53 protein-coding genes and 1 tRNA gene (2 of these 54 only partly in view) are annotated in these 57,671 nt (G+C 67.1%); 28 read left to right on the top strand and 26 right to left on the bottom strand.

Annotation, left to right across the window (positions count from 1 at the left end):
• Positions 1 to 535, bottom strand: partial view of a type IV secretory system conjugative DNA transfer family protein gene (locus tag O2W17_RS02690; RefSeq protein ID WP_269190849.1) — the 5' portion only. It extends 1,163 nt beyond the left edge of the window; only the first 535 of its 1,698 coding nucleotides appear in the window; its start codon is at positions 533 to 535; its stop codon lies beyond the left edge, outside the window.
• An 87-nt stretch (positions 536 to 622) separates the two neighbouring features.
• Positions 623 to 3,304: an AAA family ATPase gene (locus O2W17_RS02685; RefSeq protein ID WP_269190848.1), complete on the bottom strand. Its 2,682-nt coding sequence runs from the start codon at positions 3,302 to 3,304 to the stop codon at positions 623 to 625.
• 1,057 nt (positions 3,305 to 4,361) lie between these two features.
• On the opposite strand from O2W17_RS02685, the gene O2W17_RS02680 reads away from it, so the two are divergent.
• The gene (locus tag O2W17_RS02680) at positions 4,362 to 4,829 is read left to right on the top strand and encodes a WhiB family transcriptional regulator (protein WP_269190847.1); all 468 of its coding nucleotides are present in this window, start codon (positions 4,362 to 4,364) and stop codon (positions 4,827 to 4,829) included.
• Here the strand turns inward: O2W17_RS02680 and O2W17_RS22250 are convergent.
• On the bottom strand, positions 4,823 to 5,137 hold the full coding sequence (locus O2W17_RS22250) for an HNH endonuclease (RefSeq protein WP_442864496.1): 315 nt from the start codon (positions 5,135 to 5,137) through the stop codon (positions 4,823 to 4,825). The genes O2W17_RS02680 and O2W17_RS22250 overlap by 7 nt on opposite strands.
• Positions 5,134 to 5,286 carry a hypothetical protein gene (locus O2W17_RS02675; protein WP_269190846.1) on the bottom strand — a complete coding sequence of 51 codons (153 nt, stop codon included), beginning with the start codon at positions 5,284 to 5,286 and terminating at the stop codon, positions 5,134 to 5,136. Before O2W17_RS02675 ends, O2W17_RS22250 begins: the two co-directional genes overlap by 4 nt.
• Positions 5,287 to 5,425: 139 nt before the next feature.
• Between O2W17_RS02675 and O2W17_RS02670 the strand changes: the two genes are divergently transcribed.
• A complete protein-coding gene (locus tag O2W17_RS02670) occupies positions 5,426 to 6,058 on the top strand; it encodes a hypothetical protein (protein ID WP_269190845.1) in 633 nt (210 codons plus the stop codon).
• A gap of 29 nt (positions 6,059 to 6,087) precedes the next feature.
• Here the strand turns inward: O2W17_RS02670 and O2W17_RS02665 are convergent, their stop codons facing one another.
• The 6 genes from O2W17_RS02665 to O2W17_RS02640 form a co-directional block, all read right to left on the bottom strand.
• A complete protein-coding gene (locus O2W17_RS02665; RefSeq protein ID WP_269190844.1) occupies positions 6,088 to 6,330 on the bottom strand; it encodes a hypothetical protein in 243 nt (80 codons plus the stop codon).
• A gap of 549 nt (positions 6,331 to 6,879) precedes the next feature.
• Positions 6,880 to 7,596 carry a hypothetical protein gene (locus O2W17_RS02660; protein WP_269190843.1) on the bottom strand — a complete coding sequence of 239 codons (717 nt, stop codon included), beginning with the start codon at positions 7,594 to 7,596 and terminating at the stop codon, positions 6,880 to 6,882.
• A 56-nt stretch (positions 7,597 to 7,652) separates the two neighbouring features.
• A complete protein-coding gene (locus O2W17_RS02655) occupies positions 7,653 to 8,753 on the bottom strand; it encodes a hypothetical protein (RefSeq protein WP_269190842.1) in 1,101 nt (366 codons plus the stop codon).
• On the bottom strand, positions 8,750 to 10,249 hold the full coding sequence (locus tag O2W17_RS02650) for a class I SAM-dependent DNA methyltransferase (protein ID WP_269190841.1): 1,500 nt from the start codon (positions 10,247 to 10,249) through the stop codon (positions 8,750 to 8,752). The genes O2W17_RS02655 and O2W17_RS02650 overlap by 4 nt, the downstream gene beginning before the upstream one ends.
• Positions 10,242 to 11,453, bottom strand: a complete 1,212-nt coding sequence (locus O2W17_RS02645) for a restriction endonuclease subunit S (protein WP_269190840.1) — start codon at positions 11,451 to 11,453, stop codon at positions 10,242 to 10,244. The genes O2W17_RS02650 and O2W17_RS02645 overlap by 8 nt, the downstream gene beginning before the upstream one ends.
• A complete protein-coding gene (locus tag O2W17_RS02640; protein WP_269190839.1) occupies positions 11,450 to 14,209 on the bottom strand; it encodes a type I restriction endonuclease subunit R in 2,760 nt (919 codons plus the stop codon). Before O2W17_RS02640 ends, O2W17_RS02645 begins: the two co-directional genes overlap by 4 nt.
• Before the next feature lie 152 nt (positions 14,210 to 14,361).
• Between O2W17_RS02640 and O2W17_RS02635 the strand changes: the two genes are divergently transcribed.
• Complete coding sequence (locus O2W17_RS02635; RefSeq protein ID WP_269190838.1) at positions 14,362 to 15,126, top strand: 8-oxoguanine DNA glycosylase OGG fold protein; 765 nt, start codon at positions 14,362 to 14,364, stop codon at positions 15,124 to 15,126.
• An 83-nt stretch (positions 15,127 to 15,209) separates the two neighbouring features.
• On the opposite strand, the gene O2W17_RS02630 is transcribed toward O2W17_RS02635, so the two are convergent.
• Positions 15,210 to 16,271 carry an AbiV family abortive infection protein gene (locus tag O2W17_RS02630; protein ID WP_269190837.1) on the bottom strand — a complete coding sequence of 354 codons (1,062 nt, stop codon included), beginning with the start codon at positions 16,269 to 16,271 and terminating at the stop codon, positions 15,210 to 15,212.
• Entirely contained in the window at positions 16,261 to 16,389 is a 129-nt protein-coding gene (locus O2W17_RS02625) for a hypothetical protein (protein ID WP_442864533.1), read from the bottom strand. The genes O2W17_RS02630 and O2W17_RS02625 overlap by 11 nt, the downstream gene beginning before the upstream one ends.
• A gap of 200 nt (positions 16,390 to 16,589) precedes the next feature.
• Between O2W17_RS02625 and O2W17_RS02620 the strand changes: the two genes are divergently transcribed.
• Both O2W17_RS02620 and O2W17_RS02615 read left to right on the top strand, forming a co-directional pair.
• A complete protein-coding gene (locus O2W17_RS02620) occupies positions 16,590 to 17,084 on the top strand; it encodes a hypothetical protein (protein ID WP_269190836.1) in 495 nt (164 codons plus the stop codon).
• A complete protein-coding gene (locus O2W17_RS02615; protein WP_269190835.1) occupies positions 17,050 to 17,523 on the top strand; it encodes a hypothetical protein in 474 nt (157 codons plus the stop codon). Before O2W17_RS02620 ends, O2W17_RS02615 begins: the two co-directional genes overlap by 35 nt.
• A gap of 636 nt (positions 17,524 to 18,159) precedes the next feature.
• Here O2W17_RS02615 and O2W17_RS02610 read toward each other — a convergent pair.
• From O2W17_RS02610 to O2W17_RS02600, 3 genes are all read right to left on the bottom strand, one after another.
• Entirely contained in the window at positions 18,160 to 20,070 is a 1,911-nt protein-coding gene (locus O2W17_RS02610) for a phage tail tape measure protein (RefSeq protein ID WP_269190834.1), read from the bottom strand.
• A gap of 136 nt (positions 20,071 to 20,206) precedes the next feature.
• Positions 20,207 to 20,563, bottom strand: coding sequence for a hypothetical protein (locus tag O2W17_RS02605; protein ID WP_269190833.1), 357 nt, complete (start codon positions 20,561 to 20,563; stop codon positions 20,207 to 20,209).
• A gap of 31 nt (positions 20,564 to 20,594) precedes the next feature.
• Entirely contained in the window at positions 20,595 to 21,059 is a 465-nt protein-coding gene (locus O2W17_RS02600) for a hypothetical protein (RefSeq protein ID WP_269190832.1), read from the bottom strand.
• 478 nt (positions 21,060 to 21,537) lie between these two features.
• Between O2W17_RS02600 and O2W17_RS02595 the strand changes: the two genes are divergently transcribed.
• The 3 genes from O2W17_RS02595 to O2W17_RS02585 all read left to right on the top strand — a co-directional run bounded on the left by O2W17_RS02595 (position 21,538) and on the right by O2W17_RS02585 (position 24,061).
• Complete coding sequence (locus O2W17_RS02595; protein ID WP_269190831.1) at positions 21,538 to 22,293, top strand: hypothetical protein; 756 nt, start codon at positions 21,538 to 21,540, stop codon at positions 22,291 to 22,293.
• Between the two features lie 320 nt (positions 22,294 to 22,613).
• The gene (locus tag O2W17_RS02590; protein ID WP_269190830.1) at positions 22,614 to 23,318 is read left to right on the top strand and encodes a hypothetical protein; all 705 of its coding nucleotides are present in this window, start codon (positions 22,614 to 22,616) and stop codon (positions 23,316 to 23,318) included.
• 467 nt (positions 23,319 to 23,785) lie between these two features.
• Complete coding sequence (locus O2W17_RS02585; protein ID WP_269190829.1) at positions 23,786 to 24,061, top strand: hypothetical protein; 276 nt, start codon at positions 23,786 to 23,788, stop codon at positions 24,059 to 24,061.
• Positions 24,062 to 24,416: 355 nt separating this feature from the next.
• Here the strand turns inward: O2W17_RS02585 and O2W17_RS02580 are convergent, their stop codons facing one another.
• The 5 genes from O2W17_RS02580 to O2W17_RS22245 form a co-directional block, all read right to left on the bottom strand.
• A complete protein-coding gene (locus O2W17_RS02580; protein ID WP_269190828.1) occupies positions 24,417 to 24,941 on the bottom strand; it encodes a hypothetical protein in 525 nt (174 codons plus the stop codon).
• A 12-nt stretch (positions 24,942 to 24,953) separates the two neighbouring features.
• The gene (locus O2W17_RS02575; RefSeq protein WP_269190827.1) at positions 24,954 to 26,282 is read right to left on the bottom strand and encodes a toprim domain-containing protein; all 1,329 of its coding nucleotides are present in this window, start codon (positions 26,280 to 26,282) and stop codon (positions 24,954 to 24,956) included.
• The gene (locus O2W17_RS02570; protein WP_269190826.1) at positions 26,279 to 26,773 is read right to left on the bottom strand and encodes a DnaB-like helicase N-terminal domain-containing protein; all 495 of its coding nucleotides are present in this window, start codon (positions 26,771 to 26,773) and stop codon (positions 26,279 to 26,281) included. The genes O2W17_RS02575 and O2W17_RS02570 overlap by 4 nt, the downstream gene beginning before the upstream one ends.
• Positions 26,770 to 27,252 carry a hypothetical protein gene (locus O2W17_RS02565; RefSeq protein WP_269190825.1) on the bottom strand — a complete coding sequence of 161 codons (483 nt, stop codon included), beginning with the start codon at positions 27,250 to 27,252 and terminating at the stop codon, positions 26,770 to 26,772. Before O2W17_RS02565 ends, O2W17_RS02570 begins: the two co-directional genes overlap by 4 nt.
• A gap of 174 nt (positions 27,253 to 27,426) precedes the next feature.
• Positions 27,427 to 27,660 (bottom strand): helix-turn-helix domain-containing protein, encoded by a 234-nt coding sequence (locus O2W17_RS22245; protein WP_442864494.1) that lies wholly within the window; start codon positions 27,658 to 27,660, stop codon positions 27,427 to 27,429.
• A gap of 606 nt (positions 27,661 to 28,266) precedes the next feature.
• Between O2W17_RS22245 and O2W17_RS02560 the strand changes: the two genes are divergently transcribed.
• Entirely contained in the window at positions 28,267 to 28,725 is a 459-nt protein-coding gene (locus O2W17_RS02560) for a restriction endonuclease (protein ID WP_269190824.1), read from the top strand.
• Positions 28,726 to 28,778: 53 nt separating this feature from the next.
• Here O2W17_RS02560 and O2W17_RS02555 read toward each other — a convergent pair whose 3' ends face one another.
• Positions 28,779 to 29,492, bottom strand: coding sequence for a hypothetical protein (locus O2W17_RS02555; RefSeq protein ID WP_269190823.1), 714 nt, complete (start codon positions 29,490 to 29,492; stop codon positions 28,779 to 28,781).
• Positions 29,493 to 29,601: 109 nt separating this feature from the next.
• Here O2W17_RS02555 and O2W17_RS02550 point away from each other — a divergent pair, with 109 nt between their 5' ends.
• From O2W17_RS02550 to O2W17_RS02535, 4 genes are all read left to right on the top strand, one after another.
• Positions 29,602 to 30,600 carry a hypothetical protein gene (locus tag O2W17_RS02550; RefSeq protein ID WP_269190822.1) on the top strand — a complete coding sequence of 333 codons (999 nt, stop codon included), beginning with the start codon at positions 29,602 to 29,604 and terminating at the stop codon, positions 30,598 to 30,600.
• 116 nt (positions 30,601 to 30,716) lie between these two features.
• Complete coding sequence (locus O2W17_RS02545; RefSeq protein WP_269190821.1) at positions 30,717 to 31,067, top strand: histone-like nucleoid-structuring protein Lsr2; 351 nt, start codon at positions 30,717 to 30,719, stop codon at positions 31,065 to 31,067.
• A gap of 199 nt (positions 31,068 to 31,266) precedes the next feature.
• Complete coding sequence (locus tag O2W17_RS02540) at positions 31,267 to 32,520, top strand: hypothetical protein (RefSeq protein WP_269190820.1); 1,254 nt, start codon at positions 31,267 to 31,269, stop codon at positions 32,518 to 32,520.
• A gap of 357 nt (positions 32,521 to 32,877) precedes the next feature.
• A complete protein-coding gene (locus O2W17_RS02535) occupies positions 32,878 to 33,522 on the top strand; it encodes a hypothetical protein (protein ID WP_269190819.1) in 645 nt (214 codons plus the stop codon).
• Between the two features lie 644 nt (positions 33,523 to 34,166).
• Here the strand turns inward: O2W17_RS02535 and O2W17_RS02530 are convergent.
• Positions 34,167 to 36,104, bottom strand: a complete 1,938-nt coding sequence (locus O2W17_RS02530; RefSeq protein WP_269190818.1) for an alpha/beta hydrolase — start codon at positions 36,102 to 36,104, stop codon at positions 34,167 to 34,169.
• A gap of 183 nt (positions 36,105 to 36,287) precedes the next feature.
• On the opposite strand from O2W17_RS02530, the gene O2W17_RS02525 reads away from it, so the two are divergent.
• The 6 genes from O2W17_RS02525 to clpX all read left to right on the top strand — a co-directional run bounded on the left by O2W17_RS02525 (position 36,288) and on the right by clpX (position 42,595).
• Positions 36,288 to 37,742: an amidase gene (locus O2W17_RS02525; protein WP_269190817.1), complete on the top strand. Its 1,455-nt coding sequence runs from the start codon at positions 36,288 to 36,290 to the stop codon at positions 37,740 to 37,742.
• A gap of 50 nt (positions 37,743 to 37,792) precedes the next feature.
• Positions 37,793 to 37,866: transfer RNA gene (locus tag O2W17_RS02520), tRNA-Pro, on the top strand.
• A 132-nt stretch (positions 37,867 to 37,998) separates the two neighbouring features.
• On the top strand, positions 37,999 to 39,492 hold the full coding sequence (gene tig, locus O2W17_RS02515) for a trigger factor (protein WP_269190816.1): 1,494 nt from the start codon (positions 37,999 to 38,001) through the stop codon (positions 39,490 to 39,492).
• A 247-nt stretch (positions 39,493 to 39,739) separates the two neighbouring features.
• Positions 39,740 to 40,378: an ATP-dependent Clp protease proteolytic subunit gene (locus O2W17_RS02510; RefSeq protein ID WP_442864491.1), complete on the top strand. Its 639-nt coding sequence runs from the start codon at positions 39,740 to 39,742 to the stop codon at positions 40,376 to 40,378.
• A gap of 20 nt (positions 40,379 to 40,398) precedes the next feature.
• Positions 40,399 to 41,025: an ATP-dependent Clp protease proteolytic subunit gene (locus O2W17_RS02505; RefSeq protein WP_269190815.1), complete on the top strand. Its 627-nt coding sequence runs from the start codon at positions 40,399 to 40,401 to the stop codon at positions 41,023 to 41,025.
• A gap of 295 nt (positions 41,026 to 41,320) precedes the next feature.
• Entirely contained in the window at positions 41,321 to 42,595 is a 1,275-nt protein-coding gene (clpX, locus tag O2W17_RS02500; protein ID WP_269190814.1) for an ATP-dependent Clp protease ATP-binding subunit ClpX, read from the top strand.
• A gap of 125 nt (positions 42,596 to 42,720) precedes the next feature.
• Here the strand turns inward: clpX and O2W17_RS02495 are convergent, their stop codons facing one another.
• The gene (locus tag O2W17_RS02495; protein ID WP_269190813.1) at positions 42,721 to 43,647 is read right to left on the bottom strand and encodes a DUF559 domain-containing protein; all 927 of its coding nucleotides are present in this window, start codon (positions 43,645 to 43,647) and stop codon (positions 42,721 to 42,723) included.
• 178 nt (positions 43,648 to 43,825) lie between these two features.
• Between O2W17_RS02495 and O2W17_RS02490 the strand changes: the two genes are divergently transcribed.
• Positions 43,826 to 44,353, top strand: a complete 528-nt coding sequence (locus O2W17_RS02490; RefSeq protein WP_269190812.1) for a DUF1697 domain-containing protein — start codon at positions 43,826 to 43,828, stop codon at positions 44,351 to 44,353.
• Between the two features lie 33 nt (positions 44,354 to 44,386).
• Positions 44,387 to 45,313: an oxygenase MpaB family protein gene (locus O2W17_RS02485; protein WP_269190811.1), complete on the top strand. Its 927-nt coding sequence runs from the start codon at positions 44,387 to 44,389 to the stop codon at positions 45,311 to 45,313.
• A gap of 43 nt (positions 45,314 to 45,356) precedes the next feature.
• Here O2W17_RS02485 and valS read toward each other — a convergent pair whose 3' ends face one another.
• The gene (valS, locus tag O2W17_RS02480; protein ID WP_269190810.1) at positions 45,357 to 47,942 is read right to left on the bottom strand and encodes a valine--tRNA ligase; all 2,586 of its coding nucleotides are present in this window, start codon (positions 47,940 to 47,942) and stop codon (positions 45,357 to 45,359) included.
• An 81-nt stretch (positions 47,943 to 48,023) separates the two neighbouring features.
• Here valS and O2W17_RS02475 point away from each other — a divergent pair, with 81 nt between their 5' ends.
• The 4 genes from O2W17_RS02475 to ndk are packed head-to-tail and all read left to right on the top strand — an operon-like array spanning position 48,024 to position 50,679.
• A complete protein-coding gene (locus O2W17_RS02475) occupies positions 48,024 to 48,479 on the top strand; it encodes a YccF domain-containing protein (RefSeq protein ID WP_269190809.1) in 456 nt (151 codons plus the stop codon).
• Between the two features lie 21 nt (positions 48,480 to 48,500).
• On the top strand, positions 48,501 to 49,856 hold the full coding sequence (locus O2W17_RS02470; RefSeq protein WP_269190808.1) for a bifunctional folylpolyglutamate synthase/dihydrofolate synthase: 1,356 nt from the start codon (positions 48,501 to 48,503) through the stop codon (positions 49,854 to 49,856).
• On the top strand, positions 49,853 to 50,257 hold the full coding sequence (locus tag O2W17_RS02465; protein WP_269190807.1) for a DUF4233 domain-containing protein: 405 nt from the start codon (positions 49,853 to 49,855) through the stop codon (positions 50,255 to 50,257). The genes O2W17_RS02470 and O2W17_RS02465 overlap by 4 nt, the downstream gene beginning before the upstream one ends.
• An 11-nt stretch (positions 50,258 to 50,268) precedes the next feature.
• Positions 50,269 to 50,679 carry a nucleoside-diphosphate kinase gene (gene ndk, locus O2W17_RS02460; protein WP_269190806.1) on the top strand — a complete coding sequence of 137 codons (411 nt, stop codon included), beginning with the start codon at positions 50,269 to 50,271 and terminating at the stop codon, positions 50,677 to 50,679.
• A 76-nt stretch (positions 50,680 to 50,755) separates the two neighbouring features.
• Here ndk and O2W17_RS02455 read toward each other — a convergent pair whose 3' ends face one another.
• On the bottom strand, positions 50,756 to 51,262 hold the full coding sequence (locus tag O2W17_RS02455) for a hypothetical protein (RefSeq protein WP_269190805.1): 507 nt from the start codon (positions 51,260 to 51,262) through the stop codon (positions 50,756 to 50,758).
• Positions 51,259 to 51,525 (bottom strand): helix-turn-helix transcriptional regulator, encoded by a 267-nt coding sequence (locus tag O2W17_RS02450; protein ID WP_269190804.1) that lies wholly within the window; start codon positions 51,523 to 51,525, stop codon positions 51,259 to 51,261. The genes O2W17_RS02455 and O2W17_RS02450 overlap by 4 nt, the downstream gene beginning before the upstream one ends.
• 162 nt (positions 51,526 to 51,687) lie before the next feature.
• Between O2W17_RS02450 and O2W17_RS02445 the strand changes: the two genes are divergently transcribed.
• The 3 genes from O2W17_RS02445 to O2W17_RS02435 form a co-directional block, all read left to right on the top strand.
• Positions 51,688 to 53,610, top strand: a complete 1,923-nt coding sequence (locus tag O2W17_RS02445; RefSeq protein WP_269190803.1) for a TIGR03960 family B12-binding radical SAM protein — start codon at positions 51,688 to 51,690, stop codon at positions 53,608 to 53,610.
• Positions 53,610 to 54,377 carry a TIGR03936 family radical SAM-associated protein gene (locus tag O2W17_RS02440; protein WP_269190802.1) on the top strand — a complete coding sequence of 256 codons (768 nt, stop codon included), beginning with the start codon at positions 53,610 to 53,612 and terminating at the stop codon, positions 54,375 to 54,377. The genes O2W17_RS02445 and O2W17_RS02440 overlap by 1 nt, the downstream gene beginning before the upstream one ends.
• A 318-nt stretch (positions 54,378 to 54,695) precedes the next feature.
• Positions 54,696 to 57,671: the 5' portion of an Rne/Rng family ribonuclease gene (locus tag O2W17_RS02435; protein WP_269190801.1), read on the top strand. It continues 252 nt past the right edge of the window; 2,976 of the gene's 3,228 nt are visible here — the first part of the coding sequence; it begins with the start codon at positions 54,696 to 54,698; its stop codon lies off the right edge, out of view.

The raw sequence follows: 57,671 nt of genomic DNA, 5'->3' as shown, positions 1-57,671 counted from the left end.
CGCCCAGCGTCCGAGCACGGTCACGGAAGAACTGGGCGTTGTCGCTGGTGGCCCCATGGGCTGTGGAGCCGACGATCTGATCGACCACCTTGAGAGTCGTTTCCCAGTCGCCAGCACACGCCTCCACGAAGGAGAAGCAGAGCCGCTTGGCTCCGCGCTGGACCCTGCCGCCGTCGATGTTGTAGTGCCAGACGGTCCCCAGAGCAGAGCGCACCATGGCAGAGGCCACATAGGCGTCGCCCTTGGTCGAGGTGGAGACCACCGGCCCCATCCACGTTATGACGTTGGGGATGACGGCGCTGGTGGTCTTGCCAGCCACCGAGCGCGAGGGGGCAACGACGAGCACGTTGGTGTCGTCTGCGCCGTACCGCGGCCCCACAGCGTCCATCCCGAGATAGATGGAGCGCCGGTAGACAGGGTTCAGGGCACGAGCACGCCAGTAGGCCGCGAAGGGGTCCGACTGGCGGGCCATGGAGACCGAGACGTGGACCACTGGGGGCGGGGGCTCGTAGCGGCGGCGTCTGAGGAAGCTCATGGCCTGGCCTCTCGTCGGGGTCCGTGCCCGAACTAGAACCGAGCCGCCGTCGTCCGTCAACCACGGCGGCCTGAACATGACCCAGCGTTAACGCTCCATACCAACCGGTTCCCGCGCCTGTTCGCGTGCCCGGTCGGCCATGATCCGTTCGTAGATGTTCTCGTGCCTGGTCTCGACCTTGATCGGCTCGGGCTCGTGCAGGTAGCTGCGGGCGCTGCGCTTCTCGGCCGGTGTCGACCACCGCTGGCCCAGGGCCTCCACGGGATCGGCCTCGGGTGCGTCTTCCTGGCTGAGGTAGACGTGCGCCTGGTGCTTGGCCCGCGTGACCTGGCTGTAGCCCGAGTTGGCGTTCGCGGTGATGAGGGACGGAAGCACCTGGACGTGCTCGACCTCGGAGCCCTGGAGCTTGGCCGCGTGCTGGGCATAGGCCAGACCCACAGGCTGAACACGCTCGGCCTCTTGTAGTCCGATGCTTACGGTTCTCGTGCCTAGATCGATTACGGCGTTGCCGTGACGGTCGATGTTGCGGATCAAGCCGGTAGAGCCGTTGCGGATGGGATCGACCCCGCGCTCGTAGTAGCTGCGAAGGAAAATGACCTGATCGCCCTGGTGGAGCTCCCAGCGCCGGCCCTGCTCTGTGTCTTCGACCCGGAAGCCGTCAGGGTGGACCTCATTGCGCTCAATGCGGTCCCGCTGGACAAAGCGGTTCATGGTGTCCACGTCGTGGTTCGAGGTCTCGATGACCTGGCGCACCTGGCCAGCCTTGTAGCCCTTGGCCCGCAGCTCCTTGTAGTCGCCCATGACACGGCCCAGGCGCTCTGATGAGTCCTTGGAGACATGCACACGGCCTCGCTCGGCCATAGACGCCACTGCCTCGGCCCCGTTGCCGTCTCGGAGCTTCTGGTAGGACGCCACGTCGTTCTCGTCACGCTGACGGAAGACGCGGGTGAGCTTGGCCGATCCGTGGCTCTCGACCGATTCTGCGTACCAGCCAGCAGCCCCGATGGGAGTCAGCTGGGCAGAGTCGCCCACAAGAACGACTCGACCGCGGCCAGCTGCCTTGATGAGTGCCGCCATGCGGTGGGTGTCCATCATTGCGGCTTCGTCCACCATCCAGAGCGTCTTGTCGGTGGGCTTGATCTGTCCGCGCTCGATTTGGCGCAGCACAGACTCAACCGAACCCCAGCGGTCGGCCTCGAGCTTGCGCCCGTAGTCGTTGGCCGTCTTGGCAGCGACCGAGACAGCCACCACCTGATCGGCAGTCTTTGAGATCCGGTGAGCATCGACAATCGCGCGGCTGCTGCTCGACTTCCCCGATCCAGCTGAGCCCTCGATGTGAACCCAGCCAGAACCCGAACACGCAGCGGCTACGGCATTCCGCTGCTCAGTATCAAGCTCGACGTCCTGGCGCGAGATTGCGAGCGCAACAGAAGCCTCATCAGGGGCAGCCATCTTGAAGCGCGCCTTGTCCTGGCGTGCCTTGACAATGAAGTCTTCGAGCGCGATGTGACGCTTGGTCGTGTAGAGCACGTGGTTGGGATCAACAGCAGGACGAAGGACCACCAGGTCTTCCTTCAGCACTGCCTCGTAGGCCCCCAGCTCCTCACGGGTGAAGCCCAGGCCCACAGCACAGCGGGCGATGGCCGGACGGATCGACTCTGCCCCGAACGCGGCATCCTCCCGGACGAGGCCCTTGGCACCCATAAGACGCACCCTCAGTTCCGCGTAGCGGTTCTCGAGTGCTTCCACAGGATCCCCAGGAAGGATCGGAGACACGTCGAAGCCAGCAGCTCGGGCGTCGATGATCCACCGTTCTCGGGTGGGGTTCGAATCCATCTCCTTGTCGGCCTTCTTGCCCTTCGTCACCTTCATCAGGGATCCCAGTTCGCGGTCCGTCGGAGGTCGACCGTGCCCCAGCTCGAAGGCGCGGGCCAACGCGAAGGTGCGTTCGTGGTTCGAGGACCAGTGCTTCCGGAGGGCCGCATCCGAGCCAGCTAGCTCCCAGGTGACTCTGCCAGCGCGGGCTTCGTCGAACACTGCGTAGTCCATCGAGTAGCCCAGCGCCTCCATCCGGCGAGCCAACTCGCCCATGAATATCTGGTCCCGGTACTCCGCGGTGCGCTTGATGCCAGCCTCATCAGCGGTGTACCAGCGGTCTCCGACCTTGCAGAGCGAGAAGGTTGGAACGTGGACGTGTAGGTGAGGGTCCGCAGGGGCGCCTCGGTCCAGGGTCTCCTGGGTTGGACGAGCGGTGTATTGCATGACTGGGGTGGCCGCCAGCTTCGCCGTCACAGGCTTGGTCCCGCCGCTACCGTCCGGAACGCGGGCCAGACGAACGTGACCCTCTACGCCTTCCTTCCAAGCCACTTCTGCAGCACTGAACACTGCCTCTGCGATGGCTTGGGCGTGTTCGGCGGTAGCGGCTTTGGCGTATGCCTCAGAGATGCTCTTGGGCGCAAAGAAGCCCACGTCGAAGCCGGGCGTGCGATGAGCCACCACCTCCACCGTGCCGTCCTTATGGACCACCTTTTGGTAGCCAGTACGCCGAGTAAGGCGCTCGCCGTTCCACGCGCCGTCGTACAGCTCGCCCCACTGGGCGTCAGTGATGCCGTGCTCTAGCCCGAGTTCGCGGCCCAATTCGCCCCAGACAGTGTCGAACCCGTCCTTTTCCGAACCACCTTTGTAATACCCAAGGGTGGCTTCTTCGTCTTTGTAATAGTCCCGAGCCGAAGCTGCCGAACCGCGCATCTTGACTGACGAGGTAGCCACTGAAGCCTCCTACCTGCCGATCACGCTACGTCACAGGAGAGCACGCTCTTCAGAGCCAGCGCAAGCGCTGAGGGGCAAAGAAGAAGACTGAACCAGTAGACGCAGTTCGGCTGCGCCGAGCTGCTTGACCAGCGGTATTCACCACTGCAGACCCCTACTGTCCGGTGCTCGCCTGCGCGAGCCTCTGCTGACCTTTGACCGGCTACGTCGGTAACGCAAAGTAATCCGAGCCCGGGCGCTCCTGAGTGCAGCCTCATCGCTCGCGCCTCGCTGCAACTGGCGATCCAGACGAGGTAGGCCTTGCTTCTAGCCAACGGTCCACGTCGTCTCGCCTCCAAACGCGTTGCCCCGTCGATAGTTGGCCCAACGGTTCAGGTAACGCCCCGCCTTGCCTTGCCAGCAGGTTCACGTATTGCTTTGTTCGCCCGAGAGCTCGGGCTATCTCTTTCGCACTCATCAAAGATTCGGACACATAAAGAAAGATACTTGCCGAGTGGCAAATAGCGCGACTACGTTTCCAGGTGGAAACGATGCGGTCGTTGTTGCTTTGGCGGTCGCAGTTAGCAGTCAGTGAAAGGCCAGCACGTATGAGCGACCACAACATGGATCAACCGTGTCTAAAGACAGGCGAACCGCCAGAGTGGGTGCACGAGCAACCATGCAGCGTCACTAAGGACGAACGTCACGGGAGGGAGTTGCGCCACCTCCGTAAGGTGCTCTGGCGCACGGGTGCTTACGACCTGACGCCTGAGCTCACCGCAGAGGCTGAGGCGGTCGCAGAGGAACTTTCGGCACTGCTGGCGTTCGTTGAGCGAGCAGCTGACCGGTGGATTGCGTTAGAGCATTCAATTCAACAGCACTTCGTCGACGTTCCCGAACATAGCGATCTGAGCGTTCCATGCTCTAGTAACCCGACTCGGCGCAGCGCTTGGAAGGCAATGGAGGCACTCTCCGACGCGGTCAATTACGAGTACCTGTCGCGTGCTTCCTACATCCCAGAGTGCCACCAGTGAGTCGGGCAGACGGTTTCCAGAGGACAGCAGTCGGCGTCGACTTGATGACCATACGAGCCATCAGCGAACGGCTAGCCGTCAGCTGGGAAGCGGCACGACAGTGGACGCATCGACCGAAGACCGGCTTCCCGGCCGCTATTGGCTACGAGAGGAATGAACGCCTGTGGCTTTGGGCCGATGTGCGGGAGTGGGCAATCAACCAAGGTCGTTGGGATCCGCTTGTCGACCTGCCGACTAGACGGGTATTAACTGCAGCAGCGAGGCGAATCAAGGTGGACGTCATCACCATGCCGGCTTCCGACTGGCAAGCCGACGGACTCTGCAAGGAGTACCCGGACGTTGACTTCTTCCCGGAGCGGGTCAAGGACGCACAGCCAGCGCGGGAAGTTTGTGACCGGTGCCTGGTGCAGAAGGAGTGCAAAGCCTTTGCTCTTGCGGACGCGGCCACCCGGGGGGTGTGGGGCGGGTTCTCCTTCCCCGAGGAGCGTGACGCGGCTCGGGAGACTCAGTAGCGTCCTGCTCCCCGCCGACTGTTACACCGCCGACACAGGACCCGTCGCGGACCCTCGTTGGTCCCACCTTGTGAAAGAGGTACCACGTGGTCCGCGGTGAGGTCCGTAGTCGCCCCACATGTGCGCTTGCCTCGGTGCCAAGGGCAGTCGGACGTACAGACACAGACTGGCGCAGCGGCTACAACAGCACGCGCGATAGGACGGTCCGCGTTGCGAATGGCCTTCCGGCGTGCGGTACACGGTGGGCAGCGGGAGCCGTTGCGAGTCAGTTTCCAGCAGTCAAGGCATCGACGTTGAGGCTTCCTCATGCATCCAGCTGGGGAGAGGTCGCCTCAGCGCCATACTCACGGTGCAAAGCGCGGCGGTACAGCTTGGCGACCTCGCTCAGGAGGTCGCTGGTTGACGCGAGACCGGCAAGTTGTTGATCATTGCGCTGGTCGATCCGGTCGGTAGCCACGCATTTGGTCTAGTTCGCTGGCCCCGCGCTCACAAACTGTCACGGTCTGGGCAGAGGCGGTGCGGGGATCTTGCGGGCCCGCCCAACTGCGCCGCGTTAGACGGCCTCTCGCGCCGGAACTGCTCGGTACCCTCCGCGCGTGGCCACTGCTAGCGGTGCCGGACCCACGGTTGAGGAACGCGAAGGGCACAGGAACCGGCTCGTGGACCGGTGGAGCACCAAGTACACAGCCCTAGCGACTCTCCTGGCCGCGCTGCTGGCTGCAGTCTTCGGCCTGGGAGGGGTCCTTATCGGCGCCTGGATGGCGGCAGGAAGAGACGATGAACGAGCGGACAGGGAGTTCTTACGTACTCAGCGAATTGCTGTCTACGGTGAGTACCTAGGGGCGATCTACGACGCCGAGGCTGCCTTCGAGAAGCACGTGCCAGCGGGTGGTGTTGCCGCGCGGCCGTTTGTGGAGGTGCCTGCTCCAAGCGAGGAACAGCTGGAAGACCTATTGGGCCTACTCGGGCGGGCGTCAGAGTTTAGGGCGCAAGTCGAAATATTGGCCGAAACGGACGTTCAGGGTTCGGCAGAGAAACTGCTCGGGAACGCCTTGACCAAGTTCTTCATTCTACAATCGATTGCCGCCTGTCACGAAGATCCGTCGGCCCTGAGGTGGTGCACCGAGTCGCCCGAGCTATTGCCCCCCGATGAAAGCTACTGGCCGCAGTTGGCTACGGATCAATTCGTCTCTGACGTTCGGGAAGAGATTGAGATCCCTCTTGACTGACGAGGGCTAAGGATCTGGGGCCGAATCGGTCACGTCAGCCCCATGTCGCCACGGCTTGGCTCAGGGCCCCGGGAGAGGTCCGCTGTGGCTTCCCACCAGGGACCGGACTCTTCGGGTGCGCGCTCTGCTAGCTCGTCGCCGGCCTTCACCGCGATGTCCAACTTGGCCTGCAACTCCTCGACCCGATCCATGAGCCAGGGCACGTCTACGACGATCATGGGGTCGTTGGTATGGCCGACGCGGAGCCGCAGGGCCCTCTTGATGGCGGCCATGCGATGTGCGGGTCCCGGGGTCATCAGAGCCTGGCCTGGAGCAGACGAGTGGTGACGGCGCCAGCAAGGGCGCATACCGCAGGGCCTGCGTAGTAGGCGGGAGAGACGTTCCAGATGAGCTTGCTCATAGGCCCATGCCGCCCATGGAGCGACGGGCGTCTTGCTGTTCGCCCAACTCCTCTGCGCGTTCGGCGGGATGCGACTCCTTGGCCTGCTCAACTTCTTCGACGCTGGGCTCATGGTCCCACTCGTCGAAGTCACCATCGCAAAGCTCGCCCCGGCAGTAGAGCGTCCACTTGCCATAGTCCTCGTCAGGCGGGAGGAGTTCATAGCTATGGGACAGTTGATCGCTTGGCTCTATCTCCAGCCAGGGTCGCGCATGGTTTGCGCCAGATGCATTGCTACCTTCCACTACGGACGCACTCGCCTTCGACCGCAGTGGTTGCGAATGTCGTGGGGGCTAGGGCTTGCTTGGCCGCAAGCCCAGTCTCGGATTCCGGTGGAGCCATACGACTTACTGTTTAGCGCGAATGCCTACTGCTGTGTCGCTCATTCGCGCTCCTCTTTTGTTCTCGACGTGCCCTCGTCTTGTGCGGGGGCTTCGTCAGGCAAGCGCCGCTCATCAGGTGGGTGTGCCAAGCCGGGGATGTACGGCGGTATGCGGTTCGGTATGCCGATCTGGTGACGCCGAAAGGGCTTCGGCTCCTTGGCTTCCTGTGGCAGTACAGGAGCCGGGGGCGGGGCGGGGACGATGTGGAGCCGTCCGCCGGCGTAGGTGCCCGTCTCCACTAGCAGTCCGGTGTGACGGAACCCGGCGTAGGCAGGAGCTTCGTCGGCCTCCACCTTGGCGATGTGCTCGGCCAGGGTCTTCGGGAAGGTGTCAGCGAAGTAAGTCACCTTGCCTACGTCCACGTAGACGAGGAACCAGCCCGCTTCGATGATGTCGTTGGCGCGCTCGAGGCGGTCGTAGCGCTGGGAGAGGACGCCGGCAGACTCCACCTCGATAGCTACCCGGCCGCACACGATGTCTACGAAGTAGGTCAGCTGGCCGCTGTAGATGGGGTACTGCTGGGTCGCTGAGAGCTCCTGCTGTTGCAGAGCTCGTGCCAGCCGGCCTTCTTCGCGGCCTGCACGCATCCTCGGCGGGTGGTCACTGACCTCGGCGGGCGGTATCCAGCCCTGGTGGATCAGCTCGGTGATGAGGGGCTCGTCGGTGTCTCGGGCATGGGCGGCCTCAAGGGCTCGACGGATCGCCTCCAGGTTCATGCCTCATAGTGCATCCCCCAGTGAAACCACGATGCGAGGCGCAGCACGCCCCTTGGTTAGATCAACGTGCCAGTCAGTCGAAGAACAGCCACGACCGTGTCCGCACAGTCGTCGAGCATCCGCACGTCGCGCGGCTGTGCGGATCGGTTTCCGCGGGGCGTCGTTTGAGGCAGCGTGACCTCGCCCGTCTCCTCGAGCACAGCATGGACTCTTTGCTCCAAGTACTTGATGTCGTCGCTGGTGAATGGAAGGCCGTTGGCACGAACCAGCAAGGCCCGGCGCCACTCGGGCTTGGACAGCCGGTGGCTGCTGATCCGTCCACGGAAGTCCTCGCTCAGACCGACGTAGGCCCAAGGCTTGACGATCAGCGTAGAGGTGAGTGTTCGTTCGTTTCCGGTGCGAGTGATCGACTGCTGTACGTCGGTGCCGGTTAGGACGTAGATGCCAGGCACATCCCGCCAGTCCTCTCTCGGATCAACGTGGCGGGGTGTCTGCTCCATCAGGAGCGCCGGGTGGCGGCTGGTGATGCGCGCTCTTCCCTTGGTGTCGAGATGGATGTCCAGCAGCGCTTCAGGCAAGGGGAGGGACGGGCGCGCTACTGCTACGGGGGTGGCAGCGGCGGTGGGCTGTTCCAGCGCCGCCGTAGGACGTGGGACGGCCTCTGCGACCCTTGGTGCCTGCGCCTCCAGCGGAGACAGTGCAGTCAACAAGCCGCGCAGTTCCGCCTCAACAGCGGTAGGCCTGAAGATCGTCAGGAAGGCGCCCAGAGTGTTGATCGCGGTCCTGGTTAGCGCATCTTTCTCGAAGCGACCCAGCCACTCGACGGCCCGACGGTGAGGGCCGGACGCCGGTGCATCCGCGACGTGCTCGTACGGACCAACGATGCGTGCGACGAGGTAGTCCTTATGGCGCCCCACCACTCGCGGGACGACCACGAGGTCGCCTACCTGCATCCGGTAGGCGAAGGAGATCACTTGGTTGGCGTAGGTCTGGTCCGCGGGCGAAGCAATGCGCGCTCTGACCGCTGCCTCGTCGGTGCGGCTCAGGTCCTCGGGCGCGAAGTCAACGAAGCTGATGGCGACGAAGGACTCGGCGATGAACTCGTCGACGAACCTTGCCTTCTCACCCGCTCGGACAACCCACAGCTCGTCACTCATCCCGTCGAGTCGGCGGCGAAGCTCGACTCAAGCTCCAGTGCCGCCGCCACGGCCTCGAATTCCGCCAGTGCCGCAGTGAGGTCCTCAACGATCTCGCGCGCGATGATCTCGGGTGCCGGCAGGTTGTCGGTGTCCTCCAGCGACTCATCACGCAGCCACGTGATGTCGAGGTTAGCCTTGTCCCGCGCCACCAGTTCGTCGTAGGTGAAGGACTTGAACCGCTCAGACTCGACGCGCTCCGAACGTGGCTCTCCAGGGCGATAGCAGCTCACAAACTCGTCGAGGTGCTGCCGACGAAGCTGGTTCTGCTTGAGCGTGAAGTGCTGGTTGGTGCGAAGGTCGTAGACCCAGAGGCGCTCGGTCCAGGGACGCTCAGCTGCGGGCTTCTTGTCGAAGAAGAGCACGTTCGCCTTGACGCCCTGGGCGTAGAAGATGCCGGTCGGGAGCCGCAGCATCGTGTGGAAGTCGAAGCTCTGAAGGAGCCGGCGCCTTAGCTTTTCGCCCGCACCGCCCTCGAAGAGCACGTTGTCCGGGAGCACGACGGCGCCGCGACCGTTGATGTCGAGGATCGTGAAGATGTGCTGCAGGAAGTTGAGCTGCTTGTTGGAGGTGGTCGCAATGAAGTCCTTGCGCTCGATCTCCCGGTCCTCGCGAACCTCGCGTCCATCGGCGCCGACCATGGCGAGGGCGGACTTGCGCCCGAACGGCGGGTTGGACAGTACGACGGACCAGCGCTTACTCGGCGGCTCACCGGCGAGGGAGTCACGAACCTCGATCAGGCTGTCGCCGTTCGGGCTGCCGATGCCATGCAGGATCAGGTTCATCGCCGCGAGGCGTGCGGTGCCGTCAACCAGCTCAACGCCATGGACGAAGCCGTCACGCAGGTGCTCGCGCTCAGTTGGCGTCAGCGACTCTGCATGGCGCGCGGCGTACTCGTGGGCGGCGAGGAGGAATCCGCCAGTGCCGGCCGCGGGGTCGGTGACGGTGTCGGTGATGGTCGGCTGAAGGCAGTCGACCATCGCCGAAATGAGTGGCCGCGGGGTGAAGTACTGACCGGCGCCTGACTTGATGTCCTCTGCGCCCTTGGACAGCAGCTCCTCATAGGCGTCGCCCTTGATGTCGGTCCCGGTAGCCGACCAGTTCTCCTTGTCGATTAGATCGACGACAAGGCGCTTCAGCTTGGCGGGGTCCTGGATGCGGTTCTGGGCCTTGCGGAAGATGGTGCCCAGTACGCCGGTCTGGCGGCTCAGCTTCTCAAGGATGTGCCGGTACGTGACCTCGAGGTCATCCCCATCGGCGTCGAGCAGGCGCTGCCAGGAGCAGTCCGCCGGAACGATGCACTCGGGCTTCAACGGACGAGTCTCGCGTTCGTGAGCCATCTTGAGGAACAGCAAGTAGGTCAGCTGCTCTGTGTACTCGATGGTTCCGACACCGTCGTCACGAAGCACATTGCAGTAGGACCAAAGCTTCTCGACCAGCCGACGAGAATCAGACACCCGCCATCTCCTTCGTTGACTCCGTCGACGATGATTGTAAAAGGCGACCACTGAAGGCGGCTGTCCGCAGTGACCGTCGCAGCGCATTGACTCTGCGCGAGAGTTGAGTAGCCATACCCCCCAGTCCAGCGGAGGCTTCGAAGGCGCGCGAAGCAAGTGTGACGAGCCTTCGTTGATCGCTGTAGGCGGGGACCGGGATCTCAACACTTTCTAGGTGCCCCTGGTTCACCTTATAGATGCCCGCAGTGGTGCGAGCCATCCCCTCAATCTGTCGCCTTACTACTCGCGAGTTCCAGATCAGGTTCAGGTACTCGGGATCAAGGGCGTCCCTATCGACACGCACACGGATCACCGTGTCAGGGAAGGCGACGCCATCTGGCTCGTCGCGAACAAGGGCGCCGCGCGCAACGAGACGCAGGCTCCCGTTCCCTCTGGAGACAAGAAAGTCCCCAAGAACGACGTTGAACGGGCTGGCTTCCTTGCTGGTCCAGGCGCCGCCTTTACGTTGAGAGAGGTCGACGCCTCCTGCGGTCAAGGCGGTCAGCCGTAGGACCGGGTATCCCCCCTCTCTTGTGGTGACAGATCGTCCATTTGCTAGCGGTTCAGCAAGCAAATGCACCAGTCGGGAAGTCGGAGCTCGTTCCAGCGCAATGTCCGCCCCGAGAGTGGCCGCTACGAGCGTGTCAGCTCTCGCCGCACCGGTGTTGATGTAGGCCTGCGCGGCTTCGAGTCGCGACAAGTGGTCCTCAAGCTCCAGGATGATCCGGCGTTGCTCTGCCAGGTCCGGGTACTGGATAGGCATCCGACGCATCGCTGCCTGAGTCAGCTTGAGCCGAGTTGTCCCGTTCGCATAGCCACTGTAATTGAAGTGGTTCAAGTAGTGGCAAAGATAGCGGTGATCAATCTGTTGGCGGTGGGCTCGGAGTACATGTGCGTGGTTGTTCACCCACGAGGGGCCATTGATTAGGTAGGCCTTGGGCTTGTCCGAATCAAAAAACTGCACACCGTCCTCTCCCAAGAGCACCAACTCTTCGTTGTATAGAGGCCTGTCGATGAAACCGACCCTGCCAGTAGCGCCGTAGTACGGAACATCGCCCAGGCGACTCTCTCGCTCCTTTGCGCTGACTGGGATCCGGGCATAGTCAAGAATGTCAACAAGTTCACCAAGTGGAGCCGTTGACCACTCATCGAGGGGAGTACTCACGCCGTCAGCTCCTCGTTCAAGGTCTCGATGAGAGTGCCAGCATGATCGCCCAGGTCGCGTAGAGCGCCATCGACGCCGCCCCGCTCGGTGAAGGGGGCCGACTCCAAGTCGTCCGGGCTTACGCCCGCGGAGGTAGCCACGACCTCAGCCATCCGGTCGAGCCACCATCTCTCACTCGTTGTGAACTGTGTACCTGCCTGCTCCTGCTGAGCTAGCCAGTTGGTGTAGCGCTCGCGTATGCGATCGCTGTAGGGAACCAGCTCAGAGTCGTCGCCCAGGGTGTAGCGCAGCAGCGAGACGAGATCCGTCAACGTGTGTCGCTCGCTGCGCCGAACTCGACTCTTCTCGACTGCCTCGTACGCAGCCCAGATGAGCTCGGGCGTCCAGCTATGTGGTGGCCGACTGATCCGATCGGCCAGTTCCTTGATGTCACTGAACGAGATGCGGCGCTCCTTGGCCTCGCCCATCAGCTGGATGGCGGTGATTTCGTCGCGGTGGTCTTCGAGGTACTGCTTCCACGACTCGACGATGGACTGCGCACGCGAGGTGTCCACGACGCCGTGCGCGTCAAGCAGCACGTCGATGCTGATCTCGTCGACTACCCGGTCGTGAGCCCTTCGCAGTTCCAGAATCCGGTTCCGCAGCTCCGGGTTGGCCGCCAGCGGCTCGATGGCCTTGTCGACCAGCTCTTGGATCGCAGCTTGAGGATCGGCGGCACCCTCAGCGACCTTGGCTTGGGTGTCTGGGTCAACCGCGTCCACCAGCCCGCGGATCACTCCTCGAAGGGGCTGGCCGGCCACGGCGTCGAGTTCCTGGCGCTCCGCCGGTGTGACCTGCAGTTCAAGGGCGGCCAGCCGTGATGCCAGGGTCGCGGTCTCGGACTCGGTGATGGTCAGCGACGCCACCTTGCCCAGAAGCTGCTGAAGGCTGACGCCCTTCTCCCGGTTGAGCGGCGGGTCCACGAACTCATGCTCGGTCACACCGATGGCATCCACGAGGACGAAGCGTGTCTTGGCCTCAGCGTCCGGTGTGACGGCCTGGAAGTCAGCTGGTGGGATGGTGCGAGCGCCACGGCCCTTCATCTGTTCGAAGTACTGGCCGGATCGCACGTCGCGCATGAAGAAGACACACTCGAGCGGCTTCACGTCCGTGCCTGTGGCGATCATGTCGACCGTCACGGCAACGCGCAGCGAGGCCGAGGTCCGGAAGCGCTGCAGGTGGCCCTTGGGGTCTGTTGCGGCATAGGTAATCTTCGCTGCGAAGTCGTTGCCCTTGCCGAAGACCTCCCGCACCGTGGTGACAACTTCCTCGGCGTGAGCGTCGTCCTTGCAGAAGATCAAGGTCTTGGGCACCGTCGAACGCCCCGGAAAGATCTCCGTGAAGAGCTTGTCGCGGAAGGTGTCGAGGACCAAGCGGATCTGGTTCTTCGAGGTGACCGCTCGATCGAGCTGCTTGCCCGTGTACTCGAGGTCGTCGTCGAGTGCGACGAGCTTCTCCTCGCGGGTCCGACGGTCGACCGTGGGGACCACGGTGCCGGCGTCGATGCGCGAGCCGTCCTGGGTGATCTTCGTTCGGATCTTGTAGATGTCGAAGTCGACGTTGACCCCGTCGGCGACCGACTGCGGGTACGTGTACTCACTAACGAGGTTCTGGCGGAAGAAGCCGAACGTCGCCTTCCCGGGCGTTGCGGTCAGGCCGACGACGTGGGCGTCGAAGTAGCGGAGGACGTTCTGCCAGACCCCGTAGATCGACCGGTGCGCCTCATCGACGATCACGAGGTCGAACGCCTCGGGCGGCATGGCGGGGTTGTAGACCGCAGGCACAGGCTGGTCGGGCACGAAGTTGTCGAGATCCGGGTCGTCGTCCTGGCCGACTGGCTTGTTGTTGAGGAAGCTGTAAACCCGCTGGATCGTCGAGATGACGACGTGGCTGCTGGCGAGCGTGCCCGCGCTGGTGAGCTTGTCGACGTTGTAAATCTCCGTGAAGCGTCGACCGTCGTCGGGCGTCCTGTAGTTCTGGAACTCAGCGAGTGTCTGGTCGGCGAGGTTGTTGCGGTCCACCAGGAAGAGCACCCGCTGAAAGCCAGCGTGCTTCAGCAGGCGGTAGCAGCTGGTTACCGCGGTGTAGGTCTTGCCGGCCCCAGTCGCCATCTGCACGAGCGACCGGTCATATCGCTGCTCGGCCAGGCTGCGCTCGATGCCACTGATGGCCTGGATCTGCGCCGGCCGTAGCGGCGCGACATCCAGCTCGGGCATCCGCTGGACCTTCGCTCGCCACGTCGGCAGATCCGGGTCCGTCTCGGCGCTCCGTCGGATCCGCGCCAGCGTGCTGGGCTTCGGGAAGGCGAAGATGCGCCTCGCCCGCGGTGACGGGTCGTACCCGTTGGTGAAGTGGGTCTCCGTCCCGCTGGCTTCGAAGATGAAGGGCAGGCGCCCGTCGACCGTGAGTGCCTTGAGGCGTACGTCCGCAGGTAGCCCGGTGGCGTACATGGCGGACTGCCACTCGACGCCAGACAGGGTGGTCCCCTCGGGCTTCGCTTCGATGACTCCGACCGCCGCCTTGTCGACGTACAGCAGGTAGTCGACGCGGCCGTGTCCCTTAGCCATGGTGGTCTCGCGCACCGCTACGCCCTGGCCGGCAAAAAGGTTCATGGCCTTGCGGTTCTGCACCATCCACCCTGCGGCGGTGAGCTGCGCGTCGATCAGCACACGAGCCCGCTGCTCGGCAGGGAGCTGTTGCTGTGGTTTCTCGCTCATAGTCGAGCGCAGGGTAAGTGAGTCATACGACGCGGCGGCTCGTGACGCGCCCGCCGTCACCCCGGGGGAGTAGCGGCACTCCTGAGGCAGTTGAGCCCAGGCCGTCGCCCTTGGTACGGCTAGCGGCGCGGACCGGTGCCGATAACTAGGCCGTGACCACGACCGACGGCACCCAGGCTGATTGGCAGCGGCTGGCAGCGCAAGCCGAAGAGGAAGCCGCCCGTCATCCCCTGAAGTCAGAGCATGAGGCCGCAGTACGGGAGGCGATCGAAGCCGCTCGCCGGCGGCTCGGCGGGGACAGTGTCGAGAGCCACACGGTGCTGTTTGAGCCCGAGAAGTGGCAGCAGGTCGGAGATGCCCTGCCAGCCCAGTGCATGGCGACCGGCCGGATTTCTCGTGGCGACCTGTTCGCCGTGGCCGCTGACAAGAACGCCGACCGAGCCATGTGGCGACTGTTCGTGGCGTCGAAGGTGTGGGGTTACGGCCCCTGGGGCTACGGACCGTCCCGTCTGGCCAAGGTCGAGCGCGCGACCCCGGAGGCCCAGATGGAGGTGCTCCTCGAGGGGGCGTTGGAGGAGGGGCTCGAACACGGACCCATGGCCGCCTACTACCGCCTTCGGGGCGACAACCCGGGACCTGTGGCGGCCAAGCACTGGGGTTCCGCCTTCTTCACGAAGGCTCTATACGCCGGGCTGAGGGACCAAGACCACAGACGACCAGCACTCATCCTCGACGCGGTGCTTGCGACCAAGGTGACAGAGCTAGGTGGGCTTCCTTACCTGCTCATCCGTGGCAAGGCCCACCACTGGAGTCACTACCGGTACGGCGTCTACCTCGCGTGGATGGGCCAGACTGCGGACAGGTTTGAGGTCGCACCTGAGCTACTGGAGTACTCGCTGTTCAAGGCAGACCTTTAGCCGGCGGACCGGAGCGTCGCTGGGACTCTGCTAGCTGGCAGAGCCGTCGCCTATCGCGGCACAGATACGTAGCCGCTTGGAGTTCACGACTCCTCTTGCTCGCCCAACTCCTCCATCAAGCGCTGAAGTTCTCGGGTCTCGGCTTCGTAGCCGGGCTTGCCCAGGTTTCGAAACGGCTGCCTGTCATCCGATGGCGGGTTGAACCTGTAGGAGGCATTGTTCAGCGGCCTCCCTGGAGTGCCCTCTCGCAGAAGGTGTGAGAATTCGTCGCCGAACGGCGAGTCGCGCTCTTCCTCCGGCAGGCCTGCCGATTCGAGCAGCTCCATCGTGGCGGCATCGGCTGGCGGGAGGCCCCTCTCCTGCTCGTCCTGACGTTTCCCCTCAATGTGCTCGCCAAGTCGTAGCTGCCAGCCAATCTGGTGTACGTGGTTGATGACGTCAGCAAGTGACTCTTGATCGGCCACGTGCTCGGGAGACAGGAGGGTTCCCGTCTTGTCGAGGCCAACGTAGAAGCCGCGCTGCTTGAGCTTGTCGTGTCGGCCCGCCCACTTCTTGATCTTTCCCAGGTAGGCCTCGTTCTCCTCTGGGTTGGACGGCTCGGTGCCGAACCAGTACCGCTCTTCCACCAAGAAGTCGTGGACCGTCTCCAGCTTCTTCTGATGGTTGGCCCACAACCGGTCCAGGCTGTCGCATCTGAAGCGTGTTCCTTCTGGCTCGTGTGCCATCTGAATCCGGCGATCATGTATGGCAATCGCCTTTCCCGACTCTTCAAGACCCAGGATCGCTAGAGACCGAGCCAGGGCAACATTGCCCAGCTCGAGTACTGCCAGCGCGGAAGTCAGCAGCGCGTCCGCGTTGGCAAGTAGCGCGTCCTGCAACCGAACTACCTGCTCCGGTGTGAGATCCGGGAGCCTGCCTGCCTGCTTGGTTGGCTGGGCCCGCAGGTCGAAGCCAATAGCAGACAGCAGCGTTCCTAGCGTCGACACCAAGGGCTCTCGAGTACCGGCCTCGATCTGCTCCACGGTGGACTGGGAGACCCCAGCGAGTTCGGCGAGGTCAGCCTCCGTGGTCTGAGTCCTGGCGCGGGCAAAGCGCAGCAGATCACCGGCCAGCTTGCGAAGGTCGTGTTGGCTCTTAGCTCCCACGGTGTCCATGCTGGACCCACTCAGCCACGACGACAGCTCCCGCGCCCCGGCGGATCACGCCGTGCTTGGTGAGGATGTTGCGGACAGCGGAGTGCGAGCGGTCGGTCAGCTCCGCCAGCTCGCGCAGTGATCGGCCGGCGGCGTACTGGTCGACGATGTAGCGCTCGACTCGGCTTGTCGCGCCGGGTCCGGCCGCGGCGAGGCCGTGCCAGCGAACTCAGACAGCGCTTTGAGCTGCGGTCGCGGCGGATACGGCACTCAGTGAGCGTAAGGACGCCGGACTGAGGCTCGCGTCACCCGGACGGATACGGTTTGCGGGTGACCAGCACGGGGGCGCGGTCAGTATGGGCCGCAGAGGGCGCCGAGGGCCTGGTACTCCCGTGGTGGCTGGCGATCCTGCTGGCCGTCATCGCGGCCGTTGCTCCGGTCGTCACCGGTTGGCTCACCTACCAAGCGGCCGCGAAGAAGACGGCATCTGACTCCGAAGCCGCGAAGGACACCCACACCCTTGAGTCGTCCAAGTCCGACCGTCAGTTGATCCTTCAGGCCCTGGAGTTTGCCCGGAGTGACGATGCGACGACCAGGCGTCAGGGGTGGGCTCTGCTGTCAGGGCTGTCGAAGATGTCGGGTCTGTCACCCGATGATGGGGTCTTGATCCAAACGCTGACAAGGCCGCTGGTAGAGCGCAGACTGTCAGAAGGACGCACGGTAGAGGAGATCGACAACGACGAGGTTGGCTACGTCTACTTGATCGACGAGGACGAGGAGGTGCAGCCCGATGAGGATCGTGAAGGTGACGCGGCAGGAAGTTGAGGCTGCCCAGCTCGAAGTCGCTGCCCTCGAGTCGGCGGGACTGCGGCCCGAGTCGATGCTACGCAAGCTCGCGAACGCGGAGGGCGTCTTCCGTGACGAGCTGGACGAAGACGGCAAGCCCATCCACGCGCCAGCCCTGCGGCGCGTCCGGCGCCACTTCAACACCCGCGACGAGGCGGTCGCGGTGACCATCGAAAGTTACGAGCAGGCCGCGGCTGGCTGGGTGGCCGGGGCCACACACTCGACGGTTGAGCCGCTGCGGGTTCCTTGGGCCACAGCAGAACGGCCGGCGCCCTCGCGAGTACCGCCACCGCCACCGCCACCGCCCGCAGGTGCCAATGAGTCTAAGCGCCGGTATCTCGAAGAGTTGAGGGCCAAGGCTAGCGATGTGTCTCCGCGTGAGCGGGCCGAGAGCGATAAGGCCCAGCGCGGCGACTGATCTAACGTGTCCGTGTCTGTGGCCGGCGCAGCCACAACAGCCGCAGCACCTTGTACGCGCTCTTGCGCCGGAAGGCCTTCTTGCTCAGCACCGCTATGCAGGCAAGAAGGGCGATGAGGGTTAGGTACAGCAGCACGCCGGCATCGATGATTGGTCCAGCGCTGCCCAGCTCCGTGAGCAGACATCCCACCGAGTTATCCCGTCAGTTCACGTCTTCCGCGCTGACGGGGCGGTTCACCGCAGAGTCGAGCAGCCGACTAAGAAATCAACTTTGACCCGCTACCCACACCGGGGGCCGAAGCCTGGGCTTTCTCTCTGTGTGCCCCATCGTGGTCGCGAACCACTGCCAAGCCGGACTTGCTGAAGGTCTGGGGCCAGCCTGGAGCGGCAGCCCGGCGGCCGCCACTCAGCCGCGGCCACGAGCTGTCGATCCCCGGCAACGCCGTCTAAGCCCCGCTGCGGGGTTCGTTCTCTCAGAACCTGCGGTCGAATCCAACAGCGATGGCAGAGCCTCCTAGACATCATTCTGCGCCAGATATGGCTCTTCGAACGGATGTCGCCACGCGACCTACTAGATAGCTACCGACGATCTGCTTGACCGAGGCGACGTTGATCCGAGTCGTCGCCATCAGTCTCCTACCGAGCGCCCATGGTTAGTAGGCGCAGGCTCTCTTCGAAACTCTCCTCAAGCGCATCCTCGATCTGCCGAGCGATTGCCTGCGGATCTGGGCCCGTGATGTTGAACGCGTTGTGGATCTCTACGGGACGGTTCGACCCACCTGCAAGACTCGCGGTGTCGTGTGCGTTGTACACACGCGACGTCTCACCGAGGGTTACGAGTTCCGGCCCTCTCTCGCCGACGATGATCGGCACGCCACCCGGAGCAACACCACCAGAAGCGAAGCGAGGAATGTTGGGAGTCTCGAACGCGAAGCCCTTTCCGGCAATACCCAATGCTGACGTGATCGTATTGTCAGGAACCTTGGCGGTCAGGCTGAACCCATTCCACTTGTCGATGACCCAGTTGAGCGCCGACCTGAAGGAATCTTTGATGCCGTCCCACAGGGTAAGAGCGATGAAGGCAATCTTGACCGGCAAGGTCTTGAAGTGCTCGATAAACCCGGAAATCTTGTCACTGACCCAGCCCCAAGCTTGACCGGTCTTCTCGACAATCGTGTCCCAATTTTTGTAGACGACGATGGCGATTCCGGCTATCGCAGCAATCGCCCAGCCGATCGGCCCCATGGCCACGATCCAGGCGCCGGCCATCTTCACGGCATTGACCATGCTGGCAATCCCCATGGCAGCCCAACCGATGACAACCTGGGCGGCAGTGACAGTCATCGCCAGACCGAGAACACCCAATGCTCCAACGGCGACGATCTTGACTGCGTCCCACACGGGCTCGTTCTCCCGCAGCGACTGGGTCATGCTTTCGATTTTGGGAATGACATGGCCGCCAATAAAGTTCACGACGCTGGTCTCCAATTTGCGTTTCCACTCCTCGATCTTGGTCTTCGCGTTCTCGTTAAATGCGTCACCAGCTTCCTTTGCAGCACCGCTCACATCATCAAGCGCGGTCTCGGCGTTGTCGAGACTCTCAAGGAACGCAGGAATCTTGTTTGTGCCGATGTCTTCAAGTGGCGTGCCGAAGAGTGCAATGGCCGTGTTGGCTTGTTCTGTTGGGTCCTTGATATTCACAAGGCCCTCAACGATCTGATCAAAGCCGCCTCGTGCAGTCTCACCACCGGCGAGGATCTTGTTGCTCATCTCTTGGGCATTGAGGCCAAGAGCTTCATAGGCAGCAACACTGCCGGTGCTCATGTCCGTTGAGCGGATGGTGAACTCTTTTAGTGCGTCACCGGTCTTGTCGAGTTGGATGGCTCCGCCTTTGGCGCCCTCGACCAAAAGACCGAAGGACTCCTGGCCAGTGAGGCCAAGTGAATCTAGGTAAGTGCCGTATTCATTAGTCGCCTCAAGCAGATCGCCACGCATTGCCGCGGGCACTTTCTGCAGGCCGACCGTCATCAAATCGAAGGCTTCAGTTGCATTGTCTGCAAGGCCGGTGCGGATGATGTTGCCAGCTGCGCTCGCCGACTCGCTCACGTCCATGTCGAAGATCTTCGCGAGGTTGATGGCATTCACACTCGCTTCTTGCAAATCGCTCGACGTAGCAGTCGCCATGCCTTCGATGGAAGTGCGGACAGCACCAATTGCTGAGTTCACTTCGTCCATGGAGTCGCCGTATGCCTGGGTATATAGGTCACCAGCGATCTTCCCGTAGCGGCCTGACTCCTCAGCCGTTAGACCGAGCTGTGCTGTCATCTTGTCGGTCGCAGCACCGACGTCTAACGCCTTTGCAAAGCCCGCCATGGCGCTTGCCGCAATGCCAGCACCGGCACCGATGGCGCCGAGTGCTTTGGTGCTGACAGTTGAGGCCTTCTCCATGGTGCCGCTGAACCTGCCGGCATTCTCTTCAGCGGATTTGAACGACTTGGATGTCTGGTCGTCGGCGAGGATGGTGATCTTGATTGGCTTAGCAGCCATTGGGTTTATCGCTTCTCCGCGAGCTTCTTCTGCTCAGTGGTGTAGTCGTTGAAGTAAATGATCAGTTCGTTGTAGATCGTCATGGGTAGGTCCAACAGGTCCGCTGGACCTACGCCGTAAAAGTGAACGAGGGCCGCTAGCTCGGGGAACTGGCGGCCTTGGTAGGGACCTCAGCACCACGCACTTTGATCTCCTTCGTGATGGGCAGGTCCCACACTTCGTCGAGGGTGATGTCGGGGTGATGCTCCCGCAAACGGATGTAGGTGATGATCGTGTCCAGCTCTTGAGTTGGCGTTCCGTCGTCAAACGTCAGCTCCTTGACTGGCTTGCCGGCTAGTCGCTCGATCTCAGCCATCTCCCGGCGATTGAGTTCGCGAGTGTCAATGACAAGCTCTTTGGTCGGATCGACCTTCACCTTCTTCGGCGTTACACGTCCGCCAGTCGTCTTCTTCGGCGGCTTGGTGCCTGCGGTCTTAGTCTTGGTAGTGGTCATGAAACCCTCGTTGTCGTGTGAAGTCGGCTGATTAGCCGAGGTTGTTGCGGTGGATGAACTGGTTGATCTGCGCTTCGGTGAGTTCCCGGTTCGGGCCGTCTTGGCGATGACGGATGGTCGGCCAAATGGCGTAACCGGCGTCGTCGTTGTTCCCGGTCCAGGGACGAAACTGCGTGGTGTAGCCGCCGCGGGCAGTTGGATTGCCCTTGCCGTGGGCTCCACCGCCGAACTCAGCACCTGCCATGAACGGGGCTTTCGGGCCACCGAAGCGCACAAACGCGCCTCGGAAGTCCACACCGCCGACGATGGACGACGCACCTTTCGCGAGAGCGCCCCCCTCACTGGACGCACGCCGTCGTGCGTCCAGTGCTGTCTCGACACCTATCAGTCGAAGCGACTTATCGAAGTCCTTCTTCAGTTCCTTGTTAGAGTTCTTTAGCGTCGAGCGAAGCTCCCGCAATCCCTCAACCCTTATTGGTTCTGGCTTTCCTGCCATATGGTTCTCCTTGTGCGGGTGGTCGGCGTCAGCGAGCCTGGGGCGGCGATCACGGTGGCCGCCCCAGGCAGTCCTACCGATCGAGGCTTGGCCAGCATGGTGGTTACGAGTGGGCGGCGATTCCGCTGAGGCGCAGGTCATTGCGCCGACCCCAACGCGCGGCTGATCCGTCGGTTCAGAGCGACGTGCGCATCGTGGCGCTGCCGCATCTCGTCGGGAGTTTCCATCCGCCTCTTGCCCGTCTCCTTATCGACAAGGCTCCTGCGAGCGTTACGGCAGGTGGCGTTGCAGAAGACGCGAGGACGGCCCCTTCCTGTATTTACAGGGACGGGCCTAAAGCAAGCGGGGCAGGTGGGGGAGGTGTCTTGCATGCGTACCCATTATGGCATTTCCGTAGGCGAAATAATGCGATCCGCAGGAATGCTCGGTGGGCTACCGCTGTAGGCAGGAGCTGCAGGCGGGCAGGTACTCTCCCCCGGTGAAGGCCTGGATCAAGGATCACGCCCCCGAAGCGCTTCTCGTTGCGGCGGGTATCGGGGTCGGCGTGGTCAGCGCCTTCTCGGACGTAGGAGAGGTCGTCCCGTGGGGGCATGAGGTCGGGATTGCTGCCGGAGGACTGGGCTTCTCGTATCTTGCGGCGTACATCTTCAACTGGCTTGTCGTCGTCAGGCCTAGAGCTGCAGCGTTGCGATCCTTCTACGAGGCGACCTGGTTCTCTCTCTGCAACATCGCGATGAATGCTCCGAAAATGGTGGACGACCTCGAGTTCCTGGCCGACCAGTTGCACAGCAAGCCGGTGACGGTGGACTACCTGCGCGACGTCTGCTCGCGGATCGGATTCGGGGACCTTCTGACTCCTCCCCAGGTGAACGTCAGACAGGTCATCCAGGACCGGCTTAAGTGGCACAGCGACGAGTACCGGAAGATCGAGCCGATTCTGCACGCGTACGAACCTGCGGTGAGCGCTGCGCTGGCGGAGGTGAACGGAGCGACCATCTTCTTCGTGATGGATGACCTCCCGTACGAACCAGGCGGCGTCCAGGTCAGGGAGCCAGGCGGAACCAAGGAGTCCAACCTCTCTGGGTACGTCCTGGCGATCGCTGACTATTGGGTTGCTTCTGACCGGCTACGGAAGGCTTTAGATGCATCGCGGTACACCCCGGGGAAGGTCGCCGGGGGTGCAGAGATGTTGCTGTTGCAGAAGTTGAACTGGAACTCGCTACATGGACGGTGATGGCATGGCGGCATGTCGCCCATGGGGAGGGCGCTTCGTGGCGACAGCTCGCGGGAGCCAGCCACCAGGGCCGTGGGTGAGGCTTCGGCATTCGGAGGCCTGTCTGAGCATCGTCGCTGGTCAGGGGGCATATCAAACCCCTCAGAAAAAAAGAACGGCCCAAAACGCGCTTCGGAAATGCCGAAAACGCGGCGCGCCTAGGGACGTCTCGCGGGTTCGAGGGCTCTGGACTTTCGACCCTCCCTCCCCCTACCGCCCCGGACGGCGCGTCGGTCGGAGGGCGCGTCACCGTATCCGCAGTGCCGTGTCACCCTCGGACCATGGACGAGGAGGGACCGTGGCGACCCCTGACCTTGGAGGAGGCCCACGAGCTGGGGTGGTATGCACGGGCGGACGGCTGTGGACACGTCACCCGGGCTTATGACGAGTGGCAGCTGACAAGCCGCGACCAGCGGGCTTACCTGCATCTGACCCTCCGGTGGATGGAGGAGCGGTTCCAAGCTGAGTGGCGGGCCATCCTGGAATCACCTGGCCATGAGGACAGCCCGGATCCGATCGACATCTTCGAGGACCACATCGGCATGTCGCCGGGGGACTGGCACTGGATGACCCTGGCCGCGGTGGTGCGTGATGCAGTGACCGCATACGAGGTCTACGTGATCAAGGCGTACGCCGAGGTCTGCAACGCCCACGGGCATCCCCGATCACTGGACGGTTCGTTCCCTCAGTTCCGCAAGGTGCGGGAGGCCTGCAGGCTCCTGGGGATCGAGGCCCGGCCGCTGGCGGTGCACGAGATCTTTGAGCTCCGGAACATCCTGACGCACCAGCGCGGTCAGCTACGGACTGCCGACGAGCGGCTTCGCTTCAGCGAGGATGACGGCTTCTGGAGCTATGTCGCACACTTGGACGAGGCCAAGGTCCTACGGTGCCTGGACGTCCTTGCTGCGGGCATCAGGGACATCGATCCGGTTCTGTGGAGCTACAGCTGGGGTGGAGAGCTGGCTCCACCGCTGCTGAGCGCCTGAACTGTGCGGCACCAGGAGCCGGCCCGACGTGCGTCACGGAGATTTTTCGGCGACTTTTGTCATCGTATATTCCGCACTCCTGTGGTCTCCGTCGGCGGGCAGGGCTCTCCGGGGTGTCCCCACCCAGGCAGGGCTCATGGCCTGTGACTTGCAGGTTCTTGCTGTTTCGCTTGCTCCAGGGCGGTGCAACTGGCCGGCGCGTCGGGCGCGAGCTGGGACAAAAAGACACGCTGGGAAAGCGAAAAGCGTAGGAAAAAACGGCCAAAGGTTGTACAGAAAGTAGACACAGGGCACAGGTCTGGGGCGTAACGAGAAGCTTTGGAGTTTCACCCCACCCCCCTGCGTGGTCGAGACACCACACATGGTGTCGGTAGTGGTGTTGCTTAGCGACAGCGGCTCGACGCGGGCCGTGGCCCTGTCTCGTCTGGATGGTTCGATCGACCGAACAGACTGCCGATGTCATAGCCATGAGCCAGGTACGTGAGCCCTTCTCAGGCGACCCGGTCCCCGAGGGGATCACCAACGCAGACATCGCGGAGTACATCCTCAACTACCAGGGGAACGGTGAGCGTTTCGACACCTGGATCTCCAAGGTCAAGGAGGGCCTGGTCGCACAGGCTCAGCTCGACACCCTCCAGGAGCAGAGGACCACGTTGCGATGGCAGAAGATCTCTGCACTCTTGACGGCGGTCGCAGCGCTCCTGGCCGCGGTGAGCGTGACGCTGCAGGTCTTCCTGTCCTGAGTCCGTGGCTCAGTTATTCGTTGCCTCTTGTGAGCGGATGAGCCGGCACCAGTCATCGTGGTGACAGTTCGCTGCGTGGAGCAAGCCATCAGGTGATGACTCGATGCGCACCTCCACTCTGCAGGTGCATCCCTGGGTCCGAACCCAAGCCTTCGCCAGCTTCTTCAACTCCTTCTCAGTCATCCTCTGATAGCCCCTCTCTCCTCGTTCCCCCGCCTATAGGCGGGGGGGAACGAGGGAAAGGTCTGGGGAAAGGAGGAGGGAACGCTTGGGAATGCTTGGGAAAGTCCTGGTCGCAAGTGGGAAAGGTATGGGAAAGCCTGGGGATAACTCGATGGGAAAGGTATGGGAAAGGTCATTGGTTTTCCCTTCCTCCAGGGAACGGTTTGAGCAGGGCAAAAGTGACCGCGGCACCATCCTGCTGACGATGCAAATAGCCCTCTTTAGCGAGGATGTTCAGGGCCTCGGACTTGGCCTTGTTGTTGCCTTGAACGTTGCGGAGGATGTCCCCGGTGTTGGGAATCCGGGGCTTCTGCCCTTCAATCCAGTCGCTGATGCGCTGCATCAATGTTGTGGGCCAAAACTCACCTGGTGTGTCCAGACCCTCTGGAGTCGCGATGCGGACGTGAACGTACGATCCATCGTCATTGGCATGCACCAGCAACTCGCCGACGGCCTTGCCGAGGACTGAACCTTTTCGGACCCAGCCGTTCTTGTCCTTGACGACAGAGATCTTGGACATGCCCTTCATGCCTCGACCGAAGGGCATGATGTTTTCCAGCACGTAGGAAGCCCCGTCGATGGCTGCCAGCTTGTGCTGGCCTCCGATGGAATAGCGCCCACGCGTGTCCTTGCTCTTGGTGACGTGGTCTAGGAGCACGACGGCTGGCCCCTATTTCGCTATGGCTTTGGGCACGGCCGTCATCCAGGCACGGATGTCCTTATTGGCCTCGGGGTCTAGGTCGCTCGAACCCATGGCGTCGGTGACACCGTCGATGACTACAAGGGTGATCTCCGGCTGGCGGCTGATCTCCACAGCGAGTGCGGCGGCCGCGGCCGGGGTCAACGGTTCTGTCGGTTGCATGTAGATGAACCGGTCCAGGATGGCCTGATCCTCAACACCGAGGGCCTGGACTTTGCCAACGATGGACAGGGGCTCGTCCTCGTGGTCCAGGTAGAGGACTCGGTTCCCTTTGCGCAGCTCACCCTTGACGGCATGCAGCGCAAACCAGGTCTTGCCAGCCTCGGGTTCCGACTTGAGGTCGTGGACCTTGCCTGCATAGAACAGGTGCTGACCGTCCTCACGATCACAGATGACTGGTTGGGGGGTGCCCTGCCCTTTGAGGGCTTCGGTCAGGTCGACGCGCTGCCATGACGTGGCCGGAAGTTCGTCATCTGACGACCCATCGACCGGGGGCTCGAAGTCGGACGGTGGCGGGAGTCCCGATATCGACTCGCTCGCGCTGGCCTCTAGGTCCACCTCGACGAACGTTGCTGGTGTGCCGTCTTGAGCCAGGTGGTCCGCCGCATCCTTGCCCTGAGCTGCCTCGACGACGCGCACCGTCTTCGCTACACCCTCGAGGCTCTTCGCGATGTCTCGTGCATGTTCGCGTCCCGGGCCGTCCCTGTCCGCGACGATGACTACCTGGGCGCCCCTGAGGAACTGCACGTACTCCGCGCGCCACTTCCCAGCGCCACCGATGTTGCAGGTGGCCACCTCGCCGGCGCGTACCAACGCGTCAGCGTCCTTCTCGCCCTCGACGACGTAGATCGTGCGCCCACTGGCCGCAGCCTCCATGACCTCCGGGAGTCGGTACAGCACTCGACGGACATCGTCGAGGACACCTTTCCCGGTCTCGCCGTTGGGGCCGACAGGACGGAAGGTCTTCTTCTCACCCTTCAGGCCGGGCTGGAAGCGGGCGACGCTGCAGAGCAGCTCGCCGGCCTCGTCGGTGTACGGGTAGGTCGCGACGACTTGGGGGCGCTCTTGCTGCCGCGGTAGTGGCGTGTCGAAGAAGTCCTGAGGACTGAGGTCGAGCGCGGTCGTGATCTGTTCGAACGTGCAGCCCGCTTGGCACTTCACCAGGACTTTGCCGTCGCCTGGCGTCACGCTAAGGCTCGGGTTGCTGTCATCGTGGGCTGGGCAGAGGTAACCGGAGCCCTTCTTGGTGAGCCGGCCCGTGACGCGCTCCCACGCCGTGCTGTTCGCCGCCCCCGTCATGCCTCCAGACCTGCTGTGTCAGGGCGTTCGGTGGTGTTGTGTGTGGTTCTCTGGACGAATCGACCCAGGGCCGGGCCGCGCTGCAGCTGTCGGAGCTGGCCGAGTCGCTCGAGCAGTCGCCGGCGTTCCTCTGCCGAGCGGACCACTAGCTCCGCACACCGGTGGACTCGCGTGGTGCTGGGTGTATCGAGGGCCAGCTGCTCAAGCTCCATGAAGGACGTGTCCGTCAGCACAGCGACCGCACCGACTCGGACGTAGGTCGACTGGCGAAAGCGGTCGACCTCCATGAGGTCCGGACGGGGAGCGAGCTCGATGTCGCCGAGGCTCTTGCAGGCGGCGAACATGCGTCCCAGCGTCAAGTCGTAGAAGTCGTCCTGAGCGACCCCTTCAGCAATGGCCGCTGTCATTGCGGCGCTGGCGATGCATGCGCCAACGACGGCGCGCTCAGCGACGCGATCATGGGGGAGCGGCGTCGAGGCTGCGGGCCTCACGAGTGATCGCCTCCGTCGCCGACCAGGTAGATCTGCTGAGCCACCTCATCGCCGAGCAATTGCTCTAGGCAGCCCAGCTCCCAGGCCTCCTCAAAGAGCGCCACGGTGTGAGGCACGGCCAGGGTCGCGTCGGCCGCTACGAGGTCCCCGAGGAAGTCGAAGTCAGCGAGTGCCCGCTCGATGGCCGGGCGATTGGACGGCCCAATGCCTCGATCTATGAGGCGTGCCTCAAGCGTCTCTTGATCGAGTATCGCCAGATAGAGCGAGTAGTGGCTCGTGGCATAGATCGTCCGGAGCGGTCGCCGTCTATCCACTCTGACGAGTTGGACGTCGTCTGCGCAGATCGTGTCGGCGAGTTGCCGTAAGGGGGAGCGGCGGAGGTCGAAGAACTGCACCCCCTTCTGCTGGTAGCCGTAGGCAATCGCGTTCCAGCGGGTTCCCCGGTAGTTGCTAGTCGGCCGTCTCAGCCAGTCAGGCAAGTCTTCCACCGCGGCTCGGCCAGCTCGATCTAGTTCGTCCATGCGTTCGGCGATGCGCCGACCGTGGGAACCAAGGAGTGATTCACTGTTCATTTGTTGATACTCTTTCTGTGGCTTGCGAAGCTGGTATTGATGAACTGGGACCCCTTCTCTTCGGAGAGGGGGTCTCGTGCTTTAGGTCTTTGGGTGCGATAACCGCATGAGCTGTCGCCCGGGATCGAGCTTGAGCCGCTGGCATATGTCAATGAACCGCGGGTAGCCCGGCATGACCTGCTCACCCTCGTAGCGCGATAGCTCTGACCGGCTCACCCCCAGGTGGCGAGCAAACTCTGCCTTGCTCATATGGCGCCGGGTTCGCTGTTCGCGCATGAATGCGGCGAAACGACTCTTGATCTCTGCGTTGGTCACGTTAAGGAAAGCTAGCAAAATTGAGTCGGCAATGTTGCTTATGAGTCCCAATGGTGTAGACCATGTCGAGGGGCTCCGCTCCGGGCCTGCAGTTGGCGCATGACGAACGGTGAGGATGGATGAAGCGAAGATTAGGAGACTGGATATGGACTCGACGTCTGAAAGCGGGCGAATGGCGACTCGCTCGTGCCGGGACAAGCTGGTGAGCTGGCCGCCGACGCGTTTGAGGCACAGTCACCGGCCAGGCGATTACGCCGGCGACTGCCTTCTTTGCATGGACCGAGAGCGAGAGCGAGACGATGCCCGCGACGGCGCCCGTTTGCTTGCTGCGTGGGGAGCGAAGTGACCGGCTCGAACGTCGACAGGTGATTCGGATGGCCCGGCTGTCTCTTTACCGCGACGGAGTTCTCCCGGTGCCGAGGCTGTGTGACCGTGTCGAACGGGCCGGTCACGCATACTTGCCCGCAAGCCAGCACGTGAGGGAGGGCCGAGCCGGTGGGGCGACGAGGGCGCAGGGAGAGGCTCCCCGACGGGGAAGGTCCACTGGGAAGACCCCTCAGCCACCAGGACTATCGCCAGGCCGCCCTGGATGCTGCAGCTGAGCGCTTGGCCGACTGGAAAGAGGTACAGCTCTACGGTCGGGAGCGCGATCGGGCAGCGGATCGCCGTCATCGCCGTGAGGCGCCGGCGCCCGCGGGGCGGCTCGTCAGGACGGCCCGCGATGCGGAGCTTGTAGCGGCTGAGTGGATGGAGTACCTCGGCTACAGCAACGTCAGAGTCACTCCCGTCGGCGCAGATGGCGGTGTCGATGTCAGCAGCGATGAGGCCTACGCCCAGGTCAAGGCTAAGACAGCACCCACCGGGATCTCGGACATACAACGGCACTTCGGCGTCTGCCAAGCAGCTACCCGGACGCCACTGTTCTTCTCCCTGGCCGGCTACACGACTTCGGCGATGCAGTGGGCGGAGCGGGCTCGCATGGCCCTCTTCAGGTTCGACCTGCAGGGACAACCCGAGCCGGTGAGCGCGACAGCAAGAGACATCGTGGACTCAACGGCGTTGTGAGCCAGCCGCCGAAGGCAGGTGGCGGGTGTCGACTATTTCCCGGTCAGCGACGCTCAACGATGGGTCGCTGAGAGGGCAATCGAGACGTCGTTTCCCAAAGTCGGGTCAACGTGTCGATGGAGGCCAAGCTCGACTATCCGACCATCGCGAGGGTGCCACTGGAGCCCCGGCTTGCTGGCGCCCAAGATGCTGTCCAGGGCGTCGATCGTGGGCTTCCACAGGTTGAGCCAGTTGCGTGTCGGTCCCACCGTGAAGCTCAGTTCCAGGCTCACCGGACCAGCGGGTAGCGCTTCGACGCCTTGTAGTTGGTCGTGGATCTGCTGCTTGTAAGCGCTACTGCCGCTTGATGCCGTTGTGCGAACTCGGATCCAATCGCCTGATGGGGGAGCGGGAGCGACCCTGACCGCCTGCCCGACGCCGATGAACGAGGTCTCCGCTCGCTCCTTGGTTGCCCAGGCAGTCGCGAACTGACGGCCGCTGCTCAAGCTCAACCGCATCGCTAGGGGAAACAGGTAGTTGTCCAGGTCGTGCTCGTTCAGCAGTTCGACCTTGGAGGGCAGGCCTACGTCCAACCGCAGAGCCAGAGGGTCAGGTAGCTGAGCGAGGTCCGCGCCGACCAGATGCACAGCGTGTGCCAAGAATTCCTCCACCTTGGCCTGATCCGGGTGGTCAGCCGCCATCCAGCTGGCGAGGCGTGGAGCCACCTGCAAGGGGACAAGGCCGGACTTGAGCGCGGCGAAGGCCAGCGGCTGAGCCGACATGGTCACGACGGTACTGTCGAAGTGCCTAGAACTCCGCTGTGGAGCCATAGGACGGCGATGCTGGCACGGTAGGACCGCTGTAGCCACGGGCGGCACTAGGTGACACGGTGTTCCTGTGCCGAACCCGTTGTTTTCCAGTTACCGCACCGGTGAGAACCGCGTAACCAGTTCAACTCTCGCGGTGTTCGAGCGCGTAGATCTTGCCTTGGTGCAGGAAGTCCTCGAGGCGGCGACGAACGCGGGGACGGAGCTGACGACCGTCACCTTCGAGAACCAGGTCGTCCAGAGCGGTTCAGTCCCCGATGCGCGGATCAGTTCACGCTTCGTCTGGTGGTTCGAAACCAAGACGGTGAGGGGTAGCTACAGCGCGGAGGGCCATGACCGGACCCAAGTGCGCAAGCATGCCGAGCAGCTCGAGGGAGCTCCAGAGGCTTGGCTGTTCGTTCTGACACCAGACCCGGTTTGCCCGGGCTGGTTCGACAACCTCGATGGCGTCGATGAGTCGGTGCGGGGACGGGTGCTCTGGCTTGGTTTCCTACAACTGGCCGAGGCCATCCGTGCCATCATCTCTGACCCCTCACGGCTCGTTGGTGAGCAGACGCGGTTCCTACTCATGGAGCTTGTCGCCTTGTACGAAGCCGAGGGGCTGCTTACCAACGATGACACGGTCATCGTGGCAGCTCGGAGGGCGTGGCCGGAGTACCAAGTGACAGGCGCCTACGTCTGTCAGCCTGATCGCGTCTTTCGCGAGGGTCTGACGCACTTTGGCTTTTACGCCGAAGGTGCGATACAGCCGCTCGTGCCGCGAATTCTGGAGCATCTGCCGTCGGTGCTATTCACAGCAGCTGAAGCGAACGCCCGCCGGGCTAAGGGCGAGCAGCGACTCGGGGATCTCATCGACCTGCTGTTGGCGAACGGCAGCCGAGTGGCAGGCGACACCTATGGAGTCTTGCTGCTCACCCCTCCGCATGACCCAGCTACCACGGTGTTGCCCGAGGTCATCAAGAACGACACTGTAACCGCAGCCGGAAGGAACTGGGCTTGGACTCTCGGGCAGCGGTACACCCGCCTCGATCGTCTGACCAGCGGAGTGAAGAGGACGAGCCAGCTGTAAGGGCTGAAACGCTGGTTCGTGCTTGGACAAGCCGGGGGATCTGTCTCGCGGATCTGTGAACGGATGGCGAGAGCGGTGAAAGCCCGCCAACTGGAACTACGACGAAAGGCATCTCTGTGGCGCGCAGGACCCGGATCGTCCTCGAGGACGATCTGAGCGGTGAGGTACTGGACGAGGGACGCGGGGAGACGCTGAGCTTCGGCTTGGACGGTCAGTCCTACGAGATCGACCTGTCTGGCGAGAACTCCGCTGAGATGCGCGCATCGCTGAAGCGATACGTCGACGTGGCCCGCAAGGTCTCCTCGTCACGACGGCGTGACGTGGGGAGGGCGCCGCAGCGATCCGCGAGTGGCAAGCGGATGGACACCACGGCGATCCGCGAGTGGGCCCGAGCTAACGGGCACGAGGTGTCCGACCGAGGTCGAGTTACAGCTTCGGTCGTTCAGGCCTACGACGCCGCGCACTGACGTCGCGCCGCTGGCCGGCCTGCGTCGGCCCGTGGGGCCAGAGGAGCACCGGCACCTGTCTGTTCTGGGCAGGCCGCAGCACCTAGTGCCGTGTCAGGCATCCTTCGCCCTGATGGAGGCTGCAGGGCTCCTGCAACAAGGCGGGCAGCCGATTCTCACCTCTAGGCGCAGCCGTTCACGGCGAGCACCATGCATCCTCATGGGGGAACGACAGTCAGCGCAACGTCTTGAGCGCCCGCCGTGGCGCCTCAGCTTGGCCGCGGGCTTGATCGGGCTTGCCAGTGGCGTCGCTGCCAGCACGTTGAGCACGGACTTCCGGTATCGCGGCGTTGCAGGCGCGGTGGTGCTTGCCGCGGTCATGTACCTCACGGAGTGGCTGCGGCGGCTCCACCCGCAGGCGCCGATGGTGCGTATCACCACGTGGGCCCTGCTGGCAGCATCAGCGATGGCGGCGATAGTTGCCGTCGCGCTTTGGGACGGACACTTGTCGGGCTATGCCACGCTCGCGGCCGTTCTTCTGGCCACCACGGCAGTGCTTATTCCCACCCAGGTTGCGGATGCATTCCTCGTGCTGCTCGGGATCGCTCTCATTGGCTGGGCGGTAATGTGCGTTGGCGCTGGCGTGTGGCACCTGCGCTTTGTAGGTGGACCGGATTCGATGCCGTTCATCGGCGGGGGGGTGACATCTTTTGGGTACGGGATGGCCGTCCTTCTAAGGAGTGTTCCACTAGCCGGAGTGGCAACCATTCTGCTAGCGATGACATTTGTCAGCGCGGGGTTGATAGTCGAGGAGAGCCAATACTTTGGGGGGTCTCGATCCGCGGTGTGGCTTATCGGGTGGGGGGCGGCAGTTTTCGGATTAGGGGTGGCCGCCCTACGGAGGAGCGTCCTGTTGACCGGGGTGGCCGTCATTGTCGCCGGGGTGGTGGTCATCGGTTTTGGGGTAACGACTCGTCCGATGGGCGCCATTCTGGTCGCTGGGCTAGGTGGTGCCAGCTTCGTCTTCTTGGGCGTGTTTATCCTCTACTTCCGTGACGATGTGCGCGAAATCCTGGCCACCGCTCCCGATTGGAAGTATCTCTACCCCGGGCTGACCTTGGTCAGCGTAGGCGCGACTTCGATCAGACTGGGGGTCGACATCGAGCGTTCGCCCACCATCCCGCTGGTGGGAAATGTGGCCCAAATCGGCCTTGGGGTGGCGTTGTTTGGCCTCGGAGTCCTTTCAATTCGGCGGGCCGGCGCGTTCGCGTGGGTTTCCGCCTATCTCCGGTCCCTTACCGGCGCCCCTCCCGGCGATGACAGTTTGACCGCGCCTGCTGCAGTTTCGGCCCGTGATCGCTCGGTGGCTTCCCCTACGCAGGGCAAGGCCTCTGAGCCGCCACCGTTCCCTTACCCGCAGGGCAAAGCCCCTGAGCCGCCACCATCAGGATCGGCATCGGCCCCACGGCAGTGAGGCCGGCTATGTCGAATCTGAACCCACTCTGCAGGCCATGCCGTCGGTAGCCCGACCGCCAAACTGTCCTTCAGTGAGCCGCTCGGGGCGAAGGTCAACCGCCGCGCGGCCCACAAGATGATGGAGTGGGAACTTTCGACGGACACCTTCAAGGCCCAGCGAACAACGGATCAGATCATCGAGGGCACCCCCGAGTTCCCCCGCGGCCTTTCCGCTGTGCGGGTAAGGGGCCCGAAGCCGACGCCCAGATGCCGGCCATCCGCCCCAGCAGCAAGCCCCGAGGCCCCGCTGTAGAGCTGTAGACCACCGCGGCACCCAGGAGGACACTGGCCCCGACCCTGAGGGCAAGGAGCCAGCGTGGACGAGGCAACTCGGCGCCTGTTTGAGCTGAACGACGAGGCCGACGCCCGCGCCCTCGAACACCGCGCGGCTATCGCCGCCGGCTTCTCAGAGGAGTCCCTGGTCCAGCAGGCGGCTGCAGTCGAGCAGGCCCAGCTCGACGTGCTCAACCACCTAGAGGCCCACGGGGACGAGATCAAGGCTGACATCGAGTCCCAGGCGCGCGAGCTAGGGGAGCTGCGCGAGGAAATCGCCAAGCTGGCCGTGGAGCGCGATGACGCACGCGAGCAGGCGGGCGAGGCTCAGGACGAGATCAAGCAGCTCAACCAAGAGTTGCGCCACCGATCCGAGGAGCGAGATGGGCTGCGAGCCGACCTTCACCTCGAGTACGAGGTGAACAGCAGCTTCGATGCGGCCATGAATGACGAGGCACCCCGCTTGGGCGCCGAAGAGCAGCCGATGAGCCGACGGGCCGCGGTAGAGGCAGAGCTAGAGGCCAGAGATGCGGTGATCGACTACGCCGCCGAGCCCGGCCAGCTGCTCACAGACGTGGTGGAAGCCCACGAGCGCGCCACAAAGACCCGTAAGAGCTTGGGAGTCACCGACGCCGAGTTTGAGGCAGCCTGGTACGCCCGAGAGCAGAACAGGGGCATGGAGCGCTAGAGCCGGGCGAAGCCCACCACGGCCATCAGCGGTTGCCGCTGGTGAGGCGCGCAACCTCGCATCGGGGGGCGCCTACGTGAACGCGTAGGACACGGTGCAGCACGGCACTCTTGGTGGTCCGCAGTGGTCCCGTCGTCGGCTGACGCTCGAACAGGTCGAAGAAGTGCGTCGGCTGCACGACGAAGCTGGTGTTTCGTGGGCTGGTCTCTCTGGCTGCTACCGAATGTCCGCTACAGCAATCATGCGCAACGTGCGTGGCGAGACCAGTCCGTACGACCGGCCCGGCAAGAGCCAACGCCGGGTAACACCGCCCGCGACCGCCACACCTGAGGAGCTGGGGGGGCAGGAGCGCCACCCGGAGGACACGTGGAGGGTCGTCCCGCGTGCCTAATTCGTGCCTAATGCAGAGGCCAGTTGCGGTTTTTGGCGGTCAACAGCGGTCAAGGCTGGTAGGCACATCGCACGCCGCTGACCTGGCAAGTTCGGTGAATCAGCAGGTGAGTGGCGGGGTGCTTATACCTAGTAGACCCGTCTTGGAAGGCTGGGGCTCTACCATTGAGCTACACCCGCGAGACCTGCGAGAGGTCCGCGGGAAGCCTATCGCGGCCGTCGCCCGCCGACGGGCAGGGGACCGGGCACCCGGTTCAGGACAGCGGGGCGAGCGCCTCGACGGCCGGCAGGAAGATCAGCCCGCGGTGGACGTCGTTGCGCGCGGGGCTCGTCGTCATCTGCACCAGCAGCAGGCCGTCCGGGCCGTCGGCGAGCGCCAGCTCGACGCTCTGCCCGAGGTCGTCCAGCCGGTAGAGCTGCCAGGTGAACGACTCGGTCGCCAGCTCGCCGACCGGCTGGGGCGGCTCACCGGTGCCCAGCTGTGCGCCGACCGTCTGGAGCAGCTGCTCGGCGGTGGCGCCGGGCACCACCCGCTGGACCAGCGACGCCAGGACCGACTCCTGCCACACGCCGGGGATCACCTCGGTCCAGCCCTCCGGCCGCAGCCCGGTGAGACCCAGCTCCTCGCTCTCGAACGACGTCATCTCGACCTGGATGTCGTCGGCGGTGAAGGCCGGGGCCTCGATGTCGTCGACGCAGCCGGTTGCCGGCTCGCTGCCCGGGTCGTCCAGGAACTCCACGGCGATGTCCACCGCGCACTCGTGGCTGGGCAGTGCTCCGTGCCCGGTGAACGGGAACCGGACGAAGAAGCTGTTGGGCAGCTCCGCGGCGATCTCCTCACCCCAGCGCGGAGGCGTGATCGGGTCCAGGTCGCCGGCCAGCACCAGCGCCGGGATCTCGCTCGTCACCGGGTCGTTCGCCCCCTCCCCGGGCTCGCCGGCGTCCCACGAGGCGCAGACGTCGAAGACGCCGGGGCCCAGGGTCGGCGCGCCCTCGAAGAAGCCCTCCACCAGCGGGTGCTCGGCGGCGGCCGCGGCGACGTCCTCCTGGGAGCCGAAAGCGACCTCCTCCTGGCACTGCACGGCCAGCTGCTGCCCGATGCTGACCAGCTCCAGCTGCGCCGAGAGTGCGCCGAGGAGCAGGCCGATCGTGCCGAAATCACCGTCGTCCGCGGCGGTGATGATCTCCGGCAGGTGCGGAACCAGCTCGGTCGAGTAGAGGGTCTGGAACAGGAAGCCGACGAGCGAGTTGCCGTCGAGCTCGTCCTCGATGCGCTGCCCGTTCGTCGGGTCCACCACGGTGATCGGCGCCGGCGAGGCGTTCAGCTCCTCGACCAGGTTCGTGAACGTCTGCTGGAGGTCGGGGTACTGCGCGGCGCACCCCGGGTCGTCGGCGCACGTGGCGAACAGGGCTTCCATGGCCCGGACGGCGTTGCCCGGCGTCTCCTCGTACAGATCGGCGTCGACGGGGTAGGCGGCGTCCAGCACCACCGACCGGATGCCGTCGGGGTGGTCGCGCAGCGCGGCCTGCGCCAGCCGGGTGCCGTAGGAGATCCCGTAGAGGTTCCACTCGTCGTGGCCGAGGGCGACCCGCAGGTCCTCGAGGTCGGCGGCCGAGGCGGCGCTGTTGTAGTCGGCGAAGTCGACGCCCTCGTCCACCAGGCGCTGTCGGCAATCCTCCAGCGACTGCACCGCCTGGGCCTCCAGCTCCTCCGGCGGCAGGTCCGAGCCCAGTGACTCCCGTACCCACGAGCTGTACTCGTCGCAGGCCAGCGACGGCTCGGTCAGCCCGGTGCCCCGCTGGTCGACGAGCACCAGGTCCCGGTTCTCGGTCAGCGGCTCGTAGATCGCGCCGAACGCCTGCGGCACGAGCTCCAGCGTGCTCTGCCCCGGCCCTCCCGACAGGTAGACGACGGGGTCCTCCGCCGGGCTGTCGGCGCCGCTCCGGACGACGGCGAAGGCGAGCTGGATCTCCCCGGCGTCGGGGTCGTCGCGGTCGGCCGGCACGGGCAGCCTGCCGCACTCGATCTCCACGCCCGCCGGCACCTCGAACTCGCAGGCGCCCATCTCCACGTTGCCGGCCGGAGCCGAGGGGGAGGCGTCGCCGCCCGGAGCGTCGTCCTCGTCGCCGCTCGTGCACGCACCCACGAACAGCAGCGGAACCAGGACGAACGCTGCTCGACGACCGGCCACGGTCCGCTCCCTGTCCGTCGGAGCACCGGACCCCGACCGCCTCCGCGGAGCACGACGCGTGCCCCGACCTCGTAGGTGATCCAACTACAGATCGCCGGGACGGCGCCCCGGGTCCGGGAACTGGACGCCGGCTCGTGCTCGCCGTCGCCGTCGCCGTCGCCGTCGGCCGCTAGCGTGCGCGGCGTGACCGAGACCACGTGGCTCGACGCCACCGCGCAGGCCGAGCTGGTACGCACCGGGCAGGCGAGCCCCGCCGAGCTCGTGGACGCGGCGATCGAGCGCGTCGAGCGGGTCGACCCGCAGCTGGACGCGGTGATCCGGAACCGGTTCGACGCCGCGCGCGAAGAGGCTCGCGGCGAGCTGCCAGCCGGTCCCTTCTGCGGCGTCCCGCTGCTGCTCAAGGATCTCGGCTGCCACGTCGCCGGGGAGGAGACCAATTACGGCACCTCCTTCCTCCGCGACGCCGGATACCGCTGGCCGACCGACAGCTACCTCGCTCAGCGTTTCCGTGCAGCGGGCTTCGTCGTCCTCGGCCGCACCAACGTGCCGGAGTTCGGCACGACGATCAGCACCGAGCCGGCCGCGCAATCCCCGGCCCGGAACCCCTACGACACGAACCGCTCCACGGGCGGTTCCAGCGGCGGTTCGGCGGCCGCGGTCGCCGCCGGGCTGGTGCCGGTCGCGCACGCCAACGACGGCGGCGGATCGATCCGCATCCCGGCCGCGGAGTGCGGGCTGGTCGGCCTGAAGCCAACCCGGGCCCGGGTCAGCCAGGGGCCCGACGTGGGGGAGGGGTGGGCCGGCGCCACGATCGACGGCGTCGTCACCCGCTCGGTGCGGGACACCGCCGCCGTCCTGGACGTCCTCGCCGGACCGATGCCCGGCGACCCCTACGTCGCACCGCCGCTGGCGCGCCCGCTGGCGGGGGAGGTCGGCGCGCCGGTCGGCCGGTTGCGGGTCGGGCTGCTCGACGTGGCGCCGGGGGAGCAGTACCTGGACGACCCCGCGTGCCGGGCCGCCGTGGAGCAGGCCGGGCGGCTGCTGGAGGAGCTCGGGTGCGAGGTCGGGCCCGGCATGCCGGAGGCGATGTTCGACCCGCAGTTCCCGCGCTTCTTCACCACCACGATCGCCGCCGACGTCGCCCTCACCCTCTCCGCGCTCGAGCGGGGTGCGCTCGGCCGTCCGATCGAGGACGGCGACCTCGAGCCGCGCAACGTCATGTACCGCGCCGTGGGCCGGAAGCTGTCCGCCGAGGACTACGTCGGCGCGCGGATGTGGCTGGGGAGGTGGACCCGCCGGATGGCCGCCTTCTGGACGCCGCGCGACCAGGGCGGCGAGGGCTACGACCTGCTGGTGACGCCCACGCTCGCCGCGCGGCCACCGGAGCTGGGCTGGCTCACCGACGCCGGGCCCAAGCAGGAAGGCCGGCGGATCAACAGCCTGATGCCGTTCACGTCCCAGTTCAACGTCACCGGTCAGCCGGCGATCAGCCTGCCGCTGCACTGGACCGAGGAGGGCCTCCCGATCGGCGTCCAGCTGGTCGCGGCCTTCGGTCGCGAGGACGTCCTCGTCCGGGTGGCCGCCGCGCTGGAGGAGGCGGCTCCCTGGTCGGACCGGCGTCCTGGCGTGTCCGCCTGACGGGTTCCCGGGAGGGAGCCCGGGCGGAGCGGCCTAGACTCGGGCCGCCACGGGGTGTGGCGCAGCTTGGTAGCGCACCTGCTTTGGGAGCAGGGGGCCGCAGGTTCAAATCCTGTCACCCCGACCGGAGGCGCGGGGTGCCCGCATCCCGCCACCGCGCGCATGCCCCCGACGTCTCTAGACTCGGGGGTCGACCCGGCGTCACCGGACCCGCGGGCGCCTGCAAACCGCTGTCTTACCGAGGAGCACTGCCGCTGTGAAGAGCACCATCGAGGAACTGGGCCCCACGCGGGTCCGGCTGGCGATCGAGGTGCCCTGGGGGGACCTGGACCACGCTTTCGGTGAGGTCTACAAGGAGCTGGGCAAGCAGGTCCGGGTCCCCGGGTTCCGCCCCGGCAAGGTGCCCAACCGGGTGCTCGACCAGCGCATCGGCCGGCCCGTCGTCCTGGAGCAGGTCGTCCAGCACGCGATCCCCGAGGTCTACTCGGAGGTCATCCGCGAGAACCAGGTGCGCGTGCTCGGCCAGCCCGACATCGAGGTCACCCGCCTCGACGACAACGACACCCTCGCCTTCACCGCCGAGGTCGACGTCGCCCCGCAGCTCGAGCTGCCGGAGCTGGACTCCCTGGCCGTGACCGTCGACGACGTCGAGGTCACCGACGAGGAGATCGACCAGCAGGTCACGGTCATGCGCGAGCGCTTCTCGATGCTGACCGGCGTCGAGCGGGCCGCCCAGGACGGCGACTTCGTCTCCATCGACCTCGAGGCCAAGCTCGACGGCAAGGTCCTGGAGGACGGCTCGACCACCGGCATGTCCTACGAGGTGGGCTCCGGCAACCTCATGGAGGGCCTCGACGACGCCGTCCGCGGGCTGTCGGCCGACGAGTCGAAGTCCTTCCAGACCGCGCTGCTCTCGGGCCCCGACGCCGGCTCGCAGGCCGACGTCACCGTCACCGTCCGCTCGGTGAAGGAGAAGGAGCTGCCCGAGCTGGACGACGAGTTCGCCCAGACCGCCAGCGAGTTCGACACCCTCGACGAGCTGCGCGAGGACGTCCGCACCCGGCTGGCCCGCTCCAAGGTGATCCAGCAGGGCGCGCAGGCGCGCGACAAGCTGGTCGAGCACCTCATCGAGACCGTCGAGGTGCCGATCCCGGAGAACCTCGTCGACCGCGAGGTCGAGTGGCGCAACCAGGCCTTCGAGCGCGAGCTCGCGCAGGCCGGCATGGACTGGAACGCCTTCCTGCAGATGTCGGGCGTCGAGAACCGCGAGGAGTACGACGCCGAGCAGAAGAAGAACGTCGAGGAGGCGGTCAAGACGCAGTTCATCCTCGACGCGATTGCCGACGCCCGTGAGGTCACCGTCGCCAACGACGACCTCTCGGCGCAGATCATGGCGCAGGCCCAGCGCAACCGGATGAGCCCGGAGCAGTTCGCCCAGCAGCTGCAGCAGAGCGGCAACATCGCCGAGTTCGTCGCCGACGTCCGCCGCACCAAGACGCTGGCCCAGCTGCTCGAGCAGACGACGATCACCGACGCGTCGGGCAACCCGGTCGACCTCGAGGCCCTGCGCCCGAAGACGGTGCAGGCGTCGGCCGGCGACGAGTCCGCCTCCGAGGACAGCACCGAGGCCGCCGCGGAGGACGGCACGCAGGCCGCCCCGGCCGCGGGTGAGGACATCGGCGTCAAGGCCGTCACGACCGAGGCCGCCGAGGGCGCGACCGAGAACACCGAGGACGTCGACAAGGTCTGATCCGCGGGTCCAACCACCGCCGACGCCGTCCTCCCCGACCGGGGAGGGCGGCGTCGTCGCGTACCGGACCCCGGCGCTGCGCCGACGGCGAACACCGGCCCGACGGGGAGTGTCCCGTCGGAGGTCCGCGTTAGGGTCGACAGGACTCAGGCGATCGCCGGGGGACCCCACCCCCGGAGGGCCGTTCCGGGCCCGCACCACCCCGAGACCCACTGCCACGACGCGTCCTACGGAGGTCACCGCACCCGTGAGCACCACCGACCCGATCCTGGCGAGCGCACCCATGATGCGTGGCGCCAGCGGCATGATGAACCTCGGCGACTCGGTCTACGAGCGCCTGCTGCGCGAGCGGATCATCTTCCTGGGCACCCAGGTCGACGACGTCATCGCCAACCAGCTGGCCGCCCAGATGCTGCTGCTGTCCGCCGAGGACCCCAAGCAGGACATCCACCTCTACATCAACTCGCCCGGCGGCTCGGTCAGCGCCGGCATGGCCATCTACGACACGATGCAGTTCATCGACTGCGACGTCGCCACCTACGGGATGGGCCTGGCCGCGTCGATGGGCCAGTTCCTGCTGACGGCGGGCACCAAGGGCAAGCGCTACGCCCTGCCGCACGCGCGGATCATGATGCACCAGCCTTCGGCCGGCGTCGGTGGCACGGCGGCGGACATCGCCATCCAGGCCGACCTCTTCCGCCGCACGAAGAAGGAGCTCAACGAGCTGCAGTCCTTCCACACCGGGCAGAGCATCGAGCAGATCGACAAGGACTCCGACCGCGACCGTTGGTTCACCGCGCAGGAGGCCCTCGAGTACGGCTTCGTCGACCACGTGGTGAGCAAGGCGGCCATGACCGACAGCGCCAACCCGGTCTCCGACAACTGAGCGCGCGAGGACACAGACAGATGAGCTTCGAGATGCCCTCCAGCCGGTACATCCTGCCCTCCTTCGTGGAGCGCACGAGCTACGGCATGAAGGAGTCCAACCCCTACAACAAGCTCTTCGAGGAACGCATCATCTTCCTCGGGGTGCAGATCGACGACGCGTCGGCCAACGACGTGATGGCGCAGCTCATCACGCTCGAGTCCGCCGACCCGGACCGCGACATCACCATCTACATCAACTCGCCCGGTGGCTCGTTCACCTCGCTGATGGCCATCTACGACACGATGATGTTCGTCCGGCCCGACATCCAGACCGTGGTGATGGGCCAGGCGGCCTCGGCCGCCGCCGTCCTCCTCGCGGCCGGGACGCCGGGGAAGCGCCTGGCGCTGCCGTACTCCCGCGTGCTGATCCACCAGCCGTCCGGCGAGGCCGGCGGTCAGGTCACCGACCTGGAGATCCACGCCGCCGAGATCGAGCGGGTGCGCGTGCAGATGGAGGAGATCCTGGCCCGGCACACCGGCCGGTCCCAGGAGCAGATTCGCAGCGACATCGACCGGGACAAGATCCTGACGGCCGCCCAGGCCAAGGAGTACGGGATCGTCGACCAGGTCATCCAGAGCCGCAAGCTCAACGCCCTCTCGTCCTGATTCGGTACGGGTCGGAGGCGCGCGGGACGCGTGTTCGGCCCGTACCGTCGGGGGTCTGAGGGCATGGCGGGACAGAAGTGGGACCGCCGGCGTACCGGGTGAGTCATTGCCCGGCCTCGCCGGAGGTGGCGGGTACGTTCGGTGAACGCCCGATCCCCGGCCGGAAGCGCCGGGAGGAGAGCCTCGCGGGACAGCCTGTCAGCGGGGACGAGCAGGGGCAGAAGACAAGCAAGCAGGGTCCAACCCGCGGGTACCTGACACCAGGACCGGCGACTGTCGAGGTGGAGGTCAGCAGGTGGCACGAATCGGTGAGAGCGGTGATCTGCTCAAGTGCTCGTTCTGCGGCAAGAGCCAGAAGCAGGTCAAGAAGCTCATCGCTGGCCCCGGGGTCTACATCTGCGACGAGTGCATCGACCTCTGCAACGAGATCATCGAGGAAGAACTCTCCGAGTCGTCGGACCTGAAGTTCGACGAGCTGCCCAAGCCCAAGGAGATCCACGACTTCCTCGACCAGTACGTCATCGGTCAGGACAAGGCCAAGCGGACGCTCTCGGTCGCGGTCTACAACCACTACAAGCGGATCCAGGCCGGTGGTGACCGCGCCAACCGCGAGGACGCCGTCGAGCTGGCGAAGTCCAACATCCTGCTGATCGGCCCCACCGGCTGCGGGAAGACCCACCTGGCGCAGACGCTGGCCCGGATGCTGAACGTCCCGTTCGCCATCGCCGACGCCACCGCCCTCACCGAGGCCGGCTACGTGGGTGAGGACGTCGAGAACATCCTCCTCAAGCTGATCCAGGCCGCCGACTACGACGTCAAGCGGGCCGAGACCGGCATCATCTACATCGACGAGGTCGACAAGATCGCCCGCAAGAGCGAGAACCCGTCGATCACCCGCGACGTCTCCGGCGAGGGCGTGCAGCAGGCGCTGCTGAAGATCCTCGAGGGGACGACGGCGTCGGTGCCGCCGCAGGGTGGCCGCAAGCACCCGCACCAGGAGTTCATCCAGATCGACACGACGAACGTGCTGTTCATCGTGGGTGGTGCCTTCGCCGGCCTGGAGCAGGTCATCGAAGCGCGCGCCGGCAAGCAGGGCATCGGCTTCGCCGGCGAGATCCGCGGCAAGCAGGAGATCGAGGACGCCAACGCGTTCGCCGAGGTCATGCCCGAGGACCTGCTGAAGTTCGGCATGATCCCGGAGTTCATCGGCCGGCTCCCGGTGATCACCAGCGTCCGCAAGCTGGACCGTCAGGCGCTGATCAACATCCTGACCCAGCCGAAGAACGCCTTGGTCCGCCAGTACCGGAAGCTCTTCGAGCTCGACGGGGTGGAGCTGGAGTTCACCGACGACGCGCTCGAGTCGGTCGCCGACCAGGCGATCCTCCGCGGCACCGGTGCCCGCGGGCTCCGCGCGATCATGGAGGAGGTGCTCCAGTCGGTCATGTACGACATCCCCAGCCGTGAGGACGTCGCCTCCGTGGTGATCACCAAGGAGGTCGTGCTGGAGCACGTCAACCCGACCATCGTGCCGCGCAAGCCCACCCGCGCCCCCCGCGAGAAGTCGGCCTGACCTCCCGCTGATTCGTCTGCGAGCCCGTCCCCGATCCCGGGGGCGGGCTCGCTGCGTTGTCCGGGTCGTTCCGGGACCGTTCCCGGACGTGCCCGAGGCGATGACCCTGCCGAGGACGTTCGCGCTCACCGAATGTCCTCCCAGGGGACAACGCCGAGACGGCGGCGGTAGATGCCCGCGATCTGGGCGCGGCAGCCCGCCGGATCCGACGTCGCCCGTCGGTAGCTGAAGCGCAGCGTCTGCCAACCCAGCACGGCCAGTGCGGCGTCTCGGCGCAGGTCCCGTTCCCGCGCCTCCTCCGAGCCGTGGAAGGCAGCACCGTCCAGCTCGACCGCCAGCCTCACCTCGGGCCAGGCGGCATCGAGGAGGACGGGCCCGTCGGGCAGGTGCACCCGGTGCTGGCGCCGGCACTCAGGCAGCCCCGGAACGGTGAGGATCTGCTGGAGGCCGAAGATCTCCAGCTCGCTGTGGCTCCCGCCGGCGACGAGCCCCAGCAGTTCGTCCAGCGCGGCCCGACCGGGCAGATTGGGGCGGCGGTCCAGTTCGGCCGCCACCTGGGTCGGCCGAACGCACCGTCGCTGCACCGCACGCAGCACCGCTGCCCGGGCCAGGCCGGGAGAGACGCGCATCGCTGTTCGGCGGTACGCGTCGCCCCAGGTGTCGACCAGGGCCCGGCTCACCGGCGTCGTCACCAGCCCTCGCGCCGTGGTCAGCCCGGATGGCAGCCGGCTCCGGTGCACGCGCAGCCAGCGTGACGAGCGCACCCGCGACCCGGACGGCACCGTGACGTCCAGCCGGGTGTACTCCTCCGCGAGGCCGTGGACGGCCAGCGCGCTCCAGTGGCTGAGCGGCCCTCCGCAGTAGGAGGCGGCTGCCTGGGCGCGCACCGCCCAGTCGTCGACGAGTTCGGGCACCGTGACCCAGCCGGGGTGCAGTTGCACGAGGCGCCCACCGGCGAGCCAGCGCCCGATGGTCCGGGGTGCGACGGACCGCGACAGGGCCGCCGTGGACGACACACGGGTGGGACCGAGCAGGTCGAGGACGTCGTGCACGGCCACAGCGTGCGGGGCGCGCGGCCCACGTCGGGACCGAACGGCTCGAGCTGTGGACAGCGGTGCAGGCGTTGTCCCGGGCGCCGACATCCCGCCGGGCCGAATGGCGTGGTGGGGGACGACGTTCCCGGTGGTGAACGGCTTGGGATCGGCGCACGGCGGCGCTAGCGTCCACGGGGTGACGCGGTACGTGGCCCTGCTGCGGGCGGTCAACCTGGGCGCCACCCGCCGGGTCTCCATGCCGCGGCTGCGCGAGGTCCTCGCTGAACGCGGGTACGGCGACGTCCGCACCCACCTCGCCAGCGGCAACGTGCTGCTCGAGAGCCCGTTGCCCGAGGCAGAACTCGCTGCCGACCTGACCGCGGCCATCGCCGAGCACTTCGCGCTCGATGTCCCCGTCGTCATCCGGACGGCGGAGGAGCTGGCCGACGTGCTGGTCGCCGACCCGCTCGGTCACGTGGCCACGAACCCGGCCCGCTACTCGGTCACCTTCCACGCCGAGCCGCTGGACCCCGAGCGCGTGGCGGCGCTCCCGGCGGCCGAGAGCGGGGAGTACGTCGTGCGCGGCCGCGAGGTCTACGTCTGGCTGCCTGACGGCCTGCAGAGCGACCGCGGGGCCGAGCGCACCTGGGCGCAGCTGCTCGGCGCCACGGGCACCAACCGCAACTGGAACACCGTCCGGAAGCTGGTCGAGCTCACCCGCTGACCGAGCCCGGCGCCGCGTGGCACATTCGGGGGCGTGCGCGCCCTCACCTCCCTGCCCGAACAGGCGCGGGAGGCCTTCCGGGCCCGCGTCTCCGGTGATCCGACCGGCGCTCCGGACTGGGTGCGCGACATCGCCCGCGTCGGCACCGGCCCCGGCTGGTTCGAGCCCGACGGCGTCGTCTGGCGGGTGCACGGCGACCTCTCCACGCTGGTCGGCGGCGTCGCGGCGCTGCTGGGCCAGGGTGCGCACCCGCTCGCGCTGGCCGGGGTGCAGCGGCACTCGGCCTACCGCGAGGATCCCTGGAAGCGGCTGGCCGGGACCGCCCGGTGGCTGGTGGTCAGCACCTTCGGCTCGGCGGAGCTGGCCGAGCGGGAGGCAGCGCGGGTCCGGGGCATGCACACGCGGGTCCGCGGCCGGGTCGGAGGCACCACCTACTCGGCGTCCGACCCGGCGCTGCTGCGCTGGGTGCACCTTGCCTTCACCGACGCCTTCCTCGCCGCCCAGCAGGCGGTCGGCAGCGACCTCCACAGGCGGTTCGGCCGCGGCTGGCCCGACACCTACGTGGGGGAGTGGGCCCGGGCTGCGGCCGAACTGGGTGCCACCGACCTGCCGACGACGGCCGCCGAACTGGCCGAGGCGCTCGCCGCGCACGGTCCCGAGCTGCGGCCCGTCCCCGGCCACCTCCGCGAGTTCCTCGCCGCCCCGCCCGGCCTGAGCGCCCCGGAGCGGGTGGTCTACCGCGGGCTGTCGGGCGCCGCGGCGTACGTGGTCTCGCCGTCGATCGCGGGGTGTGCCGGGGTCCCCGGGCGGGGTCGCGGCGGCGCGGCGCAGCTCGCCGTGACCCGCGCCCAGCTGCGGGCGCTGCGCCTGGCGCTCGGCCCGTTCAGCCCGTCGGAGGAGGCGGCGCGCTGGCGGCTGGGCATGGGGCCCGCTCCCGCATGGGCCATCGACGCCGCCTGACACCACCCGGGGTCGGGTTCGCCCGACCCCGGGCTCCGGGCGCTCAGCTCTCGGCCGCCTCCGCCAGGACGACGTCGACGCGCAGCGGGCCCTCGCCGACCACCACGGTCAGCGACTGGATCCGGCCGGCGTCCACCAGGTCACCCCGGGCGGCCTCGACCGCAGCCAGCCGCGCCTCCGGCACGGTCACCGTCGTCGACGCGACGTCGGTGCGCATCGAGGTCTTCGCGTCGGACTTCGCCTTGCGGACCAGCGACAGGACCTCGGCCGCCGCCGTCACCACGGCCGGGTCGCCACCGGCGGGCAGCTCCGTCGCGGTCGGCCACGGCGCCCGGTGCACCGACCCGGTCTGCCACCAGGACCAGACCTCCTCGGTGACGAACGGCAGCACCGGGGCGAACAGCCGCAGCTGCACCGACAGCGCCAGGGCCAGGGTGGCCTGGGCCGAAGCGGCGCCGTCGCCGGTGCCGTAGGCGCGGGTCTTCACCAGCTCCACGTAGTCGTCGCAGAACGACCAGAAGAACGTCTCGGCGACCTCGAGGGCCCGGGTGTAGTTGTAGGCCTCCATCGCCGCGGTCGCCTCGTCGACGACCTGGGCCAGCGAGGCGAGCAGCCCGCGGTCGATGGGCTCGGTCACGGCCGCCGCCGACAGGTCGGTCGAGGCGCCCAGCCCGAGCACGAACTTGCCGATGTTGAGCACCTTCATGGCCAGCCGCCGGCCGACCTTCATCTGCGCCTCGTCGAACGGCGAGTCCGCCCCCGGTCGCGCGCCGGCCGCGCGCCAGCGGACGGCGTCGGTGCCGTACCGCTCCAGGACGTCGATCGGCGTCGTCGCGTTGCCCTTGGACTTCGACATCTTCTTGCGGTCGGGGTCGACCACGAAGCCGGAGATGGTGGCGTGGGTCCAGGGCACCGCACCGTGCTCGAAGTGCGCGCGGACGACCGTGGAGAACAGCCAGGTGCGGATGATGTCGTGCGCCTGCGGCCGCTGGTCCATCGGGAAGACCTTGGCGAACAGCTCCGGGTCGGTGTCCCAGCCCGACGCCACCTGCGGCGAGAGCGACGACGTCGCCCAGGTGTCCATGATGTCGGGGTCGGCCATGAAGCCGCCCGGCTTCCCCCGCTGCGACTCGTCGAAGCCCGGGGGCACCTCGGACGACGGGTCGATCGGCAGGGACGCCTCGTCGGCCAGGATCGGCTCGTCGTGGACCGGCTCACCGGCCTCGTCGAGCCGGTACCAGACCGGGAACGGGACGCCGAAGAAGCGCTGGCGGCTGATCAGCCAGTCGCCGTTGAGGCCCTCGACCCAGTTGTCGTAGCGGTGCCGCATGTGCTCGGGCACCCACTGGATCTCCCGGCCCCGGGCGACGAGGGCGTCGCGCAGGTCGGCGTCCCGGCCGCCGTTGCGGATGTACCACTGCCGGGTGGTGACGATCTCGAGGGGCCGCTCGCCCTTCTCGTAGAACTTCACCGGGTGGGTGATCGGCTTCGGGTCGCCCTGCAGGTCGCCGGACTCGCGGAGCAGCTCGACGATGCGGGCCTGCGCGCTGAACACGGTCTTGCCGGCCAGCTCGTCGTAGGGGTGCATCGGGACGTCGGCCGGCGGGTCGGCCAGCAGCCGGCCGTCCCAGCCGACGATCGCCCGGGTGGGCAGCTGCAGCTCGCGCCACCAGGTGACGTCGTTGAGGTCGCCGAAGGTGCAGATCATCGCGATGCCGGAGCCCTTGTCGGGCTCGGCCAGCCGGTGCGCCACGACCGGCACCTCGACGCCGAACAGCGGCGTCGTGACCGTCTTCCCGAACAGCGGCTGGTAGCGCGCGTCGTCGGGGTGGGCGACCAGCGCGACGCACGCCGGGATCAGCTCGGGCCGCGTCGTCTCGATGAACACCGGGCCCTCGGGGCCGGCGAAGGCGATCCGGTGGTAGGCGCCGGGGCGCTCCCGGTCCTCGAGCTCGGCCTGGGCGACGGCGGTGCGGAAGGTGACGTCCCAGAGGGTCGGTGCCTCCTGCGCGTAGGCCTCACCGCGGGCCAGGTTGTGCAGGAACATCCGCTGCGCGGTGGCCCGCGAGGTCTCCGAGATCGTCCGGTAGACGTTCGACCAGTCCACCGACAGGCCGACGCGGCGCCACAGCTTCTCGAACTCCGCCTCGTCGTCCTCGGTCAGCCGCATGCACAGCTCGACGAAGTTGCGTCGCGAGATGGGCAGCTGGTTCTTCTCCGGCTTGGCCGGCGGCTCGAACGACGGGTCGTAGGGGAGCGACGGGTCGCAGCGCACGCCGTAGTAGTTCTGCACCCGGCGCTCGGTGGGCAGGCCGTTGTCGTCCCAGCCCATCGGGTAGAAGACGTGCCGGCCACGCATCCGCTGGTAGCGGGCGACGAAGTCGGTGTGGGTGTAGCTGAAGACGTGGCCCACGTGCAGCGAGCCGCTGGCGGTCGGCGGCGGGGTGTCGATCGACCAGATCTGCTCGCGCGGCGCCTGCAGCGCGGCCTCGCGGTCGAAGCCGTAGGTGTCCTCGGACGCCCAGCGGGCGACCCACTTCTCCTCGAGGCCGTCGATCGACGGCTTCTCCGGTACGCCGACGGTCGCAGCCTGGGCAGCGGTGTCCGGGGTCGCGGTGTCGGGAACCATGCCGCCCATCCTAGGAAGGCGCGACAACGTGGTTCCGCGCACGCCGGGGAACCGTGCGCCCGCGTCGTCCGTCAGCCTGGGGTGGACACGCTGCGCCTGCTGCTCAACCTGGTCTGGCTCGTGCTGCAGGGCTGGATCCTCGCGCTCGCCTACCTGCTGGCCGGCGTCCTGGCCTGCCTGCTGGTCGTGACCATCCCGTTCGGCATCGCCTCGTTCCGGCTGGCGGCCTTCGTCGTCTGGCCGTTCGGGCGGACGACGGTGCGCGCGCCGGGTGCCGGTGTCGCGTCGGCGGTCGGCAACCTGCTCTGGTTCCTCGTCGCCGGCTGGTGGCTCGCGGTCATCCACGTGGTCGCGGGCATCGGCTTCTGCCTCACGATCATCGGCATCCCGTTCGGTGTGGCCTCGTTCAAGCTGGCCGCCGTGGGCCTCTTCCCGTTGGGCAAGCGGGTGGTGGAGACCGCTCCGCCGCGGGACTGGATGCACGCGGGCGGCGGCGTGGTCCAGGGAGCGCCCCGACGGCGCGCCGGGGCGTACTGAGCAACTGGCATCCTGAGCAGGATGAGCAACGGCAGCACCGGTGACATGGCCCGGGTCGAGAACGAGCTGCTGGCCCGCTGGCCGGAGAGCCGCCTGGAGCCCTCGCTCACCCGCATCAGCGCCCTCGTGGACCTGCTCGGATCGCCCCACCGGGCCGCCCCGGTCATCCAGGTGGCGGGCACCAATGGCAAGACGACGACGGCGCGGATGATCGACGAGCTGCTGCGCGGCTTCGGCCTGCGGGTCGGCCGCTTCACCAGCCCGCACCTGCAGTCGATCCGGGAGCGGATCGTGCTCGACGGCGAGCCGGTGAGCGCCGAGCGCTTCGTCGAGACCTACGACGACATCGCGCCCTACGTGCAGATGGTCGACGCCGCCGGCGAGATCCCGATGAGCTTCTTCGAGGTCATGGTCGGCATGGCCTACGCGTTCTTCGCCGACGCGCCGGTCGACGTCGCGGTGATCGAGGTCGGCATGGGCGGGACGTGGGACGCCACGAACGTCGCCGACGCGCGGGTCGCCGTCGTCACGCCGGTCGCCCTGGACCACGCCGAGTACCTCGGCCCCGACGTCGGCACGATCGCCGGCGAGAAGGCCGGGATCATCACTGCCGACGCGATCGCCGTCCTCGCCCACCAGGAGCCGGCCGCGCTCGACGCGCTGGTCCGCCGCGCCGTCGAGGTCGACGCCGTCGTCGCTCGCGAGGGCACCGAGTTCGGCGTGCTGGAGCGGAAGGTCGCCGTCGGCGGGCAGCAGGTCCGGCTGCAGGGCCTGGGTGGCGAGTACGAGGAGATCTTCCTGCCGCTGTTCGGCGCCCACCAGGCGCAGAACGCGGTGACGGCGCTGGCCGCGGTCGAGGCATTCCTCGGCGCGGGCGCCGCCACCGGGCCGATCGAGCAGGAGACCGTCCGCGCCGCGTTCGCCGCGGTCCGCTCGCCCGGCCGGCTCGAGCGGCTCCGCACCAGCCCGACCGTGCTCGTCGACGCCGCGCACAACCCGGCCGGCATGACCGCGACCGTGGCGGCCCTCCGGGAGTCCTTCGACTTCACCCGCCTGGTCGGGGTGGTCGGCGTCGTGCACGGCAAGGACGTCGCCGGGATGCTCACCGCGCTGGAGGAGGTCTGCGCCGAGCTCGTCGTCACCCAGAACGGATCGCCGCGGGCGATGCCCGCCGACGAGCTGGGCGCCCTGGCCGTCGACGTCTTCGGCGCCGACCGGGTGAGCGTCTCGCCGCGCCTGGACGAGGCGATCAGCGAGGCGATCGAGCTCGCCGAGGCGGGCCCGGACGACGCCCTCGGCGGCTCCGGCGTGCTGGTCACCGGCAGCGTCGTCACCGCGGGCGAGGCGCGCTCCCTCCTCTCGCGGGGGTCGCGGTGACCGCGCCGGAACCACTGCGTGCGGCGAAGGCGCTGCGCGGGGCCGCCGCCGCGGTGCTGGTCCTGGAGGGCATCGCGGTCCTGTTCGTGCCGCGCGCCATCGCGCAGACCGAGGGCGGGCTCGGGAGCCGGCTGTGGGTGCTGCTCGGGCTCGCCGTCGTCCTCATCCTGGCCAGCGGCATCCAGCGCCGGGAGCGCGGCCTGCTCATCGGCACGGCGCTGCAGGTGCCCCTGCTGCTCACCGGCCTGTACACGAACGCCATGTGGTTCGTGGGCGGCGCCTTCCTGCTCATCTGGGCCTATCTCCTGCAGGTCCGCAAGCAGTTGCTCGGCACCGCCTTCGGACCCGTGGAGGAGCCGGACCCGGCCGACGGCGGGAGCGGCCCCGCGCCCACCCCGTAGGCTGCCGCCCCGTGACCGAACGCACTCTCGTCCTCGTCAAGCCCGACGGCGTCTCCCGCGGCCTGGTCGGCGAGGTGATCACGCGGCTCGAGCGCAAGGGCCTGCGCCTGGTCGCCGCCGAACTGCGCACGCTCGACCGCGAGACCGCCGAGACCCACTACGCCGAGCACCGCGAGCGGCCGTTCTTCGCCGACCTGGTCGAGTTCATCACCGGCGGCCCGCTCATGGCGCTGGTCGTCGAGGGGCCGCGCGCCATCGAGGCGTTCCGCGCTCTGGCCGGCGCCACCGACCCGGTGAAGGCCGGCCCCGGCACCATCCGCGGCGACTTCGCCCTCGAGGTGCAGAACAACATCGTGCACGGCTCGGACTCGCCGGAGTCGGCCGCGCGCGAGGTGAAGCTCTTCTTCCCCGACCTGGGCTGACCTCCCGGGCAAAGGAAGCTATGCCTACGGGATCGGCGCCGAAACCGTAGGCATAGCTTCCTTTGCCTGGAGCGGGTCAGAGGTCGGCGTCGGCCGGCTCCTCCGGGGCGGTCCAGGCCAGGTGCCAGTAGGTCAGCAGGCCGCTGGTGAACCAGAGCAGGAAGCCGAGGCAGAGCGCCAGCGCGACGTGCCCGGTCAGCGCGACGACGGCGACCGCACCCGTCCACGCCGCGAAGCTCAGCCCCATGCTCGGCCAGCCCATCGCGTTGTGCGACCGGTCGGCCAGCCGCTGCTGGTGCTCGTCCAGCGAACGGCTGTCCCGGTCGAAGACGCCGCGGATGCCCAGGTTGAGGACCGAGTGCAGCGGGATGAACCCGAGCATGCCGGCGGTCCAGGCGACGAAGTACCACGTCGTCCACCCCTCGCTCGTCGTGGCCGCGGCCAGCGTGACGGCGACCAGCGCGACGAGCAGCGCCGCCTCCGCCAGCACGGCACGGCGGCGGACCCGCCGGGACCGGGCCCAGTCGTAGCGGCCGTCGTCGAAGGTGCGGGCGAGGTAGGTCTGGTCGGGGGAGATGCTCATGACGTCCTCCTGAGGAGTTCCTCGCTGAGCGAGGGCAGCGGGTCGAGCGAGAACACCGCCTCGACCGGCAGGTCGAAGAAGCGGGCGATGCGCAGGGCCAGGGCCAGCGACGGGCTGTAGTCGCCGCGCTCCACGTAGCCGATCGTCTGCGGGTGGACGCCGACGGCGTCGGCGAGCTCCTTGCGGCTCACACCGCGGTCGGCCCGGAGCACCGCGATGCGGTCGTGGACCTTGTCCGCCTCGGATTTCGGCTGTCGTCCCATGCAACGAACCATAGCATTAATACAACGACTCGGGAGAGCGTCCGCCGTCCTGGCTCACCTGGTGTGGTCCTGGCTCACGGTCGGAGCTGAGCCAGGACCCGTAGTGATCAGGTCACCTGATCACCATGGGGTGGGCGTGCGGGCGGCTACCCTGGACCGGTCATGACTGGTGAGACTCTGTACCCCCGCCTCGAACCGCTGCTGGCCCAGATCCAGAAGCCGATCCAGTACGTCGGGGGTGAGCTCAACGCCCAGCTGAAGCCGTGGGAGTCCGTGGACGTCCACTGGGCGCTCATGTACCCCGACGCCTACGAGGTGGGCCTGCCCAACCAGGGCCTGATGATCCTGTACGAGGTGCTCAACGAGCGCCCCGACGCCCTGGCCGAGCGCACCTACGCCGTCTGGCCCGACCTCGCCGCGCTCATGCGCGAGCACGGCGTCGGCCAGTTCACCGTCGACGGCCACCGCGCCGTCCGGGACTTCGACCTGCTCGGCGTCAGCTTCGCCACCGAGCTCGGCTACACCAACCTGCTCGAGGCCCTCGACCTCGCCGGCGTCCCGATCCACGCCGTCGACCGCGACGAGACCCATCCGGTCGTCGTGGCCGGCGGGCACGCCGCGTTCAACCCCGAGCCGGTCAGCGACTTCGTCGACTGCGCCGTGCTGGGCGACGGCGAGCAGGCCGTCGGCGACATCACCGACGTCGTCAAGGCGTGGAAGGCGCAGGGGCGCCCCGGCGGCCGCGAGGAGCTGCTGGCCCGCCTCGCCCGCGTCGACGGCGTCTACGTGCCCCGCTTCTACGCCGTCTCCTACGGTCCCGACGGCACCATCGCCGCGGTCGCCCGCACCCGGGACGACGTCCCGGCGAAGGTCGGCAAGCGCACGGTGATGGACCTCGACGAGTGGCCCTACCCGAAGCAGCCGCTGGTGCCGCTCGCCGAGAGCGTGCACGAGCGGATGAGCGTGGAGATCTTCCGCGGCTGCACCCGCGGCTGCCGTTTCTGCCAGGCCGGCATGATCACCCGCCCGGTGCGCGAGCGGACCATCACCGGCATCGGATCGATGGTCGACGCCGGCCTCAAGGCGACCGGCTACGAGGAGGTCGGGCTGCTCAGCCTCTCCAGCGCCGACCACTCCGAGATCGGCCAGCTGGCCAAAGAGCTCGCCGACCGCTACGAGGGCACCAACACCGGCCTGAGCCTGCCCTCGACGCGCGTCGACGCCTTCAACGTCACGCTGGCCAACGAGCTGTCCCGCAACGGGCGGCGCAGCGGCCTGACGTTCGCCCCCGAGGGCGGCAGCGAGCGCATCCGCCGGGTCATCAACAAGACGGTGTCCAAGGAGGACCTCGTCCGCACGGTGACCACGGCCTACGCCAACGGCTGGACGCAGGTCAAGCTCTACTTCATGTGCGGTCTGCCCACCGAGACCGACGAGGACGTTCTGGAGATCGCCGAGCTGGCGGTCGAGGTGATCCGGGCCGGCCGCGAGGCCAGCGGCCGCAAGGACATCCGCTGCACCGTCTCCATCGGTGGCTTCGTGCCCAAGCCGCACACCCCCTTCCAGTGGGCGGCCCAGGCCAGCGCCGAGACCATCGACCACCGGCTGCGGGTGCTGCGGCAGGCGATCAACGCCGACCGCCGCATCGGCCGCTCCATCGGCCTGCGCTACCACGACGGCAAGCCGGGCGTCATCGAAGGCCTGCTGTCCCGCGGCGACCGCCGCGTGGGCCGGGTCATCGAGCGGGTCTGGCGCGAGGGCGGGAAGTTCGACGGCTGGAGCGAGCACTTCTCCTACGACCGGTGGACCCAGGCGGCCGCCGCGGAGCTCCCCGCGTTCGGCGTCGACCTCGACTGGTTCACCACCCGGGAGCGCACCGAGCACGAGGTCCTGCCCTGGGACCACCTGGACTCCGGGCTGGACAAGGAGTGGCTCTGGGAGGACTGGCAGGAAGCCCTCTCCGAGGAGGAGGTCGCCGACTGCCGGTGGACCCCCTGCTACGACTGCGGGGTCTGCCCGACGATGGGCACCGAGATCCAGATCGGGCCCACCGGCCGCAGCCTGATCCCGCTCACCGTCGTCTGATGGCCCGCCAGCCCGAGGGCCCGCCGCCGCCGCCCACCGTGCAGAAGCTGCGCATCCGCTACGCCAAGCGGGGCCGGCTCCGGTTCGCCTCCCACCGCGACCTGGCGCGTGCCCTGGAGCGGGCGCTGCGCCGGGCGCAGGTGCCCATGGCGTTTTCCGCCGGGTTCAGCCCGCACCCGAAGATCTCCTACATCGGCGCGGCGCCCACCGGGGCGGCCAGCGAGGCGGAGTACCTGGAGATCGGCGTCGCGATCCGCTGCGACCCCGACGCGGTGCGGGCTGCCTTGGACGCCGCCCTGCCGGACGACGTCGCCGTCCTGGAGGTCGTGGAGGCGCAGGAGGGGACCGGCTCGTTGGCCGAGCGGATCGACACCTCGGTGTGGCGGGTCGAGCTGCCCGGCGTCGCGCTCGCGGACCTGCAGCCGGCCGTGGAGAAGTTCCTCGCCAGCGAGGTCGTCACCGTCGCGAAGCGGACGAAGAACGGGCTCAAGGACATCGACGCACGCCCCGCCGTGGCCGGTGCATCGGCGTCCGGAGAGGCAGGTTGTGCCATACTGCACATGGTCGTCCGGCAGGTGACGCCCGCTGTACGACCCGACGACGTGTTGGCCGCCCTGGCTGCCGTCGCCGACCTGCGCCCGCCGTTGCCCCCCCGGGCCGTGCGTGAGGCGCAGGGCCGGCTCGACGACACCGGGACCGTGGCCGATCCGCTCGGACCCGACCGCGCGGCGCGCGCTCCCGTACCGGGAGAACACGCAGCGGTCTGACCGACGGAGCCTCCCGGGGCCCGCGCCGTCGCAGCGACACGGCTGCCAGACGTGACGCACCCGCTCCAGGTCACCCCGACCCGGACGACGCAGACCACCGCACCACCCGCACCACCGCAGTCCGGCGTCACCGGGCGCGGGCACCACCGCAGTCCGGCTCCCCGCCGCGGCAACCGTCGCGCGGGAGCCGCCCACAGACTTCGCAGGGCGAGCCAGTCCGCCGTACCCAGCGCGGCAGCCCGCCCCGCCCCAACCCCGTGCTCCTGCGCGGCCGCCAGCACTTGGCGCCCGGGAGCACATGAGGAGGCGAGAGCCCTCGTGGCTGACACCGACCACCCGACCACCGAGACCGACGAGACCCAGGGAACCGGGGTCCCGGCGGGCACACCGCAGCCCGCCGAGGCCGAGGCGACCGGCATGCCGGTCACCCCCGACGAGGGGGCGCCCGCCGAGGACGCCGAGCAGCCGGCCGAGGACGCCGAGCAGCCGGCCGAGGACGCCGAGCAGCCGGCCGAGGACGCCGAGCAGCCGGCACCGGCCGACGAGCCGGACGCCGACGAGGCCGAGGAGTCCGCTGCCTCCCGGTTCGGCGCCCAGTTCAGCTCCCCGGAGCCCACCGCCGTCGTCGCCCGCCCCCGCCGCCGGGCGACCCGGCCGGCCGGCGCGGCCGCCCCCGATCCGGCCGAGGCCGCGCCCCCCGCACCCGCGGCCCCGGTCCCGGCCTTCATCAGCTTCATGGCCCCGCCCGTCGACGCCCCGCCGGCGCCGCGCCGGCGCAGCCGCCGTCCGGCGGAGTCGCCCGACCCCGAGGTGCTCGAGGAGCGCAGCGCCGACCGCGACAGCGCTGACGAGACCACGGACGAGGCGCCCCGCTCGCGCCGCAGCCGCTCGCGCCGCCGGTCGGCCGAGGAGCAGCCGGCGCCCGTCGAGGACGTCGCCGAGGACGAGCCGACCGAGGACACCGACGACAGCGACGAGTCGGGCGAGGACAGCGACGGCAACGGCTCCTCGGCCAGCCGGCGTCGCCGTCGCGGCCGGCGTGGCCGGGGCCGTGGCCGCAGCGGCGAGGACTCCGCCGACGCCGACGACGAGGACGCGCCCGAGCGCGCCGGCGCCGAGAGCGACGACGACGAGGACACCGACACCGCCGACGAACCGTCCGACAGCGAGGACGAGAACGAGGACGAGGGCTCGACCGGGTCGGGCACCCGGCGTCGCCGCCGTCGCCGCCGTCGCAGCGGCAGCTCCGGTGCCGAGGACTCCTCCGACGACACCGACGACGACGACCGCCCGGAGCGGGCCGGCCGCAACGGCCGCAGCACCAGCGACGACGACGTCCGCGGCATCGCCGGCTCCACCCGGCTCGAGGCCAAGCGCCAGCGCCGCCGGGACGGCCGGGACACCGGGCGCCGCCGCCAGCCGATCCTGACCGAGTCGGAGTTCCTCGCCCGCCGCGAGGCCGTCGACCGGAAGATGGTCATCCGGCAGCGCGGCGAGCGGACCCAGATCGCCGTCCTCGAGGACGACGTCCTCGTCGAGCACTACGTGACCCAGGCGCAGGCGACGTCCTTCGCCGGCAACGTCTACCTCGGCCGGGTGCAGAACGTGCTGCCCAGCATGGAGGCGGCGTTCGTCGACATCGGGAAGGGCCGCAACGCCGTCGTCTACGCCGGTGAGGTGAACTGGGACGCCGCCGGGCTCTCCGGCAAGCAGCGCTCCATCGAGCAGGCGTTCAAGTCAGGCGACAAGATCCTGGTGCAGGTCACCAAGGACCCGATCGGCCACAAGGGCGCCCGGCTGACCCAGCAGATCAACCTGCCCGGCCGCTTCCTGGTCTACGTGCCCGGTGGCTCGATGACCGGGATCAGCCGCAAGCTCCCCGACACCGAGCGGCAGCGGCTCAAGGACCTCCTCAAGCGGATCGTCCCCGACGACGCCGGCGTGATCATCCGGACCGCCGCGGAGGGCGCCTCGGAGGAGGAGCTCACCCGCGACGTCAACCGGCTGAAGGCGCAGTGGGACGTCATCAAGCAGAAGTCCGAGTCGACGTCGAACGCGCCGACGCTGCTCTACGGCGAGCCGGACCTGGCCATCCGGGTGATCCGCGACGTCTTCAACGAGGACTTCAAGGAGCTCGTGGTCCAGGGCGACGACGCCTGGGACACCGTCGAGGCCTACGTCGCGCACGTCAGCCCCGAGCTCACCGAGCGGCTCGCCCGCTACACCGGCCAGGGCGACGTCTTCCACGACCTGCGGATCGACGAGCAGCTGACCAAGGCGCTGGACCGCAAGGTGTGGCTGCCCTCGGGTGGCTCGCTGGTGATCGACCGGACCGAGGCCATGACCGTGGTCGACGTCAACACCGGGAAGTTCACCGGCTCGGGCGGCAACCTCGAGCAGACCGTGACGCGCAACAACATGGAGGCGGCCGAGGAGATCGTCCGCCAGCTCCGGCTGCGCGACATCGGCGGCATCATCGTCATCGACTTCATCGACATGGTGCTGGAGAGCAACCGCGACCTCGTGCTGCGGCGGCTGACCGAGTGCCTGGGCCGCGACCGCACCAAGCACCAGGTCGCCGAGGTCACCTCGCTGGGCCTGGTGCAGATGACCCGCAAGCGCGTAGGGCAGGGCCTGCTGGAGGTCTTCTCCGAGTCCTGCGAGCACTGCCGCGGGCGCGGGATCCTCGTGCACCTCGACCCGGTGGACGAGAAGCGCCGGGGCGGCGGCCCGGGCGGCAATGCCCCCGGCAACGCTTCCGGCGGTGGCGGCGGCGGCGGCAAGGATCCCGGTGGCCGGGACTCCGGGAACGGGCGCAACCGCGGCGGCGGCAAGGACGCCCCCGCCAAGGAAGCTCCTGCTCCGGAGGCCCCCGCCGCGGAGGCCGAGGAGACCGCCCAGCCGGCTGCAGCCGAGGCGCCGGCCGGGAACGGCGAGGCTACCGAGGGCGGCCGCAGCGGGGGACGCCGCGGCCGTGGCCGCCGCAACCGCGGGCAGTCCGGCGAGGAGCGTGCCGCCGAGGACGCCGCCGTGCTGTCCGGCGCCCGCCCCGACGAGGACGCGCCCGCGGGGGAGCCGGTGGCGGACGGCTCGGCCGAGACGGTGGAGGACATCGCCCCGGTGGCGGCTGCCGCGTCGTCGGAGCCCGGGTCGTCGGAGACCGAGCCGGAGGCCCCGGCCGGGACGGACGAGGCCGCGGCGATGACGCCCGCGCAGCGGCTCGACCCGCCGGTCACGATGGTCCAGCCGCTGCCCGAGACCGCGCCGGTCCCGGTGCCGACGGCGGAGCTCGAC

It is taken from the genome of Blastococcus sp. VKM Ac-2987, assembly GCF_026967805.1.
Lineage (GTDB): Bacteria > Actinomycetota > Actinomycetes > Mycobacteriales > Geodermatophilaceae > Blastococcus.
Note: the sequence above shows the minus strand (reverse complement) of the source record. Positions and strands in the feature narration are given on the sequence as shown.

Bases quoted from the DNA above. Each gene is read 5' to 3' on its own strand.
- O2W17_RS02680 (WP_269190847.1), top strand. From the start codon at position 4,362: ATGACCATACGAGCCATCAGCGAACGGCTAGCCGTCAGCTGGGAAGCG.
- O2W17_RS22250 (WP_442864496.1), bottom strand. From the start codon at position 5,137: ATGAGGAAGCCTCAACGTCGATGCCTTGACTGCTGGAAACTGACTCGC.
- O2W17_RS02665 (WP_269190844.1), bottom strand. From the start codon at position 6,330: ATGGCCGCCATCAAGAGGGCCCTGCGGCTCCGCGTCGGCCATACCAAC.
- O2W17_RS02660 (WP_269190843.1), bottom strand. From the start codon at position 7,596: ATGAACCTGGAGGCGATCCGTCGAGCCCTTGAGGCCGCCCATGCCCGA.
- O2W17_RS02655 (WP_269190842.1), bottom strand. From the start codon at position 8,753: ATGAGTGACGAGCTGTGGGTTGTCCGAGCGGGTGAGAAGGCAAGGTTC.
- O2W17_RS02640 (WP_269190839.1), bottom strand. From the start codon at position 14,209: ATGAGCGAGAAACCACAGCAACAGCTCCCTGCCGAGCAGCGGGCTCGT.
- O2W17_RS02615 (WP_269190835.1), top strand. From the start codon at position 17,050: ATGAGGATCGTGAAGGTGACGCGGCAGGAAGTTGAGGCTGCCCAGCTC.
- O2W17_RS02610 (WP_269190834.1), bottom strand. From the start codon at position 20,070: ATGGCTGCTAAGCCAATCAAGATCACCATCCTCGCCGACGACCAGACA.
- O2W17_RS02605 (WP_269190833.1), bottom strand. From the start codon at position 20,563: ATGACCACTACCAAGACTAAGACCGCAGGCACCAAGCCGCCGAAGAAG.
- O2W17_RS02600 (WP_269190832.1), bottom strand. From the start codon at position 21,059: ATGGCAGGAAAGCCAGAACCAATAAGGGTTGAGGGATTGCGGGAGCTT.
- O2W17_RS02590 (WP_269190830.1), top strand. From the start codon at position 22,614: ATGGACGAGGAGGGACCGTGGCGACCCCTGACCTTGGAGGAGGCCCAC.
- O2W17_RS02585 (WP_269190829.1), top strand. From the start codon at position 23,786: ATGAGCCAGGTACGTGAGCCCTTCTCAGGCGACCCGGTCCCCGAGGGG.
- O2W17_RS02575 (WP_269190827.1), bottom strand. From the start codon at position 26,282: ATGACGGGGGCGGCGAACAGCACGGCGTGGGAGCGCGTCACGGGCCGG.
- O2W17_RS02540 (WP_269190820.1), top strand. From the start codon at position 31,267: ATGGGGGAACGACAGTCAGCGCAACGTCTTGAGCGCCCGCCGTGGCGC.
- O2W17_RS02505 (WP_269190815.1), top strand. From the start codon at position 40,399: ATGAGCTTCGAGATGCCCTCCAGCCGGTACATCCTGCCCTCCTTCGTG.
- valS (WP_269190810.1), bottom strand. From the start codon at position 47,942: ATGGTTCCCGACACCGCGACCCCGGACACCGCTGCCCAGGCTGCGACC.
- O2W17_RS02470 (WP_269190808.1), top strand. From the start codon at position 48,501: ATGAGCAACGGCAGCACCGGTGACATGGCCCGGGTCGAGAACGAGCTG.
- O2W17_RS02455 (WP_269190805.1), bottom strand. From the start codon at position 51,262: ATGAGCATCTCCCCCGACCAGACCTACCTCGCCCGCACCTTCGACGAC.
- O2W17_RS02450 (WP_269190804.1), bottom strand. From the start codon at position 51,525: ATGGGACGACAGCCGAAATCCGAGGCGGACAAGGTCCACGACCGCATC.
- O2W17_RS02445 (WP_269190803.1), top strand. From the start codon at position 51,688: ATGACTGGTGAGACTCTGTACCCCCGCCTCGAACCGCTGCTGGCCCAG.
- O2W17_RS02440 (WP_269190802.1), top strand. From the start codon at position 53,610: ATGGCCCGCCAGCCCGAGGGCCCGCCGCCGCCGCCCACCGTGCAGAAG.